52 protein-coding genes (2 of these 52 cut by a window edge) are annotated in these 56,250 nt (G+C 64.7%); 21 read left to right on the top strand and 31 right to left on the bottom strand.

Annotated elements, in window-relative coordinates:
* Positions 1-381, bottom strand: the 5' portion of a protein-coding gene (locus NJH59_RS07690) for a YceI family protein (protein ID WP_043862116.1). Its footprint begins 201 nt before the window's first position; 381 of the gene's 582 nt are visible here — the first part of the coding sequence; its start codon is at positions 379-381; the stop codon falls past the left edge of the window.
* Between the two features lie 93 nt (positions 382-474).
* Positions 475-1,368, bottom strand: coding sequence for an acyl-CoA dehydrogenase family protein (locus NJH59_RS07685; protein ID WP_043862115.1), 894 nt, complete (start codon positions 1,366-1,368; stop codon positions 475-477).
* A 133-nt stretch (positions 1,369-1,501) separates the two neighbouring features.
* Between NJH59_RS07685 and olsB the strand changes: the two genes are divergently transcribed.
* Together olsB and NJH59_RS07675 are read left to right on the top strand one after the other, a co-directional pair.
* A complete protein-coding gene (olsB, locus tag NJH59_RS07680; RefSeq protein ID WP_043862114.1) occupies positions 1,502-2,257 on the top strand; it encodes an L-ornithine N(alpha)-acyltransferase in 756 nt (251 codons plus the stop codon).
* Entirely contained in the window at positions 2,257-3,042 is a 786-nt protein-coding gene (locus tag NJH59_RS07675) for a lysophospholipid acyltransferase family protein (RefSeq protein ID WP_253086594.1), read from the top strand. The genes olsB and NJH59_RS07675 overlap by 1 nt, the downstream gene beginning before the upstream one ends.
* Here NJH59_RS07675 and NJH59_RS07670 read toward each other — a convergent pair.
* A complete protein-coding gene (locus NJH59_RS07670) occupies positions 3,018-3,608 on the bottom strand; it encodes an ACP phosphodiesterase (RefSeq protein ID WP_043862112.1) in 591 nt (196 codons plus the stop codon). The genes NJH59_RS07675 and NJH59_RS07670 overlap by 25 nt on opposite strands.
* A 159-nt stretch (positions 3,609-3,767) precedes the next feature.
* Here NJH59_RS07670 and NJH59_RS07665 point away from each other — a divergent pair, with 159 nt between their 5' ends.
* The 3 genes from NJH59_RS07665 to NJH59_RS07655 are packed head-to-tail and all read left to right on the top strand — an operon-like array spanning position 3,768 to position 6,323.
* Positions 3,768-4,070, top strand: a complete 303-nt coding sequence (locus NJH59_RS07665; RefSeq protein ID WP_043862111.1) for a helix-turn-helix transcriptional regulator — start codon at positions 3,768-3,770, stop codon at positions 4,068-4,070.
* A gap of 13 nt (positions 4,071-4,083) precedes the next feature.
* Positions 4,084-5,253, top strand: a complete 1,170-nt coding sequence (locus tag NJH59_RS07660; RefSeq protein ID WP_043862110.1) for an MFS transporter — start codon at positions 4,084-4,086, stop codon at positions 5,251-5,253.
* A gap of 20 nt (positions 5,254-5,273) precedes the next feature.
* Positions 5,274-6,323 carry an alkene reductase gene (locus tag NJH59_RS07655; protein ID WP_043862109.1) on the top strand — a complete coding sequence of 350 codons (1,050 nt, stop codon included), beginning with the start codon at positions 5,274-5,276 and terminating at the stop codon, positions 6,321-6,323.
* A 109-nt stretch (positions 6,324-6,432) separates the two neighbouring features.
* On the opposite strand, the gene NJH59_RS07650 is transcribed toward NJH59_RS07655, so the two are convergent.
* The 3 genes from NJH59_RS07650 to NJH59_RS07640 are packed head-to-tail and all read right to left on the bottom strand — an operon-like array spanning position 6,433 to position 9,231.
* A complete protein-coding gene (locus NJH59_RS07650; RefSeq protein ID WP_196932591.1) occupies positions 6,433-7,257 on the bottom strand; it encodes an ATPase in 825 nt (274 codons plus the stop codon).
* 39 nt (positions 7,258-7,296) lie between these two features.
* A complete protein-coding gene (locus tag NJH59_RS07645) occupies positions 7,297-8,292 on the bottom strand; it encodes an NAD(P)-dependent oxidoreductase (protein ID WP_043862107.1) in 996 nt (331 codons plus the stop codon).
* 12 nt (positions 8,293-8,304) lie between these two features.
* On the bottom strand, positions 8,305-9,231 hold the full coding sequence (locus NJH59_RS07640; RefSeq protein ID WP_043862106.1) for a LysR family transcriptional regulator ArgP: 927 nt from the start codon (positions 9,229-9,231) through the stop codon (positions 8,305-8,307).
* Positions 9,232-9,353: 122 nt separating this feature from the next.
* Between NJH59_RS07640 and NJH59_RS07635 the strand changes: the two genes are divergently transcribed.
* The 9 genes from NJH59_RS07635 (at position 9,354) to NJH59_RS07595 (ending at position 22,721) form a co-directional block, all read left to right on the top strand.
* Complete coding sequence (locus NJH59_RS07635) at positions 9,354-9,953, top strand: LysE/ArgO family amino acid transporter (protein ID WP_043862105.1); 600 nt, start codon at positions 9,354-9,356, stop codon at positions 9,951-9,953.
* 186 nt (positions 9,954-10,139) lie between these two features.
* Positions 10,140-10,736, top strand: a complete 597-nt coding sequence (locus NJH59_RS07630) for a Fe-Mn family superoxide dismutase (RefSeq protein WP_054914821.1) — start codon at positions 10,140-10,142, stop codon at positions 10,734-10,736.
* A gap of 294 nt (positions 10,737-11,030) precedes the next feature.
* Complete coding sequence (locus tag NJH59_RS07625) at positions 11,031-13,082, top strand: bifunctional diguanylate cyclase/phosphodiesterase (protein ID WP_253086593.1); 2,052 nt, start codon at positions 11,031-11,033, stop codon at positions 13,080-13,082.
* A gap of 144 nt (positions 13,083-13,226) precedes the next feature.
* Positions 13,227-14,558 carry an imelysin family protein gene (locus NJH59_RS07620; protein WP_236176834.1) on the top strand — a complete coding sequence of 444 codons (1,332 nt, stop codon included), beginning with the start codon at positions 13,227-13,229 and terminating at the stop codon, positions 14,556-14,558.
* Positions 14,559-14,727: 169 nt separating this feature from the next.
* Positions 14,728-16,155: a di-heme oxidoredictase family protein gene (locus NJH59_RS07615; protein ID WP_236176833.1), complete on the top strand. Its 1,428-nt coding sequence runs from the start codon at positions 14,728-14,730 to the stop codon at positions 16,153-16,155.
* 14 nt (positions 16,156-16,169) lie between these two features.
* Entirely contained in the window at positions 16,170-17,234 is a 1,065-nt protein-coding gene (locus tag NJH59_RS07610) for an imelysin family protein (protein ID WP_043862100.1), read from the top strand.
* A 2-nt stretch (positions 17,235-17,236) separates the two neighbouring features.
* Positions 17,237-18,334, top strand: coding sequence for a DUF1513 domain-containing protein (locus tag NJH59_RS07605; protein WP_229589903.1), 1,098 nt, complete (start codon positions 17,237-17,239; stop codon positions 18,332-18,334).
* 174 nt (positions 18,335-18,508) lie between these two features.
* Positions 18,509-19,660 (top strand): efflux RND transporter periplasmic adaptor subunit, encoded by a 1,152-nt coding sequence (locus NJH59_RS07600; RefSeq protein WP_043862098.1) that lies wholly within the window; start codon positions 18,509-18,511, stop codon positions 19,658-19,660.
* 13 nt (positions 19,661-19,673) lie between these two features.
* The gene (locus tag NJH59_RS07595) at positions 19,674-22,721 is read left to right on the top strand and encodes a multidrug efflux RND transporter permease subunit (protein WP_054914825.1); all 3,048 of its coding nucleotides are present in this window, start codon (positions 19,674-19,676) and stop codon (positions 22,719-22,721) included.
* A gap of 81 nt (positions 22,722-22,802) precedes the next feature.
* Here NJH59_RS07595 and NJH59_RS07590 read toward each other — a convergent pair whose 3' ends face one another.
* The 5 genes from NJH59_RS07590 to colR form a co-directional block, all read right to left on the bottom strand.
* Positions 22,803-23,030 carry a hypothetical protein gene (locus NJH59_RS07590; RefSeq protein ID WP_043862096.1) on the bottom strand — a complete coding sequence of 76 codons (228 nt, stop codon included), beginning with the start codon at positions 23,028-23,030 and terminating at the stop codon, positions 22,803-22,805.
* Positions 23,027-23,740: a lipopolysaccharide kinase InaA family protein gene (locus tag NJH59_RS07585; protein WP_116052217.1), complete on the bottom strand. Its 714-nt coding sequence runs from the start codon at positions 23,738-23,740 to the stop codon at positions 23,027-23,029. The genes NJH59_RS07590 and NJH59_RS07585 overlap by 4 nt, the downstream gene beginning before the upstream one ends.
* 4 nt (positions 23,741-23,744) lie before the next feature.
* A complete protein-coding gene (locus NJH59_RS07580; RefSeq protein WP_043862094.1) occupies positions 23,745-24,425 on the bottom strand; it encodes a class I SAM-dependent methyltransferase in 681 nt (226 codons plus the stop codon).
* Positions 24,426-24,522: 97 nt separating this feature from the next.
* Positions 24,523-25,824 (bottom strand): HAMP domain-containing sensor histidine kinase, encoded by a 1,302-nt coding sequence (locus NJH59_RS07575; RefSeq protein ID WP_043862093.1) that lies wholly within the window; start codon positions 25,822-25,824, stop codon positions 24,523-24,525.
* A complete protein-coding gene (gene colR, locus NJH59_RS07570; RefSeq protein WP_043862092.1) occupies positions 25,814-26,497 on the bottom strand; it encodes a two-component system response regulator ColR in 684 nt (227 codons plus the stop codon). The genes NJH59_RS07575 and colR overlap by 11 nt, the downstream gene beginning before the upstream one ends.
* Positions 26,498-26,678: 181 nt before the next feature.
* On the opposite strand from colR, the gene NJH59_RS07565 reads away from it, so the two are divergent.
* Positions 26,679-27,434, top strand: a complete 756-nt coding sequence (locus tag NJH59_RS07565) for a phosphatase PAP2 family protein (RefSeq protein ID WP_054914826.1) — start codon at positions 26,679-26,681, stop codon at positions 27,432-27,434.
* Between the two features lie 87 nt (positions 27,435-27,521).
* Here NJH59_RS07565 and groL read toward each other — a convergent pair whose 3' ends face one another.
* From groL to NJH59_RS07540, 5 genes are all read right to left on the bottom strand, one after another.
* Positions 27,522-29,171 carry a chaperonin GroEL gene (gene groL, locus NJH59_RS07560; protein WP_043862090.1) on the bottom strand — a complete coding sequence of 550 codons (1,650 nt, stop codon included), beginning with the start codon at positions 29,169-29,171 and terminating at the stop codon, positions 27,522-27,524.
* A 46-nt stretch (positions 29,172-29,217) separates the two neighbouring features.
* Positions 29,218-29,511, bottom strand: coding sequence for a co-chaperone GroES (locus NJH59_RS07555; RefSeq protein WP_009050540.1), 294 nt, complete (start codon positions 29,509-29,511; stop codon positions 29,218-29,220).
* A gap of 261 nt (positions 29,512-29,772) precedes the next feature.
* Entirely contained in the window at positions 29,773-30,231 is a 459-nt protein-coding gene (locus NJH59_RS07550; protein WP_058540885.1) for an FxsA family protein, read from the bottom strand.
* A gap of 66 nt (positions 30,232-30,297) precedes the next feature.
* Positions 30,298-31,029 carry a HugZ family protein gene (locus NJH59_RS07545; protein WP_054914828.1) on the bottom strand — a complete coding sequence of 244 codons (732 nt, stop codon included), beginning with the start codon at positions 31,027-31,029 and terminating at the stop codon, positions 30,298-30,300.
* 100 nt (positions 31,030-31,129) lie between these two features.
* On the bottom strand, positions 31,130-32,137 hold the full coding sequence (locus NJH59_RS07540; RefSeq protein WP_043862087.1) for a DUF481 domain-containing protein: 1,008 nt from the start codon (positions 32,135-32,137) through the stop codon (positions 31,130-31,132).
* 143 nt (positions 32,138-32,280) lie between these two features.
* On the opposite strand from NJH59_RS07540, the gene NJH59_RS07535 reads away from it, so the two are divergent.
* Entirely contained in the window at positions 32,281-32,634 is a 354-nt protein-coding gene (locus NJH59_RS07535) for an MGMT family protein (protein ID WP_043862086.1), read from the top strand.
* A 43-nt stretch (positions 32,635-32,677) separates the two neighbouring features.
* Positions 32,678-34,231, top strand: a complete 1,554-nt coding sequence (locus NJH59_RS07530) for an AmpG family muropeptide MFS transporter (protein WP_253086592.1) — start codon at positions 32,678-32,680, stop codon at positions 34,229-34,231.
* Here the strand turns inward: NJH59_RS07530 and NJH59_RS07525 are convergent.
* The 3 genes from NJH59_RS07525 to NJH59_RS07515 form a co-directional block, all read right to left on the bottom strand.
* Complete coding sequence (locus tag NJH59_RS07525; RefSeq protein ID WP_116052220.1) at positions 34,228-35,472, bottom strand: MFS transporter; 1,245 nt, start codon at positions 35,470-35,472, stop codon at positions 34,228-34,230. The two genes, NJH59_RS07530 and NJH59_RS07525, sit on opposite strands and share 4 nt — an antisense overlap.
* Before the next feature lie 196 nt (positions 35,473-35,668).
* Complete coding sequence (locus tag NJH59_RS07520; RefSeq protein WP_043862083.1) at positions 35,669-36,514, bottom strand: mechanosensitive ion channel family protein; 846 nt, start codon at positions 36,512-36,514, stop codon at positions 35,669-35,671.
* A gap of 117 nt (positions 36,515-36,631) precedes the next feature.
* On the bottom strand, positions 36,632-37,117 hold the full coding sequence (locus NJH59_RS07515) for a YajQ family cyclic di-GMP-binding protein (protein ID WP_043862082.1): 486 nt from the start codon (positions 37,115-37,117) through the stop codon (positions 36,632-36,634).
* A gap of 116 nt (positions 37,118-37,233) precedes the next feature.
* Between NJH59_RS07515 and NJH59_RS07510 the strand changes: the two genes are divergently transcribed.
* From NJH59_RS07510 to NJH59_RS07500, 3 genes are read left to right on the top strand one after another with little or no spacing between them, the layout of a single operon-like run.
* Complete coding sequence (locus tag NJH59_RS07510) at positions 37,234-38,151, top strand: putative 2-dehydropantoate 2-reductase (RefSeq protein WP_043862081.1); 918 nt, start codon at positions 37,234-37,236, stop codon at positions 38,149-38,151.
* Between the two features lie 46 nt (positions 38,152-38,197).
* Complete coding sequence (locus tag NJH59_RS07505) at positions 38,198-40,234, top strand: ATP-binding protein (protein ID WP_043862080.1); 2,037 nt, start codon at positions 38,198-38,200, stop codon at positions 40,232-40,234.
* Between the two features lie 2 nt (positions 40,235-40,236).
* Entirely contained in the window at positions 40,237-40,797 is a 561-nt protein-coding gene (locus NJH59_RS07500) for a cob(I)yrinic acid a,c-diamide adenosyltransferase (protein WP_043862079.1), read from the top strand.
* A gap of 78 nt (positions 40,798-40,875) precedes the next feature.
* Here NJH59_RS07500 and NJH59_RS07495 read toward each other — a convergent pair whose 3' ends face one another.
* From NJH59_RS07495 to secA, 4 genes are all read right to left on the bottom strand, one after another.
* Entirely contained in the window at positions 40,876-41,820 is a 945-nt protein-coding gene (locus tag NJH59_RS07495; protein ID WP_043862078.1) for a Nudix family hydrolase, read from the bottom strand.
* On the bottom strand, positions 41,817-42,449 hold the full coding sequence (locus tag NJH59_RS07490; RefSeq protein ID WP_088515537.1) for a glutathione S-transferase: 633 nt from the start codon (positions 42,447-42,449) through the stop codon (positions 41,817-41,819). The genes NJH59_RS07495 and NJH59_RS07490 overlap by 4 nt, the downstream gene beginning before the upstream one ends.
* Before the next feature lie 101 nt (positions 42,450-42,550).
* Positions 42,551-43,768 carry a bifunctional glutamate N-acetyltransferase/amino-acid acetyltransferase ArgJ gene (gene argJ, locus NJH59_RS07485; RefSeq protein WP_078479527.1) on the bottom strand — a complete coding sequence of 406 codons (1,218 nt, stop codon included), beginning with the start codon at positions 43,766-43,768 and terminating at the stop codon, positions 42,551-42,553.
* Positions 43,769-43,892: 124 nt separating this feature from the next.
* Positions 43,893-46,628 carry a preprotein translocase subunit SecA gene (gene secA / locus NJH59_RS07480; RefSeq protein ID WP_054914834.1) on the bottom strand — a complete coding sequence of 912 codons (2,736 nt, stop codon included), beginning with the start codon at positions 46,626-46,628 and terminating at the stop codon, positions 43,893-43,895.
* A gap of 262 nt (positions 46,629-46,890) precedes the next feature.
* On the opposite strand from secA, the gene NJH59_RS07475 reads away from it, so the two are divergent.
* Positions 46,891-47,340: a DUF721 domain-containing protein gene (locus NJH59_RS07475; RefSeq protein WP_054914835.1), complete on the top strand. Its 450-nt coding sequence runs from the start codon at positions 46,891-46,893 to the stop codon at positions 47,338-47,340.
* A gap of 99 nt (positions 47,341-47,439) precedes the next feature.
* Here NJH59_RS07475 and lpxC read toward each other — a convergent pair whose 3' ends face one another.
* The 8 genes from lpxC to ftsW all read right to left on the bottom strand — a co-directional run.
* Positions 47,440-48,351: a UDP-3-O-acyl-N-acetylglucosamine deacetylase gene (lpxC, locus tag NJH59_RS07470; RefSeq protein WP_043862073.1), complete on the bottom strand. Its 912-nt coding sequence runs from the start codon at positions 48,349-48,351 to the stop codon at positions 47,440-47,442.
* Between the two features lie 112 nt (positions 48,352-48,463).
* The gene (gene ftsZ, locus NJH59_RS07465; RefSeq protein ID WP_043862072.1) at positions 48,464-49,654 is read right to left on the bottom strand and encodes a cell division protein FtsZ; all 1,191 of its coding nucleotides are present in this window, start codon (positions 49,652-49,654) and stop codon (positions 48,464-48,466) included.
* A gap of 56 nt (positions 49,655-49,710) precedes the next feature.
* The gene (gene ftsA / locus NJH59_RS07460; RefSeq protein ID WP_043862071.1) at positions 49,711-50,964 is read right to left on the bottom strand and encodes a cell division protein FtsA; all 1,254 of its coding nucleotides are present in this window, start codon (positions 50,962-50,964) and stop codon (positions 49,711-49,713) included.
* A 15-nt stretch (positions 50,965-50,979) separates the two neighbouring features.
* Positions 50,980-51,846 carry a cell division protein FtsQ/DivIB gene (locus tag NJH59_RS07455; protein ID WP_043862070.1) on the bottom strand — a complete coding sequence of 289 codons (867 nt, stop codon included), beginning with the start codon at positions 51,844-51,846 and terminating at the stop codon, positions 50,980-50,982.
* Positions 51,847-51,850: 4 nt separating this feature from the next.
* On the bottom strand, positions 51,851-52,807 hold the full coding sequence (locus NJH59_RS07450) for a D-alanine--D-alanine ligase (protein WP_043862069.1): 957 nt from the start codon (positions 52,805-52,807) through the stop codon (positions 51,851-51,853).
* Positions 52,804-54,258, bottom strand: coding sequence for a UDP-N-acetylmuramate--L-alanine ligase (gene murC, locus NJH59_RS07445; protein ID WP_043862068.1), 1,455 nt, complete (start codon positions 54,256-54,258; stop codon positions 52,804-52,806). The genes NJH59_RS07450 and murC overlap by 4 nt, the downstream gene beginning before the upstream one ends.
* Positions 54,251-55,330: an undecaprenyldiphospho-muramoylpentapeptide beta-N-acetylglucosaminyltransferase gene (gene murG, locus NJH59_RS07440; RefSeq protein ID WP_043862067.1), complete on the bottom strand. Its 1,080-nt coding sequence runs from the start codon at positions 55,328-55,330 to the stop codon at positions 54,251-54,253. Before murG ends, murC begins: the two co-directional genes overlap by 8 nt.
* Positions 55,320-56,250, bottom strand: partial view of a putative lipid II flippase FtsW gene (gene ftsW / locus NJH59_RS07435; protein WP_173925074.1) — the 3' portion only. It continues 281 nt past the right edge of the window; only the last 931 of its 1,212 coding nucleotides appear in the window; its start codon lies beyond the right edge, outside the window; it ends in the stop codon at positions 55,320-55,322. Before ftsW ends, murG begins: the two co-directional genes overlap by 11 nt.

Here is a 56,250-nt window from a genome sequence, read left to right as displayed (position 1 = left end):
CTTGCCGTGCAGGTTGACGGTCACCGGCAGGCGCAGTTCGACCTGGGCACCGTTGGCCAGGTCGTTGATCGGACGCAGGTCGATCTGCGCCTGGATGGTCGCGTCGGGGTATTTGGCCACCTCGAACAGGTCGTTGCGCATGCGCTCGTCACGCAGCGGGATGCCACTGCTGACCGAGTCCATCTCGATCTGCAGCTCGGCCGCACCCTTGCGATCGACCTTGCCATGCAGCACCAGAAAGCGATGCACCTCGGACACGTTGCCGTTCTTGCTGGTGATGAACGACAGGCGCGACGATTCGCCGTCCAGGTGCCAGTTGGCCTGGGCAGGCAGGCTCGCCAGGGCCAGCAGGGCGAGAGCGATTCGGGGCAGGCTGAACATGCAGGTTCCTGAAAGCGTAAAGCCGCCAACATTACCCGCCTGCCCGCACGGCAGCAAGCGACAGCCTGTGGCCATGCGGGCAGCCCGGCAACCTCAGGCCAGCCCGCTGCCGGCCCATGCCTTGGCCAGGCGCCTGGCCCGCGCCGCGCTGGCGATCTGCAGGATGCCCTGGTCGCGCTGCCACAGCTCGGCCCAGGGCCCCGGCGTGCTCGTCAGCGCCTGGTCGAGCTCGCCGCTCAGTTGCGAGAACTGCGCGAACAGGCCGCCCAGCAACAGGTGGAACGCCGCCGAATCGGCGCATTGCCGGCTGCCTTCGGCACACCCGGCCAGCAGCCCGATCAGGCGCAGCAAAAGCCCCTGCGGCCAGGCATTGGCGCGGCCTACCCCGTACAGCCAGGCGCTCAGGGCGCTGAGCACGTACAGGTCTTCCAGCGAGCGGAACGGCTTGACGTAGGCATCCCAGCCGTCACCGGCCAGGCGTTCGCACAGGGCCTGTTCAAGGTGCAGGCGGGCATGCCCGACCTCAGGCATCAACGGCAGGCTCGGCAATGGCTCCACGCGCACACCGGGCTCCCCCGGGTACACCACCGCCAGGCTCAGCCGAGGCGCCTGGCCCGGTGCTTCGCAGCGCGCCGCCACCAGCAGCCAGTCGGCGTCCGGCCCAGCGGTGACGAAGTCCTTGCTGCCGCTCAGGCGCAGCGTGTCGAGCGCCAGGCGCATGCCCATGTCGGCGGCGCGCACGCTGCGCCGCTCACTCGCACACAGGGCGCCGAGGCCCGCCGGGGCGCTGGGCCACAGCACGCGCAAGGCGGCCTGGTAGCCCACCAGAAACGCCAGCCCCGGGGTCGGCATGGCTTGCCCGCCCAGCACTGCCAGCTCGAACGGGCTGACCGTGCCGAGCTGCTCCAGCAGGCTGGCGTAGGTGTCGCCCAGGTTACCGGTTGCCAAGGGCGGAATGGGGTCGTTGAGTCGCTGCAGCCAGGCCATCGGCGTGCTCCTTGAGGGCTGTCATACAAGCATCACCAAAGCTTCATGGGGGTGACACCGCGTCTACCTAGGCTGAGCTTGCACAACATAGTCGACCGGCCGCAACCCCATGGCTGGCTTATGGAGACTCGCAATGACCCTGACTGCATGCCCTGGCGACACCCGTAACGAACGCCGTCTGCAGGCCGAGCGCCTGGTCGGCCCCGCCGCGCTGCACGAAGCCCAGGCATTGCGCTTTCGCGTGTTCAGCAGCGAATTCAAGGCCAGGCTCAAAGGCGCCGAACACGGGCTGGACATGGACGACTACGACATCCACTGCCAGCACATCGGCGTACGCGACCTCAACAGCGGGCACCTGGTGGCCACCACCCGCCTGCTCGACCACCAGGCCGCCAGCAGCCTGGGGCGCTTCTACAGCGAAGAGGAGTTCAGCCTGCATGGCCTGGGCCATCTGCAGGGCCCCATCCTTGAACTGGGGCGCACCTGCGTCGACCCGGCCTACCGCAACGGCGGCACCATCGCGGTGCTGTGGGGCGAGCTTGCCGAGGTACTCAACGAGGGCCGCTACAGCTACCTGATGGGTTGCGCCAGCATCCCCATGCAGGACGGCGGCGTGCAGGCCCACGCGATCATGCAACGCCTGCGCGAGCGCTACCTGTGCACCGAGCACCTGCGCGCCGAACCGAAGAACCCGCTGCCCAGCCTGGCACTGCCCGGCAACGTCATCGCCGAGATGCCGCCGCTGCTCAAGGCCTACATGCGCCTGGGCGCCAAGATCTGCGGCGAGCCGTGCTGGGACGAAGACTTCCAGGTGGCCGACGTGTTCATCCTGCTCAAGCGCGACGAGCTGTGCCCACGCTACGCCCGCCACTTCAAGGCGGCGGTGTGATGCAACGCCTGCGCGTGTATGCGCGAATCGTCCGGGTGCTGCTGGTGGTGCTGTTCGGGCTGGGCATGGCCAGCCTGTTCAGCCTGTACGAGCGCCTGCACCTGAGTACTCCCGACGACCGCCGCCAGCGCTGGTCGCAATTGTTCATGGCCCGGCTTGCCCGGGCCTTGCCGTTCAAGGTCACGGTGATCGGCAACCGCCCGCAGCAACCGATGCTGTGGGTCAGCAACCACGTGTCGTGGACCGACATCCCGCTGCTGGGCATGCTCGCGCCGATGTCGTTCCTGTCCAAGGCCGAGGTGCGCCAGTGGCCGGTAGCCGGCTGGCTCGCGCTCAAGGCCGGCACCCTGTTCATCCGCCGCGGCGGCGGCGACAGCCAGCTGCTGCGCCAGCAGATTGCGCGGCACCTGCAACAGGCCTGCCCGGTGCTGATCTTCCCCGAAGGCACCACCACCGACGGGCGCAGCCTGCGCACCTTCCACGGGCGCCTGCTGGCCAGCGCGATCGACACCGCCACGCCCGTGCAACCGGTGGCCGTGCGCTACCTGCGGGGCGGCAAGCCCGACCCCATCGCGCCGTTCGTGGGCGATGACGACCTGCTCTCGCATCTGCTGCGCCTGTTTGCCCACGACTGTGGCGAGGTGCAGATCCACCTGCTGGCGCCCATCCAGAGCGCCGGCCAGGAACGTGCGGCACTGGCGTTCAATGCCCAGCTGGCGATCCACACGGCGTTGTTCGGCGCCCAGCCGGTGGCCCAGCCTCAGCGCCGCGCCAAGGCGGCCTGAGCGTCGGCCGCAAAGCCCTGCAGTTCGGGGTAGAAGTGGCGAAAGTCTTCCATCAGCGGGCCGTACAGCGCCTGTACCTCCTGCATCGCGCCTGCCATACCCTCGGGGCGGGACAGGCGCCGGGCGATACCGTTGAACACCTGTTCAAGCACCGCGAACTCGCGGTACGAGCCCAACCAGTCGTCCGCCGCCATGTACGGCGCAATCTGCGCCAGGCGCCCGGGCAGCTCGGGCTCGGCCGCCAGCACCTGGTACACGCGCCCGGTGAACTGGCTCAGCGGCTGCCGGGCATAGTCGTGCCAGTGCAGCGCCAGGCAGTGGTCGAAAAACACATCGAGGATGATCCCGGCATAACGGCGCCGCTCACGCGGAAAACGCGCCAGCGCCGCCAGTACCCGCGGGTGGCTGTCGGTGTACACGTCGATCTGGCGGTGCAGGCGGATGGCGGCTTCCAGCGGCTGGGCAAAGCGCCCCTGCAACGGCCCCTTGACGAAGTCGCCGTACAGGCTGCCGAGCAGTTGTTCGGGCTGCTGGCCGCCCAGGTGAAGGTGTGCGAGGTAGTTCATAGGCCGCAGTCTAGCACCGCTTGCCCGCTTGAATATCGTTATAACCCGATATAGCGATTCATGCGCACGCCAGAACCAAATCATATTTGTATATCGCGAAATACCGATTTATATTTCGCCCCATCGCGATATAACGCTATACCCACCACGAGCCCACCCATGCCTCTTGATCTCGACGAAATAATAAAAGCCCTGGCCCACCCAGTACGGCGAGAAATCCTGAACTGGTTGAAAGACCCGCAAGCCTGCTTCCCTGACCAGCACCACAGCACCGAACACGGTGTGTGCGCCGGGCAGATCGACCAACGCTGCGGCCTGTCGCAGTCCACGGTCTCGGCCCACCTGGCCACCTTGCAGCGCGCGGGGCTGATCAGCAGCCAGAAGATAGGCCAGTGGCACTTCTTCAAACGCAACGAGGAAACCATCCAGGCCTTCCTCCAGCAGATGAGCCAAGAGCTCTGACAAGGACCTTGCAATGCCCCTTTCGCTGTTGATCCTGGCGCTGAGCGCCTTCGCCATCGGTACCACCGAGTTCGTCATCATGGGCCTGCTGCCGGATGTGGCAAGCGACCTGGGTGTGTCGATCCCCGGTGCCGGCTGGCTGGTGACCGGCTACGCGCTGGGCGTGGCCATCGGCGCGCCGTTCATGGCCCTGGCCACCGCCCGGCTGCCGCGCAAGGCCGCACTGGTGGCGCTGATGGGGGTATTCATCATCGGCAACCTGCTGTGCGCCCTGGCCACCGACTACAACGTGCTGATGTTTGCCCGCGTGGTCACCGCGCTGTGCCACGGCGCCTTCTTCGGCATCGGTTCGGTGGTGGCGGCCAACCTGGTTCCGGCCAACCGCCGCGCCTCGGCCGTGGCGCTGATGTTCACCGGCCTGACCCTGGCCAACGTGCTGGGCGTGCCACTGGGTACCGCGCTGGGCCAGGTGTACGGCTGGCGCTCGACGTTCTGGGCAGTGACCGTGATCGGCGTGATCGCGCTGATCGGCCTGATCCGCTTCCTGCCGATCAAGCGCGACGAAGAGAAACTCGACATGCGTGCCGAGCTGGCTGCGCTCAAGGGCGCCGGCATCTGGCTGTCGCTGTCGATGACCGTGCTGTTCTCGGCCTCGATGTTCGCCCTGTTCACCTATGTGGCGCCGTTGCTGGGTGATGTCACCGGCGTGTCGCCGCGCGGCGTGACCTGGACCCTGCTGCTGATCGGCCTGGGCCTGACCCTGGGCAACATCCTGGGCGGCAAGCTGGCCGATCGTCGCCTGGCTGCCACCCTGATGGGCGTGTTCGCCGCCATGGCGGTCATCTCCACCGCGCTGAGTTGGACCAGCACCGCGCTGATTCCGGCCGAGATCACCCTGTTCCTCTGGGCCACCGCCGCGTTCGCCGCCGTGCCGGCCCTGCAGGTCAACGTGGTGAGCTTCGGCAAGGCGGCACCGAACCTGGTGTCGACCCTGAACATCGGTGCCTTCAACCTGGGCAATGCGCTGGGCGCCTGGGTCGGCGGCACCGTGATCGACCAGGGCCTGGGCCTGACCCGCGTGCCCCTGGCGGCAGCGGCGCTGGCCGTGCTGGCCCTGATCGTCACCCTTATCACATTCAGCCAGGGCGGCAACAACGCCGACCTGGCACCTGCCACTCACTGATTGCCACGAGGTTCACGCACATGACAACGCTATTCGACCCGATCACCCTTGGCGACCTCGAGTTGCCCAACCGCATCATCATGGCCCCGCTGACCCGCTGCCGGGCCGACGAAGGCCGCGTACCCAACGCGCTGATGGCCGAGTACTACGTACAGCGCGCCAGCGCCGGGCTGATTCTCAGCGAGGCCACCTCGGTGACCCCGCTGGGCGTGGGCTACCCCGACACACCGGGCATCTGGAGCAACGACCAGGTGCGTGGCTGGACCAACGTGACCAAGGCGCTGCACGGTGCTGGCGGGCGCATCTTCCTGCAACTGTGGCACGTGGGACGCATCTCGCACCCGCTGTACCTGAACGGCGAAACGCCGGTTGCGCCGAGCGCGGTGCAGCCCAAGGGGCATGTGAGCCTGGTGCGCCCGATCACCGAATTCGTCACCCCGCGCGCGCTGGAAACCGAGGAAATCGCCGACATCATCGAGGCCTACCGCGTCGGTGCCGAGAACGCCAAGGCGGCCGGCTTCGACGGTGTGGAGCTGCATGCGGCCAACGGCTACCTGATCGACCAGTTCCTTCAGAGCAGCACCAACCAGCGCACCGACGAGTACGGTGGCTCGCTGGAGAACCGTGCACGGCTGCTGCTGGAAGCGACCGATGCGCTCATCGACGTGTGGGGCGCGCAGCGCGTGGGCGTGCACCTGTCGCCACGGGCCGACCTGCACGACATGGGCGATGCCAACCTGACCGAGACGTTCACCTACGTGGCGCGGGAGCTCGGCAAACGTGGCATCGCCTTCATCTGTGCGCGTGAGCGAGTGGCCGAAGACAGCATCGGGCCGTTGCTCAAAGAGGCGTTTGGCGGGCCGTACATCGCCAACGAACGCTTCGACAAGGCCAGTGCGAATGCTGCCATTGCCAACGGCACGGCCGATGCGGTGGCCTTCGGCGTGCCGTTCATTGCCAACCCCGACCTGCCGGCACGGCTGCAAGCGGATGCACCGCTGAACGAGCCACGGCCTGACACGTTCTACTCCAAGGGCCCGGTCGGGTACATCGATTACCCGGTGATGTAAGCGTCGGCTCTGTCGCGGGTCAAGCCCGCTCCCACAAGGGTATCGGTGGTCTGCAGACAGCCACTGTACCGGTGGGAGCGGGCTTGACCCGCGATAACTTCACAGCGGATCAGGGCTTGGCGTTGATCTGCCGCTGCAGGTTCTGCACCTGGCTCTGCAAGGTGGTGAGGTTGCGGGTCACCTGCCCACGAAACGCATCGAACTCCGCCGTCGAGGCACCCGCCCCGGCAGCCACCGCCGGGCGATTCTCCTGCTCGCTCTTGAGCACGATCAGGTCCTGTTCCAGGCGCTGGATCGCCGCCCCCGGATCCCCCTGTTTCTTCAATGCGGCAATCTCCGTCGACAGGCTCTTGAGCTGCGCATCGACCTTGCCGGTATCAGCCTGCGCCGCCTTCACCGCTGCCAGCTCCGTGGCCACGGCCTTGAGTTGCGCCTGCAACTGGGCATTGGTTGCCTGCTGCTCGCCAACCTGCGCCAGGGCCTGCTCCAGCCGCTTGCCCAGGTCACCCTGCTGCCCGGCTACGCCCTGCTGCTGCTTGCTCTGCTCGGCGAGGCTGGCCTGCAACTGCTTTATCTGCAGCTTCAGTGCCTCGCTGCCGGTGCTGACGCTCGACTCGCTGGCCGCCACCTTGCCGCTGATGTCCTGCAGGCGCCCGGCAGCTTCTTCACTGATGCGCGCAAAGCTTTCCTGGGTGGCCACCAGTTGCTGCTCCATCAGCGAAATCTGCTGGAAGCTCCACCAGCCAAGCCCGGCCAGGGCGATGAACGAAGCGCCCACCAGCGCCCACAACGGCCCGGTGGCCGCCGGCTTGCGCGGTTTGCCGCGCACGGCGGCCACCCGTGCACCTGGCGCCGGGGCAAAGTCGTCATCATCGCGACCGCCGGCCTTGAGGCTGGGTACATCATCGAAATCGTCGTGAGCATCGTTGCGCATGGATCAACCGCCGTGAGTGCAAATGAGCGCCAGTATAAGTCAGTGGCCGCCGTGCTGGGCCTTCCACCAGCCGCAGAATTCATCCAGCGCCGCCCACAGGCTGACCTGCGGGCGGTAGTCCAGTTGCTGGCGGGCGCGGCTGATGTCCAGGGTGAAATCCTTGTTCATCACCTGCACCGCCAGGCGCGACAGGGTCGGTTGCGGACGGCCCGGCCACAGCAGGCAGGCCCCCTCGTTCAGCGCGCCCAGGCCGTAGGCCAGGCCACTGGAGCGGTAGCGCGTGACCTGGGGCAGATCCATGCGCCGCATCACGTAATTGATCACGTCCCACAGCGGCAGCGGGTGGCCGTTGCTGATGTTGTAGGCCTGCCCGAGCGCGTCGTTGCCAGCCAGCACCGCGTTGATCAGCGCCTCGTTGAGGTTCTGCACGCTGGTGAAGTCGACCTTGTTCAAGCCGTTGCCGATGATCGCCAGACGGCGTTTCTGCTGCATCTTGAGCAGGCGCGGGAAGATGCTCACATCCCCTGCCCCGGTGACGAAGCGCGGGCGCAGGGCCAGCACTTCCAGGCCGAACTCCTGGGCACCGAAAACCTTCTGCTCGGCCAGGTACTTGGTGGTCGCGTAGGCATCGTGCAGGCGCCGCGGCACCTGCTCTTCGGTCACCCCCAGGCGCGAGCGCCCGTTCCAGTAGATCGACGGCGAGGACAGGTGCACCAGGCGACGAACGTGTTCCTTCAGGCACGCCTCCACCACGTTCTCGGTGACCACCACGTTGCCCTGGTGAAAGTCCTGGTAGCGTCCCCAGTTGCCCACCGCACCGGCGCAGTGCACCACGGTTTCGACGCCTTGGCAGACCCGCCGGGCCAACTCCGGGTCGCCCAGGTCCCCCGGAATGAACTGGGCGCCGCGGCGCACCAGGTGCTCGACGCCTTCGGCCCGCCGGCCATTGACCCGTACCTCCATGCCCTGCTCCAGGGCAAAGCGTGCAAAGCGCCCGCCAATGAAGCCGCTTGCGCCGGTGACCAGAATTCGCATGAAGCACTCCGCCTACTTGTTTGCAGATGATGCAGACGCCGGCAAACCCGACCACGGCACCAACCAACTGCTGGCGCTGCGCCGCAGGTGGTCGGTGAGTTGGCCGAGCAATTGCCCGCCATTGCGCCAATGATGCCAGTACAGCGGCACATCGATCGGCTTATCCGCCAGAATTTCCACCAGCTGCCCGCTGGCCAGTTGCGCCTGGGCCTGCAATTCGGGCACCAGGCCCCAGCCCACGCCGGCCTCGGTCATGCGCAGAAAGCCCTCCGAAGACGGGCACAGGTGATGCAGGAATGCACCATCGATACCCAGCGACACCAGGTAGCGATGCTGCAGAAAATCGTCCGGGCCGAACACCACGGCCGGGGTGCGGGCCAGGCGCGCCACCTCTACCCCCTGGGGAAAGTGGCGCGCCATGAAGTCGGGGCTGGCCAGCGCACGGTAGCGCATGGCGCCGAGCAGCTCGCTGCGCGCCCCGGCAACCGGTCGCTCGCTGGCGCACAGGCAGGCCGCCACTTCGCCGGCGCGCATGCGCTTGAGGCCCACCTCCTGGTCTTCCACCACCAGCTCCAGCAGCACCCGCTCCTGCGCACAGAACGCCCCGACCGCCGCCGCCCACCAGGTGGCCAGGCTGTCGGCGTTGAGCGCTACCCGCAGACGCTCGGGCTGACCGCCATCGTCCAGCGCCGGCACCTGATGCTGCAGGTCGCGCTCGAGCAGGCGCACCTGCTGTACATGGTTGAGCAGGCGCTTGCCGATCTCGGTGGGCGCTGGCGGCGCGGCGCGTACCAGCACCGGCTGGCCAACGCGCGCCTCCAGCAGCTTGATGCGTTGCGAAATGGCCGATTGCGACAGCCCGAGCAACTGTGCGCCCCGCTCGAAACCGCCCTGCTCGATCACCGCCGCCAGGGCGGAAAGCAACTTGTAGTCGAACATCAGTTTCCCTAATGCCGGATGAGGTTTATTGGTTTTTCTTATACGCCCACTGTCCGCACAATAGCCAGCGATCCCCCCTGTATTTTCGGCAGCCCGTGTGGCTGCTTCGCGGAGCACCTCCCATGTGGCAAAGCTACCTCAACGGCCTGCTGGTCGCCTTCGGGCTGATCATGGCCATCGGCACCCAGAACGCCTTCGTGCTGGCGCAGAGCCTGCGCCGTGAGCACCACCTGCCAGTCGCGGCACTGTGCGTGTTCTGTGATGCGGTGCTGGTGGCGCTTGGCGTGTTCGGTCTGGCCACGGTGCTGGCGCAGAACCCGACCCTGCTGGCGGTCGCGCGCTGGGGTGGGGTGGTGTTTCTGCTGTGGTATGGCAGCAAGGCGCTGATCCGCGCCTGCTCCAGCCAGAGCCTGGAGCAGGGCGAGGGCCTGGGTCAGCGTTCGCGTCGCGCGGTGTTGCTCAGTGCCCTGGCGGTGACCCTGCTCAACCCCCACGTGTACCTGGATACCGTGTTGCTGATCGGCTCACTGGGTGCGCAGCAAAGCGTGCCGGGTGCCTACGTGGCGGGTGCGGCCAGTGCCTCGCTGCTGTGGTTCTTCACCCTGGCGCTGGGTGCGGCCTGGTTGGCGCCGTGGCTGGCCCGGCCTGGCACCTGGCGCCTGCTGGACCTGATGGTGGCGGTGATGATGTTTGCGGTGGCGTTGCAACTGGCGCTGGGCTGACCCGTTCGTCAGGTGTCGGCAAAGGCTCTGGAACCTCTATTCCATACACTTGTTGCGTGGTTTAGGTCAGGGCCCGGTGCTATGATCCCGAATCTGCGTCGCAAAGAGTAAAAACTCGCCGATGCATTCCGGCCGCCCGTGATCGGCCTTGCGCTCACCGCAACAGACCTGATTAGGAGAATCACCATGGCTTTTGAATTGCCGCCGCTGCCTTACGCACACGATGCCCTGCAGCCGCACATTTCCAAGGAAACCCTGGAATACCACCACGACAAGCACCACAACACCTACGTCGTGAACCTGAACAACCTGGTGCCAGGCACCGAGTTCGAAGGCAAGACCCTGGAAGAGATCGTCAAGACTTCTTCGGGCGGTATCTTCAACAACGCCGCTCAGGTCTGGAACCACACCTTCTACTGGAACTGCCTGGCGCCAAACGCTGGTGGCCAGCCTACCGGTTCGCTGGCTGAAGCCATCAACGCCGCGTTCGGTTCGTTCGACAAGTTCAAGGAAGAGTTCACCAAGACGTCGGTTGGCACCTTCGGTTCCGGTTGGGGCTGGCTGGTCAAGAAAGCTGACGGCTCCCTGGCGCTGGCCAGCACCATCGGTGCGGGCAACCCGCTGACCAGCGGTGACACCCCGCTGCTGACCTGCGACGTGTGGGAGCATGCCTACTACATCGACTACCGTAACGTGCGTCCGAAGTATGTCGAGGCGTTCTGGAACCTGGTCAACTGGAAGTTCGTGGCTGAGCAGTTCGAAGGCAAGACCTTCACTGCATAAGTGCTGCTTCTGAAAAAACCCGGCTCAGGCCGGGTTTTTTTATGCCGAAAAAGCGGCAAAGAGCAAAACCCCACCCACCAACCTTTTTTAACCAATTTCACCAACACCCTCTCTTGCTGCCCCCCCATACCGCGCTAACATCAATCGTTGGGAAACTTGTCGTACATCGCTCAAGTCGCAAGGCCGGGCAACCGATACAGTGACCGCTGGATCATGAATCCTGCCAACGGCCGATAGTGGATTGCCACAGATGATGGCAAAATGATGCCATGCGCATGGATTAAGGAAACCCCATTGAAGCTGGAACTCAAAAACAGCTTGTCGGTCAAGTTGCTCAGAGTGGTCCTGCTCTCGGCACTGGCCGTGGGCGTGGTACTCAGCTGTGCGCAGATCGTCTTCGATGCCTACAAGACCCGCCAGGCTGTCGCCAACGACGCCCAGCGAATCCTCGACATGTTCCGCGACCCTTCCACCCAGGCCGTATACAGCCTGGACCGCGAAATGGGCATGCAGGTCATCGAGGGGCTATTCCAGGATGAGTCCGTGCGCATGGCCTCCATCGGCCACCCCAACGAAACCATGCTGGCAGAAAAGTCGCGCCCTCTGCAGGAACTGCCGACCCGCTGGCTCACCGACCTGATCCTCGGCCAGGAACGCACCTACACCACCCAGCTCGTTGGCCGCGCGCCCTACAGCGAATACTACGGCGACCTGAGCATCACCCTCGATACCGGCGCCTACGGCCAGGGCTTCGTGGTCAATTCGGTGATCATCTTCATTGCCGGCGTGCTCCGCGCCCTGGCCATGGGGCTGGTGCTGTACCTGGTCTACCACTGGCTGCTGACCAAGCCACTGTCCAAGCTCATCGAGAACCTCACCCAGATCAACCCCGACCGCCCCAGCCAGCATCAGCTGCCGCTGCTCAAGGGCCACGAGAAGAACGAACTGGGCCTGTGGGTGAACACCGCCAACCAACTGCTGGCGTCCATCGAACGCAACACCCACCTGCGCCACGAGGCCGAGAACAGCCTGCTGCGCATGGCCCAGTACGACTTTCTCACCGGCCTGCCCAACCGCCAGCAACTGCAACAGCAACTGGACAAGATCCTGGTCGATGCCGGGCGCCTGCAGCGCCGGGTTGCGGTGCTGTGCGTAGGCCTGGACGACTTCAAGGGCATCAACGAACAATTCAGCTACCAGGCCGGCGACCAGTTGCTGCTGGCCCTGGCCGACCGCCTGCGTGCCCACAGCGGTCGCCTGGGTGCCCTCGCCCGCCTGGGCGGCGACCAGTTCGCGCTGGTGCAGGCCGACATCGAACAACCCTACGAGGCCGCCGAGCTGGCCCAGAGCATTCTCGATGACCTGGAAGCGCCGTTCGCCCTGGACCATCAGGAGATCCGCCTGCGCGCCACCATCGGCATCACCCTGTTCCCCGAAGACGGCGACAGCACCGAGAAGCTGCTGCAAAAGGCCGAACAGACCATGACCCTGGCCAAGAGCCGTTCGCGCAACCGCTATCAGTTCTACATCGCCAGCGTCGACAGCGAGATGCGCCGGCGCCGCGAGCTGGAAAAGGACCTGCGCGAAGCCCTGCCGCGCAATCAGCTGTACCTGGTTTACCAACCGCAGATCAGCTACCGCGACCACCGCGTGGTGGGCGTCGAGGCGCTGCTGCGCTGGCAGCACCCGGAGCTGGGCATGGTTCCGCCCGATCAGTTCATACCGCTGGCCGAACAGAACGGCAACATCATCGTGATCGGCGAATGGGTGCTCGACCAGGCCTGCCGGCAACTGCGCGAATGGCACGACCAGGGCTTCAGCGACCTGCGCATGGCAGTCAACCTGTCGACCGTGCAACTGCACCACAGCGAGCTGCCCCGGGTGGTCAACAACCTGCTGCAGATCTACCGCCTGCCGCCGCGCAGCCTGGAACTGGAAGTGACCGAGACCGGCCTGATGGAAGACATCAGCACTGCCGCCCAGCACCTGCTGAGCCTGCGACGCTCCGGCGCGCTGATTGCGATCGACGACTTCGGCACCGGCTACTCCTCGCTCAGCTACCTCAAGTCGCTGCCGCTGGACAAGATCAAGATCGACAAGAGCTTCGTGCAGGACCTGCTCAACGATGACGACGACGCCACCATCGTTCGCGCGATCATCCAGCTGGGCAAGAGCCTGGGCATGCAGGTGATCGCCGAGGGCGTGGAAACCGCCGAGCAGGAAGCCTACATCATTGCCCAGGGCTGTCATGAAGGTCAGGGCTACCACTACAGCAAACCGCTGCCGGCACGCGAGCTGACCGCCTTCCTCAAAGCGGCGCAACGCAACCAGGTATCGATTCTGTGAGTGACGCTGCCGCCAAGGGCAGCGTGAACAGCATTTGAATTTTTACGTGGCAACCTCTTTACAGAAAATGCATATCTTTCGCATTATGTTGCACCTTTGCGTGCGGCTGCACGCCTGTTCAACCTCTCGACGCAGGAATAGCCCATGATTCGTATGCCTCTGGCCACCGCCAGTCTGCTGGCCATTGCCATCTCCCTCGCCGGCTGCGGCGATGACAAGGACAAGGCCGCCGCGCCACAGGCCGCCGCACCTGCTGCCGCCAGCACCACCCAGGCGTCCGGGGCCGTCGACGAAGCCGCCGCCCAGGCGGTGGTCAAGCACTACGCCGAGATGGTGTATGCCGTGTACAGCGACTCGCTGAGCACCGCCAAGACCCTGCAGACCGCAGTCGATGCCTTCCTTGCCAAGCCCGACGCCGACACCCTGGCCGCCGCCAAGACTGCCTGGGTAGCCGCCCGTGTACCGTACCTGCAGAGCGAAGTGTTCCGCTTCGGCAACACCATCATCGACGACTGGGAAGGTCAGGTGAACGCCTGGCCGCTGGACGAAGGCCTGATCGACTACGTCGACAAGAGCTATGAACACGCCCTGGGCAACCCGGCCGCCACCGCCAACATCATCGCCAACACCGAGATCCAGGTGGGCGAAGACAAGGTCGACGTCAAGGACCTGACCCCCGAGAAGCTGGCCAGCCTGAACGAGCTGGGCGGTTCGGAAGCCAACGTCGCCACCGGCTACCACGCCATCGAATTCCTGCTGTGGGGCCAGGACCTCAACGGCACCGGCCCGGGCGCCGGCAACCGCCCTGCCTCGGACTACCTGCAAGGCGAAGGCGCCACCGGTGGCCACAACGAGCGTCGTCGTGCCTACCTCAAGGCCGTGACCCAGCTGCTGGTCAACGATCTGGAAGAAATGGTCGGCAACTGGAAGCCGGCAGTGGCCGACAACTATCGCGCCACCCTGGAGGCAGAACCTGTCGCCAACGGCCTGCGCAAGATGCTGTTCGGCATGGGCAGCCTGTCGCTGGGCGAACTGGCGGGCGAGCGCATGAAGGTCTCGCTGGAAGCCAACTCGCCTGAGGACGAGCAGGACTGCTTCAGCGACAATACTCACTACTCGCACTTCTACGACGCCAAGGGTATCCGCAACGTCTACCTGGGCGAGTACACCCGCACCGACGGCACCAAGCTGAGCGGCCCGAGCCTGTCGTCGCTGGTGGCCAAGGTCGATCCGGCCACCGACAACACCCTGAAGGCCGATCTGGAAGCCACCGAGGCGAAGATCCAGGTGATGGTCGACCACGCCCTCAAGGGTGAGCACTACGACCAGTTGATCGCTGCCGACAACGCTGCGGGCAACCAGATCGTGCGTGACGCCATCGCCGCGCTGGTCAAGCAGACCGGTGCCATCGAACAGGCTGCGGGCAAACTGGGCATCACCGACCTGAACCCGGACACCGCTGACCACGAGTTCTGAGTGGTAGCGTGCTGAAACAGAGGCGGCCTTCGGGTCGCCTTTTTTTGTGGGACCTCTTCGCTGGAAGCTGAAGCAGATTTCATCCAGCAAACGCAAATCCCTCTTATTCATATCCCCCGCGCCTGCTAAGCTTGCACGCCGGTTTTACGCTAGCCATTCAGGATTCTCGATGCCCGCTCCGCTTCACCGCGCCCTTCCCCTGCTGCTGGCCCTGGCCCTGAGCGCCTGTGACGACGCCCCGCGTTTCACCAAGGCCGAACCTGGCGAGGCACGTGCCGGTGGCAGCACCACCGTTAACAAGCGCGACCGCAACGCCTACTCCATGCCCTCGGCCAACCTCACCCCGAGCCAGCGCCTGGACTTCAGCGTGGGCAACAGCTTCTTCCGCAGCCCGTGGGTGATCGCCCCGTCCACCACCACCGCACGCGATGGCCTGGGCCCGCTGTTCAACACCAACGCCTGCCAGAACTGCCATATTCGCGACGGGCGCGGGCACCCGCCCGCAGAGGGCGCCAAAAACGCGGTATCGATGCTGGTGCGCCTGTCGATCCCCGACCAGCCCGAATACGCCAAGGTGATCGAGCAACTGGGCATCGTGCCCGAGCCGGTCTATGGCGGGCAGTTGCAGGACATGGCCGTGCCCGGCGTGGCCCCCGAGGGCAAGGTGCGGGTCAGCTACACCCCGGTGAACGTCACCTTCAAGGACGGCACCCAGGTCGAACTGCGCAAGCCGCAGCTGCAGATCACCCAGCTTGGCTACGGCCCGATGCACCCCGACACACGCTTCTCGGCACGCGTCGCGCCGCCGATGATCGGCCTGGGCCTGCTCGAGGCCATCCCTGAAGAGGCCATCCTGGCCAACGCCGACCCCGAGGGGCGCAACGGCACCGGCATTCGTGGCCGGCCCAACCTGGTATGGGACGACGCCCAGGGCAAGCAGGTACTTGGCCGCTTCGGCTGGAAGGCCGGGCAACCCAACCTCAACCAGCAGAATGCCCATGCGTTCTCCAGCGACATGGGCCTGACCAGCAGCCTGGTGCCGCGCGACGACTGCACCCCGGCGCAGCTCGATTGCCTGGCCCAGCCCAATGGCAACGGCGCCGATGGCGAGCAGGAGGTCAGCGACAACATCCTGCGCCTGGTGCTGTTCTACACCCGCAACCTGGCGGTGCCGGTACGCAAGGACGTCGATTCGCCCCAGGTGCTGGCTGGCAAGAACCTGTTCTTCCAGGCCGGCTGCCAGGGCTGCCACACCCCCACATTCACCACCTCGGCCAATGCCGCCGAGCCGGAGCTGGCCAACCAGACCATCCGCCCCTACAGCGACCTGTTGCTGCACGACATGGGCCCGGGGCTGGCCGACAACCGCAGCGAATTCGCCGCCGGTGGCCAGGACTGGCGCACCGCGCCGCTGTGGGGCATCGGCCTGAACCAGACCGTCAGTGGCCATACCCAGTTTCTGCATGACGGGCGCGCCCGCAACCTGCTCGAGGCCGTGCTCTGGCACGGCGGCGAAGCCGAGCCTGCGCGCCAGCACGTCTTGACCTTCAATGCCGAGCAACGCGCCGCGTTGCTGGCGTTCCTGAACTCACTCTAGAGAAGGAGCCGGACATGTTCCGTCCCAAGCTGTTGTTCACCAGCCTCGCCGCCATCGCCCTGGGCGCCTGCTCGCCGCAGGACCCGCAGGCCGTGACCTCTGCCGCGATCGCCAAGCAGGTGATCCTGCCGACCTACAGCCGCTGGGTCGAAGCCGACCGCCAGCTGGCCGTCAGCGCCCTGGCCTTCTGCGAAGGCAAGGCCGACCTAGCCACCGCACGCGCCGACTTCCTGCACGCACAAAAAGCCTGGGCCGAGTTGCAACCGCTGCTGATCGGCCCGCTGGCCGAGGGCAACCGCGCCTGGCAGGTGCAGTTCTGGCCCGACAAGAAGAACCTGGTGGGCCGTCAGGTCGAGCAACTGGTCAACGGCGACAAGCCGGTGGATGCCGAGACCGTGGCCAAGTCCAGCGTCGTGGTGCGCGGCCTGTCGGCCTACGAGTACATCCTGTTCGACAGCAAGCCGGACGTCGCCACCGCCGAACAGAAGGCCCGTTACTGCCCGCTGCTGGTGGCCATCGGCGAACACCAGAAGAACCTCGCCGAAGAGATCCTCAAGGGCTGGAACAGCACCGACGGCATGCTGGCGCAGATGACCAAGTTCCCCAACCAGCGCTACGCCGACTCCCATGAAGCGATCGCCGACCTGCTGCGCGCCCAGGTCACCGCGCTGGACACCCTGAAGAAGAAGCTCGGCACGCCGATGGGTCGCCTGAGCAAGGGCATCCCGCAGCCGCTGCAGGCTGAAGCCTGGCGCAGCCACTCCTCGCTCAAGAGCCTGGAAGCCAGCCTGATCGCCGCCCAGACCGTGTGGGTCGGGGTCGACAACCAGGGCCTGCGCGGCCTGCTGGGCAAGGACCAGAAGGCCCTGGCCGACAAGATCGACGCGGCCTATGCTGATGCCCTCAAGCAACTGAAGGCAATCGATCGGCCCCTGGGCGAAATGCTCCAGGACGATGCCGGCCGCGAGCAACTGAACGCCTTCTACGACAGCCTGAACGTGGTTCACCGCCTGCATGAAGGTGAACTGGCCAAGGCGCTGAACATCCAGCTGGGCTTCAATGCCAACGACGGTGACTGATCATGTTGCGACGCCAGGCCCTCAAACTCGGTAGCGTGCTGCTCAGCGCCCTGACCCTGGGTGGCTGGACCCTGTGGCGCAGCAAGGGCCAGCAGCCACTGCTGCTGTCGGCCCGTGACGATGCCGACGGCAAGCACTATGCCGTGGGCTATCGCCTGGACGGCACCCAGGTGTTCGCCACCCAGGTCGGCCTGCGCTGCCATGACATCATCAACCACCCCGAGCGGCCGATCGCGCTGTTCGTGGCGCGCCGCCCCGGCACCGAGAGCTACCTGATCGACCTGCGCGACGGGCGCCTGCTGCAGACCCTGGCCTCGCAGCCGAACCGGCACTTCTATGGCCACGCGGTGATCCACAAGGGTGGCGAATGGCTGTACGCCACCGAGAACGACACCACCGACCCGGGCCGTGGCGTACTGGGTGTGTACCGCTTCGAAGGCGAACGCCTGGCCCATCATTCGGAAATCCCGACCCACGGCATCGGCCCGCACCAGGTGTCGTGGCTGCCTGACGGCGAGACCCTGGTGGTGGCCAATGGCGGTATCCGCACCGAAGCCGAGAGCCGGGTGGAGATGAACCTGGATGCGATGCAGCCCAGCCTGGTGCTGATGCAGCGCGACGGCACCCTGCTGAGCAAGGAAACCCTGAGCCAGCAGATGAACAGCGTGCGCCACCTGGCGATTGCCGACGACGGCACCGTGCTGGCGTGCCAGCAGTTCATGGGCGGCTCGGACGAAACCGCCGAATTGCTGGCGATCAAGCGTCCGGGGCAGCCGTTCGTGGCCTTCCCGGTGCCGGAGCGCCAGTTGCAGTCCATGGCCCAGTACACCGCCAGCGTGGCGGTGCACAGCGAGCTGCGACTGGTGGCGATGACCGCGCCACGGGCCAACCGCCTGTTCATCTGGGACCTGGACAGCGCCGAGGTGAAGCTGGATGCGCCGATGCCGGACTGCGCGGGCGTGGGCGCAGTGGCCGATGGCTTTGTGGTGACCTCCGGGCAAGGGCGTTGCCGGCTGTACGACTGCCGCAAGGCAGCGCTGGTGGGGCAACCGCTGCAACTGCCTTCAGGGTTGTGGGACAACCATCTGCACCTGATCTGATATAGCAATCGCGGGTCAAGCCCGCTCCCACAGGGAACACCTGGAACCTTGTGGGAGCGGGCTTGACCCGCGATGACGTCGGTACAGACAACATAAAATATACCGAACCAGCACACCGCCCCCTGCGCCGCGACCGACTAGACTTGCGCAACAACGCCTCCAGGGAGCTGGTCCATGCTGCGCCGTCGCATGCTCATCATGCTGGGTATCGTCCTGCTGCTGGTGCTGGCCCTGGGCGGCTACAAGGGCTTGTCCATCTACCGCCAGATCCAGCAGTTCTCCGCGCCCAAGCCGCCGGTCAGCGTTGCCGCCGCCGAGGCGCGCGAGCAGCCCTGGCAAAGCCGCCTGCCCGCCGTGGGCAGCCTCAAGGCCCTGCAAGGGGTGGACCTGAGCCTGGAGATCGCCGGCACGGTCAAGGCCCTGCACTTCGAATCCGGCCAGCAGGTCAAGGCCGGGCAACTGCTGCTGCAGCTGGACAGCGACGTCGAGACTGCCCTGCTCGGCACCGCCCAGGCCGACCTCGGGCTGGCCCAGGTGGATTATCAGCGAGGCAGCCAGCTGGTCGGCAGCCAGGCCATCTCCAAGGGCGAATTCGACCGCCTGCGCGCCCAACTGCTGCGCAACCAGGCGGTAGTGGCGCAACTCAAGGCATCCCTGGCGAAAAAGAGCATCAACGCGCCGTTCACCGGCACCATCGGTATCCGTCAGGTCGACCTGGGCAGCTACCTGGCCAGCGGCACGGTGATCGCCACCCTGCAGGACCTGAGCAGCCTGTATGTCGACTTCTTCGTGCCGGAACAGGCGCTGCCCAACCTCAGCCTCGGCCAGCAGGCGCTGGTCTCGGTGGCCGCCTACCCGCATCGCAGCTTCACCGCCACCCTCAGCGCGATCAACCCCAAGGTCGACGACACCACCCGCAACCTGCAGGTGCGCGCCACCCTGGCCAACCCCGACGGCACGTTGCTGCCGGGCATGTTCGCCAGCCTGCAGGTGTTGCTGCCCAACCCGCGCAACGCGGTGGTGGTGCCGCAGAGCGCCGTCACCTACACCCTCTATGGCAACTCGGTGTATGTCGCCGTGCCGCAAAAGTCCGAAGACGGCAAGGTGCAGACCACGGCCGATGGCCAGCCGCAACTGATCGCCGAGCGGCGCTTCGTCGAGACCGGCGAGCGCCGCGACGGCCTGGTGGTGATCGCCAAGGGCCTCACGCCCGGCGAAACGGTGGTCACCGCCGGCCAGTTGAAGCTGACCCAGGGCGCTGCCGTCACCCTGAGCGCCGACAAGACCCTGCAAGCCGAACCGACCAGCCAGCCCGGCGCCGACTGACCAAGGAACCGCCATGGCCTTTACCGACCCGTTCATCCGTCGCCCGGTGCTGGCCAGCGTGGTCAGCCTGCTGATCGTGCTGCTGGGGTTCCAGGCCTGGAGCAAGCTGCCGATCCGCCAGTACCCGCAGATGGAAAACGCCCTGATCACGGTGACCACCGCCTACCCAGGGGCCAACGCCGAAACCATCCAGGGCTACATCACCCAGCCCCTGCAGCAGAGCCTGGCCAGTGCCGAAGGCATCGACTACATGACCTCGGTGAGCCGGCAGAATTTTTCGGTGATCTCGATCTACGCGCGCATCGGCTCCGACAGCGACCGGCTGTTCACCGAGCTGCTGGCCAAGGCCAACGAGGTCAAGAACAAGCTGCCCCAGGACGCCGAGGACCCGGTGCTGAGCAAGGAGGCCGCCGATGCCTCGGCGCTGATGTACATCAGCTTCTACAGCAAGGAGCTGAGCAACCCGCAGATCACCGACTACCTGTCGCGGGTGATCCAGCCCAAGCTCGCCACCCTGCCCGGCATGGCCGAAGCCGAGATTCTCGGCAACCAGGTGTTCGCCATGCGCCTGTGGATCGACCCGGTGAAGCTGGCCGGCTACGGCCTGAGCGCCGGCGATGTGACTGCCGCGGTGCGCCGCTACAACTTCCTGTCCGCCGCCGGCGAGGTCAAGGGCCAGTACGTGGTCACCAGCATCAACGCCACCACCGAACTCAAGTCGGCCGAAGCCTTCGCCGCCATCCCGCTCAAGACCAAGGGCGACAGCCGCGTGCTGCTGGGCGATGTGGCACGGGTGGAGATGGGCGCGGAGAACTACGACACGGTCAGCTCGTTCGACGGCACGCCGTCGGTGTACATCGGCATCAAGGCCACCCCGGCCGCCAACCCGCTGGACGTGATCAAGGAGGTGCGCAAGCTGATGCCGGAGCTGGAAGCGCAGTTGCCGCCCAACCTCAAGGCCTCCATCGCCTATGACGCCACGCTGTTCATCCAGGCCTCCATCGACGAGGTGGTCAAGACCCTGGTCGAGGCGGTGCTGATCGTGATCGTGGTGGTGTTCCTGTTTCTCGGCGCGCTGCGTTCGGTGCTGATCCCGGTGATCACCATCCCGCTGTCGATGATCGGCGTGCTGTTCTTCATGCAATTGATGGGCTACTCGCTGAACCTGTTGACGCTGCTGGCGATGGTGCTGGCCATCGGCCTGGTGGTGGACGATGCGATCGTGGTGGTGGAGAACATCCACCGCCATATCGAGGAGGGTAAGACGCCGTTCGACGCCGCGCTGGAAGGCGCCCGGGAGATCGCCATGCCAGTGGTATCGATGACCATCACCCTGGCGGCGGTGTACGCCCCCATCGGTTTCCTGGAGGGCCTCACCGGGGCCCTGTTCAAGGAGTTCGCCCTGACCCTGGCCGGGGCCGTGGTGATTTCCGGCATCGTCGCGCTGACCCTGTCGCCGATGATGTGTGCCCTGCTGCTGCGCCCGGAGCAGAACCCCAGCGGCCTGGCCCATCGCCTCGACCAGCTGTTCGAGCGACTCAAGCGCCGCTACCAGACGCTTTTGCACGGCACCCTCGAGACCCGGCCGGTGGTGATCGTGTTCGCCCTGATCGTGCTGTGCCTGATCCCGGTGTTTCTGATGTTCAGCAAGAACGAGCTGGCCCCGGACGAAGACCAGGGCATCATCTTCATGATGGCCACCGCCCCGCAACCGGCCAACCTCGATTACCTGAACGCCTACACCGACGAGTTCATCACGATCTTCAAGTCATTCCCCGAGTACTACTCCTCGTTCCAGATCAACGGCTTCAACGGCGTGCAATCGGGCATCGGCGGCTTTCTGCTCAAGCCGTGGAACCAGCGCAGCCGCACCCAGATGGAGTTGCTGCCCGAGGTGCAGGCCAAGCTGGCGACCATCAGCGGCCTGCAGATCTTCGGCTTCAACCTGCCCTCCCTGCCGGGCACCGGCGAAGGCCTGCCATTCGCCTTCGTGATCAACACGCCGAATGACTACGTGTCGTTGCTGGAAGTGGCGCAACGGGTCAAGGACCGCGCCCAGGCCTCGGGCAAGTTCGCCTTCCTGGACATCGACCTGGCATTCGACAAGCCGGAGGTGGTGGTGGATATCGACCGGGCCAAGGCGGCGCAGATGGGGGTGTCGATGGATGCCCTGGGCGGCACCCTGGCCACGCTGCTGGGCGAGGCCGAGATCAACCGCTTCACCATCGAGGGGCGCAGCTACAAGGTGATCGCCCAGGTCGAGCAGGCCTACCGCGACAACCCCGGCTGGCTGAACAACTACTACGTGAAGAACGAGCAGGGCCGGATGCTGCCCCTGTCGACCCTGATCAGCGTCAGCGACCGCGCGCGGCCGCGCCAGCTCAACCAGTTCCAGCAGCTGAACTCGGCGATCATCCAGGGCTTCCCGCTGGTGAGCATGGGCGAGGCCCTGGAGACGGTGCGCAGCATCGCCCAGCAGGAGGCACCGGCAGGCTTCGCCTTCGACTACAGCGGGCAGGCACGTCAGTTCGTGCAGGAAGGCAGTGCGCTGTGGGTGACCTTCGGCCTGGCGCTGGCGATCATCTTTCTGGTGCTGGCGGCGCAGTTCGAGAGTTTCCGCGACCCGCTGGTGATCCTGGTGACGGTGCCCCTGTCGATCTGTGGAGCATTGATCCCGCTGTTTCTGGGGTGGTCGAGCATGAACATCTACACCCAGGTGGGGCTGGTGACGCTGATCGGGCTGATCAGCAAGCACGGCATCCTGATCGTCGAGTTCGCCAACCAGTTGCGCCTGCACAAGGGGCTGACTGCGCGGGATGCCGTAGAGGAAGCGGCAGCGATACGCCTGCGGCCGGTGCTGATGACCACGGCGGCGATGGTATTCGGCATGGTGCCGCTGATACTGGCGACGGGCGCCGGGGCGGTGAGTCGGTTCGACATCGGCATGGTGATCGCCACCGGGATGTCGGTGGGCACGCTGTTCACGTTGTTCGTGTTGCCGTGCGTGTATACGTTGCTGGCCAGGAAGGAAATGCCAAGTACGGCGCTGGAATCGAGTTGAACGCATCGCGGGTCAAGCCTGCTCCCGCAAGGATCACTGCAACCCTGTGGGAGCGGGCTTGACCCGCGTCGATACACTTCATCACCCGTTGGAGCGCAGCCCCCGGCTCATGCCGAACAGGAACAACAGCAGGTCATGGTCCGGTTGCGCCGTGACGACCGGCTTGGCCGTCCGCGGCAGCGGACACTGCGCGCCCAGGTCGATGGAACTGAGCACCTGCGGACGCGGCTCCTCCCACGCGGCGAAAGCCACCGAAGCCACCGCCAACGCCACAAGCAGAAACAAACCTCGTGCTATTTCTAGTTTCATTGCTCTAAACCTTTGACAGCGCTGCCAAACGCCACTTCGTAAAAATAGAGCAACTTCTTCCAGTCCGCATCGTTCCACGACGAATGGCGGCGCAGTTGCTTCAGGTCATTGGCGGCCGCACGCTGGCAGCTGATGCGCCGGCGGCACTTCTCCAGGTCCAGCAAGGCGACCTCGGCACGCGCATCCGCGCCCTCGCCGGTCACCTTCACGAAAATATGCTTGCTGTACAGGCAGCCATGCTGCCAGTGCCCGCGGTGCATGCGCGCCAGGTTGCCGGCCAGGTCCTCGAGCACCCGGTCGTGCAGCACCTCGCCGTGCTGCTCGCGCCCGCCGCCGGCGTACCACAGGTCGATCTCCTCGAAACCGTCCAGCGCCTCGCTGACCAGCAGCGCCCGCCACTGGTGCTGGGCATCGCGCTCCACGCCGCAATAGACGATATGCGGCACCCGCACGCCCAACTGCTCGAAACTGCTCAGGGCAGCGAACTCACGCAATACCGTGGGGCGACCGAAGGGGTGCAGCAGGCTGCGGTAGATATGCCCGACCTGGCGCTTGGCATACAGCAGATGGCCCGTCTCGTCGCTCAGGCGCTGCACGCCGCTTTCGCCGCCACGCCGCTGGTTGGGTGCCTCCACCCATTCGCCCTGGCGCTGCCAGAAGTAATCGAATTGATCCGAGACCGCCGTACCGCCCGTTCCTTCCACAGCCATTCCTTCACCCCTTGCGCAATACGTAAACTCGCCACATCGCATAGAACGGCAAAAAGTCCATTCGTTCCTGAATACGGAAACCTGCGGCCTCGAACTCCTGTTCAACCGTAGCAGCTGGTAACACAAAACGGTTCTGGTAACTGCCATCGGCCTGCCCGTTGTTACGGCGTGCTTCCAGGCGTTTACGCCGCCAGGCCTTGATGTTGCCGTCCACCCACAACGAGATGATCACGCTGTCGCGGCTAACCCGTTGAAACTCCGAAAGAATCGCCTTACGATGGGCCGCTTCGCCAATGTGGTGGAACAGCCGCATGCAGAAAATGCTGTCTACCGCGTTGTCTGGCAGATCGATGGCGAAGGCTGATGTCTGCAAGGGCCGTACCCGTTTGACCACTTCTGCCGGTTGCGACCCGCAGGCGATCTGCAGCATGGCGGCGGAATTGTCGGCGCCGATGATCACGCGGTTGGCCTTTTCGGCCAGCAGCGGCCAGAAACGGCCGGCACCGCTGGGCAGGTCCAGCACCAGGCCAGGCTCCCCGGCCAGCGCCAGGGCACGCCGGGCCAATTGCTCGTCACGCTGGTGGGACAAGCGGCGGGCAATGCCGTCCTGGTGCTTGTGCAGGTACTGTTGAGCGTGCTGCTCGTCGTACTTTTCGGAAAACTTGAGCTTGATGGGACTGCGCATGGTGCATCTCCTGACTCCAATGCCGCCTACCTTAAGCAGGGCGACGTTGGCGTCAGGTCATGCGAACGTGAAAAAAATGTCAGGTTGCGTCGGTAAGTTACAAGGTGTTTCCGGAGGCCTGCGACCCAGCCGTGCCCAATTTCACATGGAACCGGCAACCATGGGGTTCGGCGGCGCTCAGGCTGACGCTCCAGCCCTGGTCCTCGCAGATCCGCTGCACCAGCGACAGGCCCAGCCCGAGCCCTTCCCCGCGTTTTTCGCCGCCGCGCACGAACGGCTGGAACATGGCCTCGCGATGCTCCTCGGGAATTCCCACGCCGCTGTCCTCGACGGTGAAGCCATCGGGCTCCAGGGTGAGGCGGATGTACCCCTGGTCGGTGTAGTGCGCCGCATTGCGCAGCAGGTTGCCCATCACCGATTGCAGGAACGTGGCGTTGTACAGGGTCGGCAGTGCGCCGGTGTCGTGGTAGGTGAGGGTCAGCCCCTTCTGCTCGATGGTGTCGCGCCAGACGCCGATCAGTTCGTTGCCCACCTCACGCAGGCTTGCCCGCGAAGCGACGGCACCCTCGTCGCGCTGGGCGCGGGCGAGCATGAGGAAGGTCTGCACCAGCTCGCGCATTTCTTCGGTGGCCCGCGAAATGCGCTCGACCTGGGCGCGGGCGCGATTGTCGATGGCCGGGTTCTCCAGCAGCAGCTCGCACGAGCTGGCCAGCACCATCAGGGGCGTGCGCAGTTCATGGCTGACATCGCTGGTGAACAGCCGCTCGCGGGTCAGTGCATCGCGCAGGCGCCCCAGGGTGGCGTCGAAGGCCACCGCCAGTTGCCCCACTTCGTCGGCCGCGTAGTCCGGCGCCAGGGGCGGCGCCAGGCCCAGCAACTGGTCGCGGTGGCGCACCTGGCGCGCCAGCCGGATCACCGGGGCCATCACCCGCCGTGCCAGCACCCAGCCGAGGAACACCGCCAGTGCCAGGCTGAGCACGAAACCCACCACCACCACGGCGAACAGCACGCGCTCGCGTTCTTCGAAATCGCTCTGGTCCTGCAGCAGCACGTAGTGCCGCCCGTCCACCACCTCGACCATGGCGTGGTACGACAGGTGCTCGCGAAACACTTCGTGAAACCCTGGGGTGAGGTGGCGCAGGTCCTTGGGCAGGTCGAAGTCGTCGCGCCCGCCACTGTAGTAGAACAACTGGTCGGGCCGCGGGCGGTGGCTCCACTCCGATACGCTGTCCATCAGCAGCATGCGCTTGAGGTCGCCCCCCAGTACCGAGGAGATCAGGCGCTCTTCCACCAGGTGCACGGTGGCCACGATGCCGAAGGCGAAGGCCCCGGCCACCAGCGCGCTCATCAGCGCGAAGGCGATGATGATGCGCTGGGCAAGGCTTTGCTTAAACTCCATCACGACCCTCGGCCAGTCGATAGCCAACACCGTGCACGGTATGCAGCAGGGGCTTGTCGAATGGCTTGTCGATCACCTGGCGCAACTGGTGGACGTGGCTGCGCAGGCTGTCGCTGTCGGGGCAGTCGTCGCCCCACAGGGCTTCTTCCAGTACCTCGCGGCGCAGCACGTGGGGGCTCTTCTGCATCAGCACTGCAAGCAGCTTGAGGCCGACCGGGTTGAGCTTGAGGAACTTGCCCTGGCGGGTGACCTCCAGGGTGTCGAGGTCGTAGCTGAGGTCGCCGACGTTCAGGCTGCGCCGGCCACCGCCCTGGGCCCGGCGCAGCACCGCTTCGATGCGCGCGGCCAGTTCCGACAGGGCGAACGGCTTGAGCAGGTAGTCGTCGGCGCCGGAGCGAAAGCCCTGCAGGCGGTCGTCGAGCTGGTCGCGGGCGGTCAGCATGATCACCGGGGTATCGCGCCGGGCATCCTCGCGCAGGCGCTTGCACAGCGTGTAGCCGTCGATGCCGGGCAGCATGATGTCGAGCACGATCAGGTCGTAGTGCTCGGTGGCAGCCAGGTGCAGGCCCGACAGGCCGTCCTGGGCGCAGTCGACGGTGTAGCCCTTGAGGCCCAGGTAATCGGCCAGGTTGGCCAGGATATCGCGGTTGTCTTCAACCAGTAGAATTCGCATCGGTACCTCTCCCCCGTCCTCGTTTGCCTGCTTGGCAGGCGCAGCTTAAGGCCATCGTCCAGGCCCCGCCAGCGCCGCATGGATTTAATCGCAACTGACATTTTTTTCACCCCAGCTTCACACATAGCGTAGGCGCGGCGGCACACAATCGGCAGTTTCCATTGCCTGCCTAGACCCTGCCATGCCTGCCACTCCCCCTTTGCCCGCGTCCCGCCCGCTGAACCTGTGGATTGCCCTGGGCATTCCGCTGCTGACCGCCGTGTGCCTGATCCTGCTGGAGCTGACCGACCTGGACATGGCCCTGGCCAACCTCGCGTTCGACCCGCAGGCGGGCCAGTTCATCGGTCGTCACAGCTATTTTCTCGAAGACATCCTGCATGACCGCGCCAAGGAGCTGGTCATCCTGTTCGCGGTGCTGGCCATCGTCGGCTTTGCCGCCAGCTTTGTGCTGCAGCGCCTCAAGAGCTGGCGCCGGGAACTGGGTTGCCTGGTGCTGGCGATGGGCCTGTCGACCGGCTTCGTGACGCCGCTCAAGGCCGCGACGGCGGTGCAGTGCCCCTGGAGCCTGAGCGAATTCGGCGGCCAGGAAACCTACAGCAAGCTGTTAGAGGCCCGCCCCGCCACCGACAAGCCAGGGCGCTGCTGGCCGGGCGGGCATGCGGCCACGGGGTTTACCCTGTTTGCGCTGTTTTTTGTCCTGCGTGATCGCAAGCCACGCCTGGCCAAGGCCGCGCTGGTGTTCGCCTTTGGCCTGGGGGTGGTGTTTTCGGTGGGCAGGATGCTGCAGGGCGCCCACTTCTTTTCGCACAATGTGTGGACCGCGGTGTTCTGCTGGCTGATCGGGTTGGGGTGCTACTGGCTGGTGTTGTATCGCAAGCCGTCACTGGCCGCTTCGCCAGCCAGGCTGGCACCTACAGGATTCGCTGAACGTCTGTAGGAGCCAGCCTGGCTGGCGAAGGGTTTCTGCCAGACATAAAAAAGCCCCGCACAAGGCGGGGCTCTTCTTCAAGCGGGTAAGGCTGGCTTACATCATGCCGCCCATGCCGCCCATGCCACCCATGCCGCCCATGTCAGGCATGCCACCGGCAGCCTTGTCTTCAGGCGCATCGGCAACCATGGCTTCGGTAGTGATCATCAGACCACCGATCGAGGCCGCGGCCTGCAGAGCCGAACGGGTCACCTTGGCAGGGTCCAGGATGCCCATTTCGATCATGTCGCCGTACTCGCCGGTAGCAGCGTTGTAACCGAAGTTGCCCGAACCTTGCTTGACCTTGTCGACTACCACGCTTGGCTCGTCGCCGGCGTTGGCAACGATCTGGCGCAGTGGGGACTCGACGGCGCGACGCAGCAACTGGATACCCACGTTCTGGTCTTCGTTGTCGCCCTTGAGCTCGGCAATGGCCTGCAGCGAGCGAACCAGCGCCACGCCACCGCCAGGTACCACGCCTTCTTCGACGGCTGCGCGGGTAGCGTGCAGGGCGTCTTCAACGCGGGCTTTCTTCTCTTTCATTTCAACTTCGGTGCCGGCACCGACCTTGATCACGGCAACACCGCCAGCCAGCTTGGCCAGACGCTCTTGCAGTTTTTCACGGTCGTAGTCCGAGGAAGTCTCTTCGATCTGGGCACGGATCTGCTTGACGCGTGCTTCGATGTCGGCTTCAACGCCAGCACCGTCGATGATGGTGGTGTTTTCCTTGGACAGGGTCACGCGCTTGGCGTTGCCCAGGTGCTCCAGGGTGGTCGACTCCAGGCTCAGGCCGATTTCTTCGGAGATCACGGTACCGCCGGTCAGAACGGCGATGTCCTGCAGCATGGCCTTGCGGCGGTCGCCGAAGCCAGGTGCCTTGACCGCAGCCACTTTCACGATGCCGCGCATGTTGTTGACCACCAGGGTAGCCAGCGCTTCGCCTTCGACGTCTTCAGCCACGATCAGCAGCGGACGACCGGCCTTGGCAACGGCTTCCAGTACTGGCAGCAGTTCGCGGATGTTGGAGATCTTCTTGTCGACCAGCAGCAGCAGCGGGCCGTCGAGCTCGGCAACCATGGTGTCCGGCTTGTTGACGAAGTAAGGGGACAGGTAGCCACGGTCGAACTGCATGCCTTCTACAACCGACAGTTCGTTTTCCAGGCCCGAGCCTTCTTCGACGGTGATCACGCCTTCTTTACCGACTTTTTCCATGGCTTCGGCAATGATTTCACCGATGGAGGTGTCGGAGTTGGCCGAGATGGTACCGACCTGAGCGATGGCCTTGGAATCGGCGCATGGCTTGGACAGGTTCTTCAGCTCTTTGACGATGGCGATAGTGGCCTTGTCGATACCGCGCTTGAGGTCCATCGGGTTCATGCCGGCAGCAACGGCCTTGAGGCCTTCGCTGACGATGGCCTGAGCCAGAACGGTAGCGGTGGTGGTGCCGTCGCCCGCTTCGTCGTTAGCCTTGGAGGCCACGTCTTTCAGCAGTTGGGCGCCCATGTTCTCGAAGGCGTCCTTGAGTTCGATTTCCTTGGCAACCGAAACACCGTCTTTGGTGATGGTTGGCGCGCCGAAGCTCTTGGCCAGAACCACGTTGCGGCCTTTCGGGCCCAGGGTCGCTTTTACCGCGTCAGCCAGAACGTTGACGCCAACCAGCATTTTCTTACGGGCGGAATCGCCGAATTTTACGTCTTTAGCAGCCATGATCGTTTAATCCTTGAATACTTTGGAGTAACGGGAAACCAGCGGATCAGCCTTCGATAACGGCGAGAATCTCGTTCTCAGCCATTACCAGCAGGTCTTCGCCGTCAACTTTCACAGTGTTGCTGCCCGAGTACGGGCCGAAAACCACCTTGTCACCCACTTTCACGGCCAGCGCGCGCACTTCGCCGTTGTCCAGGATGCGGCCGGTACCCACGGCGACGATTTCGCCACGGTTGGGTTTTTCAGCGGCCGAGCCTGGCAGAACGATACCGCCAGCGGTTTTCGATTCTTCTTCGCTGCGACGGATGACGACGCGGTCATGCAGAGGACGAAGCTTCATTGTCGATCTCTCCTGATAGTGGTTTTCATCGGCCGGTATCGTTACCGGCGTGTTGATGCTTTCGGCGTAGCCGATCGTGGACCGCGGGGCGGGCCACGCATGTATTGTCTGGGGCAAATGCCCAGAAACCTTGCGGTGACCCATACATGAGGTCGGCCAAGGCGATTACAAGGCTTGCCGATGAAAATTTTTGCAGCCCGGCGCGCCAAATGAAAAACGGCCCCGAAGGGCCGTTTCATGCTACGCGGGCGAGCGCTCGCGTCACGGGTCACGCTTTTCGTATTCGCCTTCGATCACATTGGGATGACGCGGTGCACCGGGCGGCGCATTGAACGGGTCGTCGCCGAAGGCGCGCTGACGCATGGCCTGGGCTTCGGCGCGCTGGCGCAGCTTGTTGGCCAGCAACCGGCGGCTGAACGGCAACAGCACGATCAGGCCGATCACGTCGCTGATGAAGCCGGGGAGCAACAGCAGACCGCCACCCAGGGCCAGCATCAGGCCGTGGAACATGTCTTCGGCCGGCAATTCGCCGCGCTGCAGGCTCGCCCGCGCACGCAGCGCGGTGGCAAGGCCCGCGACCCGCACCACCAGCACACCAAGGGCCGAGCCCGCGATGATCAGCAGCAGCGCCGGGAAAAATCCGATCGCGGTGCTGACCTTGAAAAACACATACAGCTCGAGCACCGGGAAAAGCAGAAACAGCAGTAGAAAAGCACGCATCAAGGGTTCCTCTACGCAAGATGTCCTTGCAGGTACGACCTTAAATGGTTGCTGGCCGTTGCAATTTCAACCCTCGACCGCCTCGCGAGCAGGCCACTGTTCGGCGCGGGCCAGCAAAACCAGGGCTTCGCGTACTTGTATCGGTGTATTGCAAGACCTTGGAAACGCCAGCCAGTGCAGGCCCTGGCCGATGCGCAGGTGCATGCCCTCGGTATCGATCCCTACCAGCGAGGCCGGTGCGCTGGCAGGCAGGCCGCTGAGCTCGACGTAGTGCGCGATGGCGTTGGCATGGTCGTCGTTCATGTGCTCGACCATGCTCACCTCGGCCTTGCCGGCGAACGGGTTGGCCAGGGTCACGTCGTCCAGCCAGTGAATCGCGCCGAAGCCGCCGATATAGCGATGGCGCACCGGCCTGAGCACCCAGAAGTCGAAGTCGTGGGCGCTGTGGTACTGGCTCGATTCGGGGAAGTAGCGGTAATAGCGCCCGGCGGCGGCCTCGATGGCCTCGGGGTCGGCCAGCTTGTGGGCCTCGGCCATCACGGTAAGACGACCCACCGCCTGCACGTCCTCGGCATCGCGCTCGCCTACCAGCAGCGAACACTTGGGGTCTTTTTGCAGGTTGTGGGTGTGCTGGGCAATGCGACTGATCAGGATCAGCGGGTTACCGTCGGCGTCCAGGCAATACGGCACCACGGAACCGAAGGGGAAGCCGGGCATCGATTTGGAATGGGTCGAGAGTACGCCACGGTACTCCTTGAGCAGCAGCTCTCTTGCCTGCCTTGCAGCCTTCGCGCTCACGGGGGTGCTCCTGGGAAAGGTGTGATCGCGACAAGCTAATCATTATCAGTGGCGATTGCCAAGGGGCCTGCAGGCGCCGGCCCCTGAATGCGAAAGCGGTTTACCAGGCCACGCCGAAGCCGACGGTGTAGCGCGTCTTGTCCAGGTCGCTGTCGCTGGTGCCGCTGATGATGTCCTTCTCGGCCTTCAGGTTCAGCGATGCCCATTCGGTGACCTTGTAGCGCAGGCCTACCTCGGCATCCAGACTGTAGTCCGCCACGCCGCCCAGCGGCTTGCCAACCTCGCCGTTGGTGAACAGCTCGACCGACTTGCCGATCAGGTAGCGGTTGTAGTCCCACTTCACGCCCAGCGAATAGAAGTTGTCCTTGCCGCCGTCGCTGTACTCGTAGTCGGTGCGGTTGAGCAGCGAACCCAGCGAGAACGCGCCCAGCTCGTCGTCCCAGAACTGGTAGCCCGGGCCGGTACCGACCGTGCGCTGGCGGGTCAGGTCTTCGATGTGGTCGCGCTTGTAGTTCAGACGCCCCTGCCAGAACCACTGCTCGGTAATGAAGCGGTCCAGCGCGTATTCGGCGCTCCAGTTGTTGGTGGTGGTCGTGTCGTTCTTGGTCTCGCGGTTGTACTCGCCCTCGGCGTTATGCCGCCAGCGACCGTGACGGGCAGTGGTCTTGAAGTCGACGTCGTAGTCGTCACTGTCGGTTTCGGCGCGCTTGTAGTCCAGTGCCAGGTCGATGTTGCCCTTCCACAGCATGTCTTCGACCAGCGGCTTGGGCTTCATGATCTGCTGGATGCTGGCCAGTTCAACCGCCTTGGGCGCCTCGCCATTGGCCAGGATCACCTGGCCGTCTTCACCGGCCTGCAGCGACTTGGCCTTCTCGCCGGTGTAGGCGTCCTGCTTGACCAGCAGTTCCTGGTCGCTCTCCAGGGTCTTGACCTTCTTCCAGTCCAGCGCGATGGAACCACCGTACTCGGTCTGCAGCACCAGCTTGCCACCGTCGAAGACCTTGATCTTGCCGCTGAGCCGGTCGCCGTTCTTCATCCATACGGTATCGGCCACCGCAGGGGCGCAGACACCGGTCATCACAAGGCACAACAAGGCTCTAGAATACATAGGCAGTACAGAAACTCGGGTTCGCAGAAAAATCGGGCATTATCCAGATACCCGCCAGCAGAACAAGGACTGACCCAGCCAATGCCGATGAGTTCAATTCGTATTTGTGCGCCCTGCCCCCTTCACTGCCCCGCAACGCCCCGATGAGCGCGGCCTTGACCGACGCGCAGCAGCGCGCAGAAGACCGACGGACGGCGCTCTACCTGGTGCTGGGCCAACTGCCGCCAGGCAAGGTGGTCAGCTATGGTGAACTGGCGGCCATCGCCGGCCTGGGCCGCGCGGCGCGCTGGGTGGGGCGCACCCTCAGCCAGTTGCCGAGCGACACTCGCCTGCCCTGGCACCGCGTGCTGGGCGCCGGCGGACGCCTGAGCCTGGCCCTTGGCACGCCCTCCGGGGATGAGCAGCGGGCCCGCCTGCGTGCCGAAGGGGTGACCGTCCGGAACAATCGTGTGGATATGTTGCGCCATGGCTGGCGCCCGATGGAGCACAGCGGTTAGAGTGCGCGCTTTGTTTTCGCAAACTTGAGGCAGATGTTGGCCCATGCCCCGTAAAACCTGGCGCGCTGCGCTCGCTGCCTATGCCAGCCCGTCGACCCTGGTGCTGTTGCTGCTCGGCTTTGCCGCCGGCCTGCCCTATATGTTGGTGTTCTCGACCCTGTCGGTATGGCTGCGCGAAGCCGGGGTTGCCCGTGAAACCATCGGTTATGCCAGCCTGATCGGCCTGGCCTACGCCTTCAAGTGGGTATGGTCGCCACTGCTGGACCAATGGCGCCTGCCATTGCTGGGCAAGCTTGGCCGACGCCGTTCCTGGCTGGTGCTGTCACAGATCCTGGTGGTCATCGGCCTGGTCGGCATGGGCTTTTGCGACCCGCAGAAGCACCTGTCGTGGCTGATCGCGCTGGCGGTGCTGGTGGCCTTTGCCTCGGCCACCCAGGACATCGCCGTGGATGCCTACCGCCTCGAGATCGCCGGCGACCAGCGCCAGGCCGCCCTGGCCGCCAGCTACATGGCCGGCTACCGGGTCGCCGCCCTGCTGGCCACCGCGGGCGCGCTGTTCTTTGCCGAAGGGTTCGGCTCCACCGGCTTCAGCTACAAGCACAGCGCCTGGACCGGCACCTATGTGCTGTTCGGCGTGCTGATGGTGCCCGCCCTGATCACCAGCCTGCTGATGCGCGAGCCGCCCGTCCCACTGCGTACCCAGCTGTCGGCGGCGCGCTACGGCTTCGGCCACCAGCTGGCCTCGGTCTTCGTGCTGATCATTCTGCTGGTGTCGGTACCGGCGATGTTCACCCAGCTGTACAACACCGATTTCGCCAGCGTGCTGTTCGAAGGCGCCAGCCTGCTCGACCTGCTGCTTGAAGACCGCGCCTTCCTGCGCGCGATCCTCTACATCACCCTCACCACACTGTGCCTGTCATCCATGGGGCGACGCGGGCTGGCCCCGGTGCTGACTCCGGTCAACGACTTCATCGTGCGCTACCGCTGGCAGGCGCTGCTGCTGCTGGGGCTGATCGCCACCTACCGCATGTCGGACACGGTGATGGGCGTGATGGCCAACGTGTTCTATATCGACCAGGGCTTCACCAAGGACCAGATCGCCAGCGTCAGCAAGATCTTCGGCCTGTTCATGACCCTGTTCGGGGCCGGCATGGGCGGCCTGCTGATCGTGCGCTTCGGCATCCTGCCGATCCTGTTCATCGGCGGTGTGACCTCCGCCGCGACCAACCTGCTGTTCCTGATGCTCGCCGACATGGGGCCGAACCTGCAGATGCTGGTGGTGACCATCTCGCTCGACAACTTCAGCTCGGGTCTGGCGACCTCGGCCTTCGTGGCCTACCTGTCGAGCCTGACCAACCTGAAGTTCTCGGCCACCCAGTACGCCCTGCTCAGCTCGATCATGCTGCTGTTGCCGCGCCTGATCGGTGGCTACTCAGGCGTGATGGTCGAGAAGTACGGCTATCACGACTTCTTCCTGATCACCGCGATGCTCGGGGTGCCAACGCTGATCCTGATCGCCTTGCACTGGCACCAGGAACTGCGGCGCGGCAAGCTGTCCCCCGTGGAGCCCGAGACCACCGAGCGCCCCGGAGCCTAGGCCAGCGACGCCAGTTCGGCGTCGTCCTGCAGCACCGTGCGCAACGGCCACAGCGCCAGCAACCCGGCGCAACCTGCCGCCAGGGCGAAGCTCAACAGGCTCGCCCCTGCCCCCAGCATCGCCAGCAAGGCGCCGCCCAGGCCCAGCAAGGCGATGGTGATCATGCCCAGCATCGCCGACACCAGGCCCTTGCTCTGCTCGCTGGAGAACAGCGTCATGCGGTACAGCACCGCGTTGGCGATGCCCAGGCCCAGTGCGTACAGCGACATGCCCGCCACCAGGCTGAACACCGAAGGGTACAGCCAGGTGCCCAGCATGGCCGCGCCCAGGCCGATCAGATACGGCCACAGGGCCTTGCGGATCAGCGCGCGCAGGCTGTAGCGCTCGGCAATGCGGTTGATGATCAGGTTGCCCGCAATCAGGCCGCCGAACACCGGCAATTGCCACAGTGCATAGTCCAGGGTGCTCAAGCCCTCGTCATGAATCAGCAGCACCGGCGACAGACCGATCCAGCCGATCAGCGGCAGGCCCACCAGGCCCAGGGCAGCGCTGCCGGCAACGAAGCGGCGGTTGCCCAGCAGTTGCCCGTAACCGGCCAGCAAGGGCAGCAGGTGGATGGGCTGGAAGGCCAGGCGCGTACCGTCGCGCCGCTCCACCCCCAGGGTTTCAGGCATGAAGCGGTACAGCGCGCACCAGGTCAGCACGGCGAACCCTGCGAACAGTACGAACAGCCAGCGCCACGAGACCCATTCCAGCAGCACGGTGCCTACCAGTGGGCCGAGCAGCGGCGAAAGCAGCGCGATGTTGGCCAGCAGGGCCATCATGCGCACCGCATCCGCCTCGCTGAAGGCTTCGTTCAGGGCCGGGTAGCTGACCGTGACCACAAAGCCCAGGCCAATGCCCTGTAACAGGCGCAGCAGGTTGAACAGCTCGATGCCCTCGACCCAGTAGGTGGCCAGGCAGGCCAGGCAGAAGACGGCGCACCCCCACAGCAGCAGCGGACGCCGCCCGTAACGGTCGGCCAGCGGGCCGATCAGCCACTGCAGCAGCACACCGCCAAGCAGGTAGAGGTTCAGCGCATGGGGGATGAATTCGGGGCTGGCATTCAGGTCGCCCACCACCGTGGGCATGGCAGGCATCACCACGTCGCTGGCCAGGTAGGTCAGCAGCTCGAACAGCGCCAGGGTCATGGCGAAACAGAATGCCCGGAACGGGGTGATGTTTATCAGCGGGGTAAGCATGGCAAGGCCTGGCAGGGAAAATCAGCCAGCCTGTATGCCAGAAAAGGCAAAGGTCGGACAGTAACAAGAAGTGAACAAGTGTAATCGGTACACCCGCATCGCGGGGCAAGCCGCGCTCCCACGCGGTAATCACTGTCTCCAGACACATGATGTACCTGTGGGAGCGGGCTTGACCCGCGATGAGCTCGAGGCGTTGTTACTGCACGGCCGCTTCCTGCACCACACGGATTACCCGCTGCGGAAACGGGATGTCGATGCCCTCGGCCTTCAACCGGTCGCGCGCATGCTCGTTGAGCATGAACATCACGTCCCAGTAGTCAGCCGTCTTCACCCAGGCTCGCAGCGACACGGTGATCGAGCTGTCGCCCAGTGCCGAAATCACCGCCTGGGGCGCGCCGGGTTCCTGCAGCACCCGCGGGTCATTGGCCAGGTCCAGCAGCACCTTGCGCGCTACCTGCAGGTCGGCCTCGTAGTCCACGCCCACATCGAACACCACCTTGCGGGTCGGCTGGCGGTTGGTGTTGGTGATGATGCCGTTGGACAGGCTGCCGTTGGGCAGGATCACCGTCTTGTTGTCACCGGTACGCAGCACCGTGTGGAAGATCTGGATGCTGTCCACGGTACCGCTGACCCCCTGGGCCTCGATCCAGTCGCCCAGGCGGAACGGACGGAACAGCAGGATCAGCACCCCACCGGCGAAGTTCGCCAGGCTGCCCTGCAAGGCCAGGCCGATGGCCAGGCCGGCGGCACCGATGGCGGCCACGAACGAGGTGGTCTCGATGCCGATCATCGAGGCCACGCTGACCACCAGCAGGATCTTCAGAATGATGTTCGCCAGGCTGCTGATGAAGCCTTGCAGCGCCAGGTCGGCGTTGCGCAGGGCCAGCAGCTTGCCCAGGCGGTAGGTGACCTTGTTGATCACCCACCAGCCGATGGCCAGGGTCAGCAGCGCCAGCAACAGGCGACTGCCATATTCCATGATCATCGGGATCCAGGTCTGCGAAGTCCTGACCAGCTGATCCACTTCAGCGTTCAAATCCATAGGTTGTCTCCTGATGCCGGGCGGCAAAAAACGGGGAAAGCGTGGCGCCGCAATCGTTTCAGCGGCCGCAGAAACCTCGGACGCCGAAACGGCGCCAAGGTTCCGGGTACACGGGGATCAGTCGCGGAAGTTGTTGAACTGCAGCGGCATGCCGAACTCCTTGGCACGCAGGGCCGCGATGGCCTCCTGCAGGTCGTCGCGTTTCTTGCCGGTGACACGTACCTGCTCGCCCTGGATGGCGGCCTGGACCTTGAGCTTGGCGTCCTTGATGTGGGCGACGATCTTCTTGGCCAGTTCCTTGTCGATGCCTTCCTTCAGCGTCGCTTCCTGCTTCATCACCTTGCCCGATGCGAAGGCATCCTTGACCTCCAGGCACTGCACGTCGATCTTGCGCTTGACCAGCGCCAGCTTGAGGATGTCGATCATCGCCTCGAGCTGGAACTCGGCCTCGGCGGTGAGGTTGACGGTCAGTTCCTTTTCCTTGAACTCGAAGCTGCCCTTGCCCTTGAGGTCGTAGCGGCGGTCGAGCTCCTTGACCGCGTTTTCCACGGCGTTGGTGACTTCGTGCTTGTCCAGTTCCGATACCACGTCGAACGACGGCATATCCATTCTCCAAAAAAATAAACGCACGCTCATGGGCCCCTGGTCGCAGAGCATGATGGAGCGTGCCGGGTTTGACGGTTAAAATGCGGGTTCATTATAACGGTTGCGAAACGCAGATGAGCAGCACCTGGCATATTCTCGGCGCCGGCAGCCTGGGCAGCCTCTGGGCCTGCCGCCTGGCACAGGCCGGCAAGGCGGTCCGCCTGATCCTGCGCGACCCTGCGCGCCTGCACGCCTACGAGGCGGCGGGCGGCCTGAGCCTGGTACACAACGGCCAGGCGCAGCGCCACGCGATCCCCGCCGAAACCGCCGATGCAGGCACGCCTATCCACCGGCTGCTGGTGGCCTGCAAGGCCTACGACGCGCCCGCAGCAGTGGCGCAGCTGGCGCCGCGACTGGCGCGCAATGCCGAGCTGGTGTTGCTGCAGAACGGCCTGGGCAGCCAGGACGAAGTCGCCAGCCAGGTCCCCCACGCACGCTGCATCTTCGCCTCCAGCACCGAGGGCGCGTTTCGCGAAGCCGACTGGCAGGTGAACTTTGCCGGGCATGGCTTCAACTGGCTGGGCGACCCGGCCAACCCGCTGCCGCCCGATTGGCTCGACGACCTGACCGACGCCGGCATCCCGCACCAGTGGACCCCGGACATCCTCACCCGGCTATGGCGCAAGCTGGCGCTCAACTGCGCCATCAACCCACTGACCGTGCTGCATGCGTGCCGCAACGGCGGCCTGGCCGAGCATCACTGCGAGGTGGCCACGCTGTGCGCGGAGCTGGCCGAGCTGCTGCAGCACTGCGGCCAGCCCGAAGCCGCCACCGATCTGCAGGTCGAGGTCGAACGGGTCATCCAGGCCACGGCGGCGAACTACTCTTCCATGTACCAGGACGTGCGCCAGGGCCGACGCACCGAGATCCACTACCTGCTCGGCCACGCCTGCCGCGTTGCCGCCCGCCACGGCCGCCATCTGGCGCACCTTGAACGGCTGCACCGGCGCCTGGTCGAACACCTGAACGCACGCGGGTTGCCCAGCGACTGAGGGCAACGCTACCCTGCCCCTCCACCCACAGGATCACGCCGTCACCATGCCCTTGCGCGAACGCCTGGAAAACCTGCCGGTCGGCCAGAAGCTGCTGGCCGCCCTGCTGGTGCTGCTGATCACCATTCTGCTGGTGGCCAACCTGACCTTCATCAGCGCCGCCTACTGGATCTCCCAGGAGGCCATGGCGCCTCAGGCCCTGCAGACCATCGGCCGCCTGGTATCGCACCCGGAGCTGGCACAGCGCGCCGCAGACTCGCCAGAGGCGGCCAACGACCTGCTCAAGGAACTGGACAGCTACACCCCGCTGCGCGCCGCCGCGCTGTATGGCAGCGACGGCAAGCTGCTGGCGCAGTTGCAGCACGGCGAACCCCTGGCAGTACCCAAGCGCTACCGCAACATCGAAAGCTGGCGCCTGACCGAGTTTCGCAGCACCCAGCTGGTAACCCTGCCGCGCCCCGGCAGCCCGCCCGGGCATCTGCTGCTGGTGGCCAGCAGCGAGCTGCCGATGGCCTTCTATACCGGCACACTGACCGCCAGCCTGGGCATCCTGGTGTTCAGCATCCTGCTATGGATGCTGATTGCGCGGCAGATCAAGCGCCTGATCACCCAGCCGATCTACCAGCTCGAACAGCTCTCGCGCCAGGTGACCCGCGAAGAGAACTATGCCCTGCGCGCGCGCCCCGGCAACCGCGACGAAATCGGCAGCCTGGCCGAGGCGTTCAACACCATGCTGTCGCGCATCGAAGCCCGCGAACAGCAACTCAAGCGCGCCCGCGACGAATTCCAGACCGCCTATGACCAGGCCCAGGGCCTGGCCGAGGAAACCCGTCACACCAACCGCAAGCTGGAACTCGAAGTGCAGGTGCGCAGCAAGATCGAGCGCAAGCTCACCGGCTTTCAGAACTACCTCAACAGCATCATCGACTCCATGCCCTCGGCACTGATCGCCCTGGACGAACAGCTCTACGTGACCCAGTGGAACCAGGAGGCCAGCGCGCTTTCCGGCACGCCGCTGGACGAGGCGCTGAACCAGCCGATCTTCCTCGCGTTCGAGCCGCTCAAGCCGTTCCTGCCGCAGCTCAAGGAAAGCGTCGAGAAGCACCGCGTGGCCAAGATCGAGCGGGTCACCTGGACCAGGGGCGACGATGCGCGCCACTATGCCCTGACCTTCTACCCGCTGATGGGCGGTGGCGGGCGCGGCGTTGTGATTCGCATCGACGACATCACCCAGCGCCTGTCGCTCGAAGAGATGATGGTGCAGTCGGAGAAGATGCTCTCGGTCGGTGGCCTGGCTGCTGGCATGGCCCACGAGATCAACAACCCGCTGGGGGCGATCCTGCACAACGTGCAGAACATCCGTCGACGCCTGTCCCCCGACCTGCCGAAGAACCTGGAGCAGGCCAGCGAAACCGGCATCGACCTGGGTACGGTCAACCAGTACCTGGAAAACCGCCAGGTACCCCAGTTGCTCGATGGCATCCAGCAGGCCGGCGCACGGGCGGCCAAGATCGTCACCCACATGCTCAGCTTCAGCCGCCGCAGCAACCGCCAGATGGCACCGTGCGACCTGCCGGCACTGATCGACCAGGCGGTGGAGATCGCCGGCAACGACTTCGACCTGACCGAAGGCTTCGACTTCAAGGGCCAGGCCATCGTGCGCCAGTTCGACCCGGCCCTGGGCCCGGTGCCCGGCACCGCCAACGAGCTGGAACAGGTGCTGCTCAACCTGCTCAAGAACGCCGCCCAGGCGATTCACCAGCGCGAAGACGACAGCGAACCGGGGCGTATCATCCTGCGTACCCGGCTCAACCCGCCGTGGGCCGAGATCCAGGTCGAAGACAATGGCGTGGGCATGCCCGAGGCGGTGCGCAAGCGCACCTTCGAGCCGTTCTTCACCACCAAGGAAATCGGCCAGGGCACTGGCCTGGGCCTGTCGGTGTCGTATTTCATCATCACCAACAACCACAAGGGCCAGATGGAGGTGCAGTCGGCGCCGGGTCAGGGCACGTGCTTCACCTTGCGCCTGCCGCTGAGCAACCTGCCGATGCCACCCCCCGGCCCGCCAACGATGGAGTCATGAGCATGGGTTTTCGCTTGTCGAAGATTTACACCCGCACCGGCGACAAGGGCGAAACCGGCCTGGGCGACGGCCGTCGCGTCGCCAAGGACCATCCGCGCATCGAGGCCATCGGCGAGGTGGACACGCTCAACAGCCAGCTGGGCGTGTTGCTGGCAGGCCTGGCCGAGCAACACCTGGACGAGGTGGTCGAAGTGCTGGCGCCGTGTCAGCATCGGCTGTTCGACCTGGGTGGTGAGCTGGCGATGCCCAGTTACCAGGCCTTGAACGAGGCCGAGGTGCAGCGCCTGGAAGCGGCGATCGACCACTGGAACGAAGAGCTGGGGCCTCTGGAGAACTTCATTCTGCCGGGCGGTTCGGCGCTGATTGCCCAGGCCCATGTATGCCGCAGCCTGGCCCGCAGTGCGGAGCGGCGGTGTCAGCAGTTGAATGCGGCAGAGCCGCTGGCGGGGGTGGGGCTGGCGTACATCAATCGGCTGTCGGACTTGCTGTTCGTGGCGGCGCGGGTGATTGCGCGGCGCCAGGGGGTGGCGGAGGTGTTGTGGCAGGCTGCGGCCAGGCCATGACGCCGCTTCGCCGGCAAGGCCGGCTCCTACAAAGGTCAGCGCCGTCTGTAGGAGCCGGCCTTGCCGGCGAGGCTTCACTCAGGCCTCAGGCCAGAACGCCCGAATTCCGGCCACGCCTTGGGCGCCGAACTGCCAGGCCCGCTCGCAATCAGCCGGCCCCACGCCACCCAGCACATACACCGGCCGGTTGAAGCCTTCGATCAGCTCGCTGGCCTGCTCCCAGCCCAACGGTACCGCCTCGGGATGCGTCTGGGTCGCCTGCACCGGCGACAGGGTGACGAAATCCACCCCCATCTGCTCGGCCAGCGCCAGTTCTTCGGCGTTGTGACAAGACGCGGCCAGCCAGCGCTCTCTGGGGAACGGTCGGCCCTTGGGCGCATATTTGCGCAACTGCTCGGCCGTAAGGTGCCACCCTGCCGCCGGGAAATCGCCCAGCCACTCCAGCGGCCCCTTGAGCATCAACTGCGCCTTGCCGGCACACAGCCCCACCGCATCCACCGCCACATCGCGGTACTTGGGGTCGTAGCCGTTGGGCGCACGCAACTGCACCAGCTTGATCCCGCCGGCAATCGCCTTCTGGATGCCGCGCAGCAACTGCGGGGCTTCCAGTTCGCCCGGGGTGATCAGGTAGTGGCCAGGCAACCGCGCGGCCGCCACGATGGGCTGGTTGGCTTCAGGGAAGTCGTATTGCGGCAGTTCGCGTGGCGACACCCAGGCCAGTGGCTGGCCTTCGGCGCCATGGGGCTCGCCGGTAAAGCCGTCGACCTCCCACACGTCCAGCAGCACCTGCTTGTCGGGGTAGTCGTGACGCACCTTGATCAAAGGCCGTGCACGGGTCACGACGATGCCCAGTTCCTCGTGCAGCTCGCGGGCCAGGGCGATCTCGACCGCCTCCCCCGCCTCCACCTTGCCGCCGGGAAACTCCCACAGGCCGCCCTGATGCTGGCTGTCGGCACGGCGCGCAATCAGGATGCGCCCGTCGGTGCCACGGATCACCGCAGCGGCAACATGCACCCGCTTCACGACGCACGCTCCGCCAGCGCAGCCTGCTGCCAGGCCTGGAAGGCCGGCCACTGGTAGATGGCCTCGACGTAGGCGGCGGCTGCCGCTGGCAGTTCGACACGGTAGCTGCGCAGACGCACCGCCACCGGGGCGAAGAAGGCGTCGGCCAGGCTCAGTTCGCCGAACAGGTACGGGCCCGGGGTCTTGGCCACCAGGCGGCACTCGGACCACAGCGCGACGATGCGGTCGATGTCGATCTGCACCTCGAGTGGAATGCTCTCAAGGGCCTGATCGTGGTCCAGATTCATCGGCATGGTGCTGCGCAGGGCGAAGAAGCCACTGTGCATCTGCGCACAGGCCGAACGCGCCTGGGCCCGGGCAGCGATGTCGCTGGGCCACAGGTTGGCTTCAGGGTGGCGCTCGGCCAGGTACTCGGCGATTGCCAGCGAATCGGCGATGGTGCCGTGTTCGGACTTGAGCAGGGGCACCTTGCCGGTGGCGGAGTGCGCCAGGATGCGCTGGCGGGTATCGGGCTGGTTGAGGGTGATCAGCAGTTCGGTGTAGGGCACCCTGGCAAGTTCGAGGGCCAGGGCGGCGCGCAGCGACCAGGAGGAATACAGCTTGTCGCCGATGATCAGTTGGTAGCTCATGGGTGGGCTCCATCGGGATGTGCGGGGGCCTATTGCGGGTCAAGCCCGCTCCCACAGGGTTACTGCAATCCTTGAGGGAGCGGGCTTGACCCGCAATACGGTCAGGTACGGTATTCGGCGTTGATCTTCACATACTCATGGGACAGGTCGGTGGTCCAGATCGTTTCGCTGCAGTCGCCACGCCCCAGGTCGATGCGGATGGTGATCTCTTCCTGGGCCATCACGGCCGAGCCCTGGGCCTCGGTGTAGGTGGCGTTGCGGCCGCCTTTGCTGGCGATGCACACATCGTCCAGGTACACGTCGATCAGGCTCACGTCCAGGTTCGGCACGCCAGCACGGCCCACAGCTGCCAGGATCCGGCCCCAGTTCGGGTCGGAGGCGAACAGCGCGGTCTTGATCAGCGGCGAATGCGCCACGGCATAGCCGACGTCCAGGCATTCCTGATGATTGCCACCACCGTTGACCTGAACGGTCACGAACTTGGTCGCGCCTTCACCGTCACGCACGATGGCCTGGGCCACTTCCATGCACACCTCGAACACCGCCTTTTTCAGCGCGTCGAACAGCGGGCCGCGGGCTTCGGTCACTTCAGCCACGTCGGCCTTGCCGGTGGCGATCAGCATGCAGCAATCGTTGGTCGAGGTATCGCCGTCGATGGTGATGCGGTTGAACGACTTGTTGGCGCCGTCCAGCAGCAGGTCCTTGAGCACGGCCGGCGCCACCTTGGCGTCGGTGGCGATGTAGCCGAGCATGGTCGCCATGTTCGGGCGGATCATCCCGGCGCCCTTGCTGATGCCGGTCACGGTGATGGTTACGCCGTCATGCTGGAACTGGCGGCTGGCACCCTTGGGCAGGGTGTCGGTGGTCATGATGCCGGTGGCGGCCTCGGCCCAGTTGTTTTCCGACAGGTCGTCCAGGGCGGCCTGCAGCGCGCCTTCGATCTTCTCGACCGGCAGTGGCTCACCGATCACACCGGTGGAGAACGGCAGCACCGCATCGGCGTCGACACCCGCCAGCTCGGCCAGCCTGGCGCAGGTGCGCTCGGCAGCGGCCAGGCCGGGGGCGCCGGTACCGGCGTTGGCGTTGCCGGTGTTGGTCAGCAGGTAACGCACACTGCCCTGCACGCGCTGCTTGGCCAGGATCACCGGGGCAGCGCAGAACGCATTGAGGGTGAACACGCCGGCAACGCTGGAGCCTTCGGCGCAGCGCATTACCACAACGTCCTTGCGCCCGGGGCGCTTGATGCCCGCAGAGGCAATACCGAGTTCAAAACCTGGAACCGGGTGCAACGTTGGCAAAGGACCAAGACCGACAGCCATGAAAGCGCTCCTAGAAAAAAGGCGCCGGCTCGAGATACCGGCGCTTGAGATGGAACAACGCCGCGACGGTTGGGCCCGTCGCGGCGCGGTGTTCAGATATCAGCAGGGGGCAACGGCGGTGCGATCAGTCGATCTTGCCGTGGCACTGCTTGAACTTCTTGCCCGAACCGCACCAGCAGGGTTCGTTGCGGCCCAGCTTCTGCTCGTTGCGCACCGGCGCTGCGGCCACGGCGACGTCGGCACCCTCCTCAAGCAGCTCGCCCGCCTCCAGGCCAGGGGCCTCGGCGTGCTGGAACTGCATGCGCTGGGCCAGCTCTTCGGCTTCGCGGCGCAGGCGTGCTTCCTCTTCGATCGGGTCTTCGCGGCGAACCTGAACGTGCGAGAGCACGCGGATGGTGTCGCGCTTGATCGAGTCCAGCAGTTCCTGGAACAGGGCAAACGACTCGCGCTTGTATTCCTGCTTCGGGTTCTTCTGGGCGTAGCCACGCAGGTGGATACCGTGGCGCAGGTGATCCATGGTCGACAGGTGGTCTTTCCACAGGTCGTCGATCACACGCAGCAGGATCTGCTTCTCGAAGGTACGCAGGGCATCGGCGCTGGCCTGCTCTTCCTTCTCGTTGTAGGCCGCCATCAGCTCGGCCATCAACTTCTCGCGCAGGGTCTCTTCGTACAGGTGGTCGTCTTCGTCCAGCCACTGCTGGATCGGCAGCTTGACCCCGAAATCGCTGGCCAGTGCCGCTTCCAGGCCCGGCACGTCCCACTGCTCGGGCAGCGACTGTGGCGGGATGTGCTGGGCCACGGTGGCATCGAGCACTTCCTGGCGGAACTCGGCGATGGTGTCGCCGATGTTGGTCGCCGCCAGCAGGCTGTTGCGCATGTGGTAGATGACCTTACGCTGCTCGTTGGCCACGTCGTCGAATTCGAGCAGTTGCTTGCGGATGTCGAAGTTGCGACCTTCGACCTTGCGCTGGGCCTTCTCGATGGCGTTGGTGACCATGCGGTGCTCGATGGCCTCGCCGGACTGCATGCCCAGGGCCTTCATGAAGTTCTTGACCCGGTCGGAGGCGAAGATGCGCATCAGGCTGTCTTCCAGCGACAGGTAGAAGCGGCTCGAGCCCGGGTCGCCCTGACGGCCGGAACGGCCACGCAGCTGGTTGTCGATACGGCGCGATTCGTGGCGCTCGGAGGCGATCACGTGCAGACCACCGGACTCGATCACCTGCTGGTGACGCTTCTGCCAGTCGGCCTTGACCTGGGCAACCTGCTCGGGCGTCGGGTTGTCCATGGCAGCCACTTCGACTTCCCAGTTGCCGCCCAGCAGGATGTCGGTACCACGACCGGCCATGTTGGTGGCGATGGTCAGTGCACCCGGGCGACCGGCCTGGGCGATGATCTCGGCTTCCTTCTCGTGGAACTTGGCGTTCAGGACCTTGTGATCGATGCCTTCCTTGATCAGCAGGTTGGACATGTGCTCGGAGGTTTCGATGGTGGCGGTACCCACCAGCACCGGACGCCCGGAAGCCATGCTCTCCTTGATGTCGGCGATGATCGCGGTGTACTTCTCTTCGGCGGTCAGGTAGACCAGGTCGTTGAAGTCCTTGCGCGCCAGCGGCTTGTTCGGCGGGATCACCATCACGTTGAGCTGGTAGATCTGGGCGAATTCGAACGCTTCGGTGTCAGCGGTACCGGTCATGCCGGACAGCTTGTTGTACAGGCGGAAGTAGTTCTGGAACGTGGTCGAGGCCAGGGTCTGGCTCTCGGGCTGGATGTTCAGGTTTTCCTTGGCCTCGATGGCCTGGTGCAGGCCCTCGGACAGGCGACGGCCCGGCATGGTGCGGCCGGTGTGCTCGTCGATCAGCAGGATCTGGCCGTCCTGCACGATGTACTCGACATTGCGGTGGAACAGCTTGTGGGCACGCAGGCCGGCATACACGTGGGTCAGCAGGCCCAGGTTGTGCGCCGAGTAGAGGCTCTCGCCCTCAGCCAGCATGCCGACCTGGGTGAGCATCTCTTCGATGTACTGGTGGCCGGCTTCGTTGAGTTCGACCTGGCGGGTCTTCTCGTCGATGCTGTAGTGGCCTTCCTGGGTGACCTGCCCTTCGACCTCTTCGATGTGCTGCTTGAGCTGCGGGATCAGCTTGTTGATCTCGATGTACAGCTTGGAGCTGTCTTCGGCCTGGCCGGAGATGATCAGCGGGGTACGGGCTTCGTCGATCAGGATGGAATCGACTTCGTCGATCACGGCGAAATTCAGCTCGCGCTGGAATTTCTCTTCCATGCTGAACGCCATGTTGTCGCGCAGGTAGTCGAAACCGAATTCGTTGTTGGTGCCGTAGGTGATGTCGGCGGCATAGGCGATGCGCTTTTCTTCCGGCGGCTGGAACGGGGTGACCACACCCACGGTGAGGCCCAGGTATTCATACAGAGGGCGCATCCAGTTGGCGTCGCGGCGGGCCAGGTAGTCGTTGACCGTGACCACGTGCACGCCCTTGCCGGACAGCGCGTTGAGGTACACGCCCAGGGTCGCCACCAGGGTCTTGCCTTCACCGGTACGCATCTCTGCGATCATGCCCTCGTGCAAGGTCATGCCACCGATCAGCTGTACATCGAAGTGACGCATGCCCATGACCCGCTTGCCGGCCTCGCGCGCAACGGCGAAGGCTTCGGGCAACAGTTGGTCAAGGGTCTCGCCTTTGGCCAGGCGCTCTTTGAACGCTGCGGTCTTGGCCCGCAACTGCTCGTCCGTCAGGGCGACCATCTGCTCTTCGAAGGCATTGACGATCTGTACCGTCTTGAGCATGCGTTTGACTTCACGCTCGTTCTTGCTTCCAAAAAGTTTTTTTAACAAAGGCGCAAACATATTGGCAGGATCTTCCACACGTAGGGATGGAGGGCGGCCCCGTGAGTCGCCCGTGCAGCCCTTATGGCCGCATGCGAACGAGCATTCTACCCGGAAACGATGGTGAGGAAAGTGGCGGATTTCCACGATGCTGGCACAGCGCTTTTGACGGGGCTTTTTTACAATAAGGCCTTTTTCGCCAACTTCAACCCATCGTCACATGAAGAATTACCGGCGGGGCGATCTGTTAAGATGGCGCCACTGTATTTTTCGGACCCTGCCCATGGCTTTTCGCCCCCTGCCCGCCCGTGCACCCGCCGTGCTTTTGCGTGAAGCGCGACCGCTCAAGGCCCTGTTCAGCCAGGCCCAGCGCCTGGCCCAGCTGCAGCGCCTGGTAGAGAGCCAGTTGCAGCCGGCAGCGCGCGAGCATTGCCATGTGGCCTCCTGGCGCGAGGGTACGCTGCTGCTGATCGTCACCGACGGGCACTGGGCCACGCGCCTGCGTTACCAGCAGAAACGCCTGCTGCGCCAGTTGCAGATGATGGAGGCCTTCAGCAGCCTGACCCGCATCAATTTCAGGGTGCAGCCGGTGGCCGGTGTGGCACCCGCGGCGGGGCACCCGATGGACATCTCGACACGTTCGGCGCAGAACATCCACGCTACGGCCGAAGGGATCACCGACCCCAAGCTCAAGGCGGCGCTGGAGCGCCTGGCCAGGCACGGCAAGGGATAGACGAGCGCACAGCGCTCGCAAACCTGCGACTGCGCGGCAATAAAAAAGGGCCACCCGAAGGCAGCCCCAAAAAATAACTAAAGAAGAGAGAGTTCGTACTTACACTGCCGCAACCGGACGCATGTAAGAGATCGGTGCCGTGCTGGCATCTTCGAACGTCACCACTTCCCACGCATCGGTTTCCTCGATCAGCTTGCGCAGCAGCTGATTGTTCAGCGCGTGTCCGGACTTGTAGCCCTTGAACTCGCCGATCAGGCTGTTGCCCAGCAGGTAGAGGTCGCCAATCGCATCGAGGATCTTGTGCTTGACGAATTCGTCTTCGTAGCGAAGGCCGTCTTCGTTGAGCACGCCATCCTTGTCCACGACGATGGCGTTTTCCACGCTGCCGCCGAGGGCGAGGTTGTGCTTGCGCAGGTACTCGATGTCACTCATGAACCCGAAGGTACGGGCGCGGCTGACTTCCTTCACGAACGAGGTGCTGGAAAAGTCCACGCTGGCACTCTGGGTCCGGTTGTGGAACACCGGGTGGTCGAAATCGATCTCGAAACTCACCTTGAACCCTTCGAAAGGCAGGAAAGTGGCGCGCTTGTCGCCGTCTTCCACTGTCACTTCACGCAGGATGCGGATGAACTTCTTGGCTGCGTCCTGTTCTTCCAGGCCGGCAGATTGAATCAGGAATACAAAGGGCCCGGCGCTGCCGTCCATAATTGGCACTTCGGACGCGGAGAGCTCGACGTAGGCGTTATCGATGCCCAGGCCAGCCATGGCCGAGAGCAGGTGCTCTACCGTGTCTACCTTGGTATCGCCATTGACCAGTGTCGTGGACATGGTCGTCTCGCCGACGTTTTCCGCACGGGCAGGGATCTGCACCACAGGGTCGAGGTCGGCACGGCAAAATACGATGCCGGTATCCACAGGGGCGGGCTTGAGGGTCAGGTAAACCTTTTCCCCGGAGTGCAGGCCGACACCTGTGGCACGGATGATATTTTTCAGGGTGCGTTGTTTAATCATGGCATTGGCCGCTTCAGCGCAAATTGCGAACTGGTATCAACAAAGGCTGAGGATAATAGCAGACCCGGCCTTTGCTGAACACCAATCACCTTCATAGCCCTGATAAATTCCATTAATCGGCCTGACGACGCAGGAAAGCCGGGATATCCAGATAATCCAGGTCGTCCTGCGGGTTCAGCTTCTGTGCCGCAGCGGCCCCGGCGTGAGCCTGGTTGCGCATGACGGTCGGACGCTCCAGATCGCGGTAGTTGACCGAAGGTTGCTCCGGACGGGCCGGCGCAGGGGCTGGGGTCTGTACAGCGGACGCTTGCAGGGTGTTGTCGATGACCTTGACCGGTTTCTCGATCTTGGCACCCAGGCCGGTGGCTACCACGGTGACGTGCAGCTCGTCGCGCATGTCCGGGTCAATGACGGTACCGACCTTGACCATGGCGTGGTCGGAGGCGAATGCCTCGATGATGCTGCCCACATCGGAGTATTCACCCAGCGACAGGTCAGGACCTGCGGTGATGTTCACCAGGATGCCGCGGGCGCCCTGCAGGTTGACGTCTTCGAGCAGCGGGTTGCGGATGGCCGCCTCGGTCGCTTCACGCGCACGGTTCGGACCGCTGGCGCAGCCGGTACCCATCATGGCCATGCCCATCTCGCTCATCACGGTACGCACGTCGGCGAAGTCGACGTTGATCATGCCCGGACGCTTGATGATGTCGGAGATACCGCGAACGGCACCGGCGAGCACGTCGTCAGCCTTGGCGAAGGCCGACAGCAGGCTGGCATCCTTGCCCAGGATGGTCAGCAGCTTCTCGTTCGGAATGGTGATCAGCGAATCGACGCTGTCGGCCAGGGCACGGATGCCCTCGTCGGCGATCTGCATGCGCTTGCGACCTTCGAACGGGAACGGACGGGTCACCACTGCAACGGTGAGGATGCCCATTTCCTTGGCCACTTCGGCGATGATCGGAGCAGCACCGGTACCGGTACCGCCGCCCATGCCGGTGGTGATGAACACCATGTTGGTGCCTTGCAGCACTTCGGCGATGCGCTCACGGTCTTCCAGCGCGGCCTGACGACCGACTTCCGGATTGGCACCTGCACCCAGGCCCTTGGTCACGCCGGTACCCAGTTGCAGGATGGTGCGCGCGCCGATGTTTTTCAGCGCTTGAGCATCGGTGTTGGCGCAGATGAATTCGACGCCTTCGATGTTGCTCTTGACCATGTGATTGACGGCGTTGCCACCGCCGCCACCGACGCCGATCACTTTGATGACCGGGCTTTGCGGGACGTTGTCTACGAGCTCGAACATTTTCCCTCTCCTTTCAGTTCTCTAGTTTTTTGCGCCTACTACTACTGCTTTGAAACTTAAAAGTTGCCCTGGACCCAGCGCTTGAGTCGCTCAAGCACCGGGGCCTTCGGTTCATCGCCATAGCTGTTGCTGCTGATACCGGTCAGGGTCACGCCTTCGGACTGCTTCTGCAGGCCATAGGTCAGAAGGCCCACGCCGGTGGAATAGATGGGGTTGCGCACCACGTCGCTCAGGCCCCGCACGGTGTAAGGCACGCCCAGGCGTACCGGCATGTGGAAAATCTCTTCGGCCAGTTCCACCGCGCCTTCCATCTTGGCGGTACCGCCGGTGAGCACGATGCCGGCCGGCACCAGGTCTTCGTAGCCACTGCGACGCAGTTCGGCCTGGATCAGGGTGAACAGTTCGTCGTAGCGTGGCTCGACCACTTCGGCCAGGGCCTGGCGCGACAGTTCGCGCGGCGGACGATCGCCCACGCTAGGCACCTTGATGGTTTCGCCGGCACCGGCCAGCTTGGCCAGGGCACAGGCGTAGCGGATCTTGATCTCTTCGGCGTACTGGGTGGGGGTACGCAGCGCCATGGCGATGTCGTTGGTCACCTGGTCGCCGGCAATCGGAATCACCGCCGTGTGGCGGATGGCGCCCTCGGTGAAGATCGCGATGTCGGTGGTACCGCCGCCGATGTCCACCAGGCACACGCCCAGCTCTTTTTCGTCATCGGTCAGCACCGAGTAGGCCGAGGCCAGTTGCTCGAGGATGATGTCGTCGATTTCAAGGCCGCAGCGGCGCACGCATTTTTCGATGTTCTGTGCTGCATTGACCGCACAGGTGACCACGTGCACCTTGGCTTCCAGGCGCACGCCGGACATGCCCAGCGGCTCGCGCACGCCTTCCTGGTTGTCGATCACGTAGTCCTGCGGCAGGGTGTGCAGCACCCGCTGGTCGGCCGGGATGGCCACGGCCTGGGCCGCGTCCAGCACCCGCTCCAGGTCCGCCGCGCTGACTTCGCGATCGCGGATGGCGACGATACCGTGGGAGTTCAGGCTGCGGATGTGATTGCCCGCCACGCCGACGAACGCCGAGTGAATCCGGCAGCCAGCCATCAGCTGGGCCTCTTCGACGGCGCGCTGGATCGACTGCACGGTGGATTCGATATTGACCACCACGCCCTTTTTCAGCCCGCGCGATGGATGGGTGCCGATACCGACGATTTCTAGGGTGCCATCGGCGGCCACTTCGCCCACCAGTGCAACCACCTTGGACGTACCGATATCCAGCCCGACGATCATTTTGCCGCTATGCGCATTTGCCATGGGTCCTGCCTCTCTCTAATTCTTCGCAACAGCGGGTTGGGCTGTCGTCGGTGCATTCGGTTCCCGCCAGCCAACGGCCAGGCCATTGGCGTAACGCAGATCGATGCGGGCGATGTTCGTGATCTGTTCTTTGAGCGTCTTGTCGTAAATGGCAATGAAGCGGCGCATCTTTTCCACCAGATGGTCGCGCCCCAGCAGCAACTCGATACCCGGCCCGGCGCTGCCGGCACCAGTGGTCAGGAACCAGCTGCCCCGCTCGCGCAGTTCCAGCCGGGCGATCGAGAAGCCCATGGGCCGCAACATCTGGCTCAGTACCTGATATTGCTGCATCACTTGCTGCTGCGCCCGCTGCGGCCCGAACAGCTGCGGCAGGTGCTCGTAGTTGGCCAGCTCGCGCGGGGTGAAGGCCTGGCCCTGGTTGTTGAGCAGGGCCTCGTCGCCCCAGCGCGCCACCGGCAGCTGTTCCTCGAGGCGGATCACCACTTCGTCCGGCCACACGCGGCGAACTTCGGCATGCGCGATCCACGGCATCTGCTCGAGCTCGGTGCGCATGCTGGCCAGGTCGACGGTGAAGAAGCTGGCGGCCACATAGGGCGCGATACGCTGCTGCACGGCCTGCTGGCTGATGTAGCTCAGGTCGCCCTGCACGGCGATCTTGGTGATCGGCCGGTCGGCATACGGCATCAGGCGCTGTGCGCCCTCATAGGCACCGAACCCGGCCACTACCAGCAGAACCGGCCACAGCAGACGCTTGAACACGCTGAAATTGGCCTTGGGCAGGCGCGCCGACAGTGGCTCCTTGGCCACCATCCGGCTGGCACCGCGCGGCACCGGCTTGCGGCCGGTGGCGGGTTGCTGATGACGTACCATCGCGCCTTGCATGGGCTTAACCTCGCGCCTCGACGCTGGCCGCCAGGATCGCCAGCACCAACTGCTGGAAGTCCAGGCCGGCCGCGCGTGCCGCCATTGGGACCAGGCTGTGATCGGTCATGCCTGGTGCGGTGTTGACTTCCAGAGGCCAGAAGTTGCCCTGCTCGTCCTGCATCACGTCCAGACGACCCCAGCCGGCAATGCCGATGGCGTCGCACGCACGTGCGGTCAGTTCGATCAGTTCCTGTTCCTTGGCAGCGTCCAGGCCGCACGGAATGCGGTACTGGGTATCGTTGGCGACGTACTTGGCGTCGTAGTCGTAGAACGTGTGCGGGGTGCCCAGCGCAATCGGCGGCAGCACCTGGCCGCGCAGCACGGCAATGGTGAACTCCGGACCGTGAATCCATTGTTCAACCAATACTTGCGAGTCGTAGGTGGCGGCGTCCTTCCAGGCAACGATCAATTCTTCGACGCTGCTCACTTTCGCCATACCGATACTGGAGCCTTCATGGGCCGGTTTGACGATCAAAGGGAAGCCCAGTTCCGCGCCCGCAGAAATACAGTCTTGCTCGCTGGCCAGCACCGCGTGGTGCGGGGTTGGAATACCCAGGCTTTTCCACACCTGTTTGGTGCGCAACTTGTCCATCGCCAGGGCCGACGCCAGGATGCCGCTGCCGGTGTAGGGGATACCCAGGCACTCGAGCAGGCCCTGCATGCTGCCGTCTTCACCGCCACGGCCGTGGAGAATGATGAAGGCGCGGTCGAGCTTCTCGCGCTGCAGGCGGTCGAGCAGATCGTCACCCACATCGATGGCGATCACCTCGACGCCGGCGCTGGTGAGCGCCTCGATCACCGCGGCGCCGGACTTGAGCGACACCTCGCGCTCGGCGCTCTTGCCGCCGTACAGCACGCCGACACGGCCGAAGGCCTTCGGGTCGATGGTCGAGTGCAGCTTGGAGTATTGAGCAGTCATTTGGCCTTCCCTGCGGTGGCAACCGCGCCCGCGAACAATGGGCTTTTCAACAATTGCGGGGCCAGGCCACCGATGTCGCCGGCACCCTGGCACAGCAGGATGTCACCGGCACGCAGCAGCGGCTTGACCAGTGGCGCCAGCTCGATGCCGCGCTCGATGTAGATCGGGTCCAGCTGGCCACGCTGACGGATGCTGTGGCACAGCTGGCGGCTGTCGGCCCCCGGGATCGGCTCTTCGCCGGCCGGGTAGACCTCCATCAGCAGCAGCACGTTGGCATCGGCCAGCACCTGCACGAAGTCGTCGTACAGGTCGCGGGTACGGCTGTAGCGGTGCGGCTGGTAAACCATCACCAGGCGGCGCTCCGGCCAGCCACCGCGCACGGCCTTGATCACAGCCGCCACTTCGGTGGGGTGGTGACCGTAGTCGTCCACCAGCATCACGCTGCCACCGTCGACCGGCAGTTCGCCGTACACCTGGAAACGTCGGCCCACGCCCTGGAAGCCCGAAAGCCCCTGCACGATGGCCTCGTCGCTGATGCCCTCGTCGGTGGCGATGGCAATGGTGGCCAGTGCATTGAGCACATTGTGGTTGCCCGGCATGTTCACCGACACGTCCAGCGGCTCGCGGTCACGGCGCAGCACGGTGAAGTGGGTCTGCATGCCCGACTGGCGCACATTGATCGCGCGCACGTCGGCTTCCTCGGCAAAGCCGTAGGTCACTGCCGGGCGCTTGACCAGCGGCAGGATCTCGCGCACCACCGGATCATCCAGGCATACCACGGCCAGGCCGTAGAACGGCAGGTTGTGGAGGAACTCGACGAAGGTCTTCTTCAGCTTGTTGAAGTCGCCCTCATAGGTCGCCATGTGGTCGGCGTCGATGTTGGTGACCACGGCCACCAGCGGCTGCAGGTGCAGGAAGCTGGCGTCGCTTTCGTCGGCTTCGGCAATCAGGTAGCGGCTGGTACCCAGTTGTGCATTGGTACCTGCTGCATTCAGCCGGCCACCGATCACGAAGGTCGGGTCCAGGCCGCCGGCGGCGAACACCGAGGCCAGCAGGCTGGTGGTGGTGGTCTTGCCGTGGGTACCGGCTACCGCGATGCCGTGGCGATAGCGCATCAGTTCGGCGAGCATTTCGGCACGCGGTACCACGGGGATACGCCGCTCAAGGGCCGTCGCCACTTCCGGGTTGGCCGTATTGATGGCGCTGGACACCACCAGTACATCGGCACTGGCGGCGTTCTCGGCGCGGTGGCCAAGGAAGATTTCGGCACCAAAGGACTCCAGGCGCTCGGTGACCGGCGAGGCCTTGAGGTCCGAGCCGGAAACCTGGTAACCCAGGTTGAGCAATACCTCGGCAATACCGCACATGCCCACGCCGCCGATACCGACGAAGTGGATGCGGCGGATACGGCGCATTTCAGGTTGCGGGATGGCTTTCTGGCTTTCAACCATGGGCCACCTCCAGGCAGATATCGACCACGGTGCTGGTAGCCGCGGGCTTGGCCAGGCGTCGTGCGGTGCTGGCCATGGTGTCGAGTTTTTGCGGTTGCATCAGTACCTCGTTCAGGCGTTCAGCGAGCTGCGCTGCGCCAGTTGTCGCTTGCGGCATCAGGAAGGCGGCGCCTTCACGTGCCAGATAGTGGGCGTTGTGGGTCTGGTGATCGTCGATGGCATGGGGCAGCGGCACCAGCATCGAGGGCAGACCGGCCGCAGCCAGTTCGCTGACGGTCAGCGCACCGGCCCGGCAGATCACCAGGTCGGCCCAGCCATAGGCGTGGGCCATGTCTTTGATGAACGGCTCTACCTGAGCCTCGATCCCGGCCTCGCGATAGCGCTCGGCGGTAATCTGGTCATGCTGCTTGCCGGCCTGGTGGAACACCTCGGGGCGCAGGGCCTCGGGTACCAGGGCCAGGGCCTGTGGCAACAGTTTGTTCAACGGCTCCGCGCCCAGGCTGCCGCCCAGCACCAGCAGGCGCGCGCGGCGCCCGGCCAGTGGCGCGCGCACAGGCTCCAGGAACAGCTCGCCGCGCACCGGGTTGCCGGTGGTGCGCAGTTTGTCGCTGGCCTCGAAGGTGTTCGGGAAAGCTTCGCAGACTCGGCCTGCCAGCGGCACCAGCAGCCGATTGGCGGTACCGGCCTTGGCGTTCTGCTCGTGGATCACCACGGGCACGCCAGCCAGCTTCGCCGCCACACCGCCCGGGCCGGTCACATAGCCGCCAAAGCCGACCACACACACCGGCTTGAGCCGACGGATGATGCGCCGCGCCTGCAGCACCGCCTTGAACAGGGTGAACGGCGCCTTGAGCAGCGACAGCTTGCCCTTGCCACGCAAGCCGGTGACCTGGATCAGGTGCAGTTGCAACCCGGCCTGGGGCACCAGCTCGTTTTCGATACCGCGTGGGGTGCCCAACCAGTGCACGGTGTAACCGCGTGCCTGGAACTCACGGGCGCAGGCCAGGGCCGGGAACACGTGGCCACCGGTGCCGCCTGCCATGATCAATACGTTTTTGCCTTCAACGGCCATGTCTTGGCTCCTCGGCAAAATCGCTCTCATCGAATTCATGTTCTTCGCTGCCCAGGTGCGTGCGGCTCTCCCACTCGATGCGCAGCAGCAGGCCCATGCACACGCAGCAGATCACCAGCGAGCTGCCGCCGTAGCTGAGGAACGGCAGGGTCAGGCCCTTGGTCGGCAGCAGGCCGACGTTCACTCCGATGTTGATCAGAAACTGGCCGATCCACAGGAAGGCCAGGCCGTAGGCCATGTAAGCGGCAAAGAACTGCTTGGCTTTCTCGGCCCACAGACCGATGTACATCGCGCGCAGGCTGACAAACACGAACAGCGCAACGGTCAGCAGCGAACCGACCACGCCCAGCTCTTCGGCCAGTACCGAGAACACGAAGTCGGTGTGTGCTTCGGGCAGGTAGAACTGCTTCTGCACGCTGTTGCCCAGGCCCACGCCCAGCCACTCACCGCGGCCGAAGGCAATCAGGGCCTGGGTCAGCTGATAGCCGGAACCGAATTGATCCGACCAGGGGTCGGTGAAGGTGATCAGGCGCGCCATCCGGTAGGGTTGCGCCTGTACCAGAATGAACACCGCCGCCACCGCCAGCACCACCATCAGGCTGAAGCGGAACAGCCCCACCCCGCCCAGGAACAGCATCGCCGCGGCGGCGCCCATCATCACCACCGTGGCGCCGAAGTCCGGCTCCATCAGCAGCAGGCCGGCCATCGGCAGCAGCACGATGAACGGCTTGAAGAAGCCCATCCAGCTCTCGCGTACCTCGGTCTGGCGGCGCACCAGGTAGCCCGCCAGGTAGATCACCACGAACACCTTGGCGATTTCGGAAGGCTGCACGTTGAAGAAGCTGAAGCCGATCCAGCGCATCGAGCCGTTCACTTCGCGGCCGATGCCCGGCACCAGTACCAGCACCAGCAACCCGAAG

It is taken from the genome of Pseudomonas sp. VE 267-6A (assembly GCF_024126555.1).
Classification (GTDB): Bacteria; Pseudomonadota; Gammaproteobacteria; order Pseudomonadales; family Pseudomonadaceae; genus Aquipseudomonas; species Aquipseudomonas palmensis.
This window is presented reverse-complemented; position numbering and strand designations above follow the sequence as displayed.

Excerpts from the sequence above, each read along its gene's own strand:
- NJH59_RS07685 (WP_043862115.1), bottom strand. The coding sequence starts at position 1,368 with ATGGCCTGGCTGCAGCGACTCAACGACCCCATTCCGCCCTTGGCAACC.
- olsB (WP_043862114.1), top strand. The coding sequence starts at position 1,502 with ATGACCCTGACTGCATGCCCTGGCGACACCCGTAACGAACGCCGTCTG.
- NJH59_RS07675 (WP_253086594.1), top strand. The coding sequence starts at position 2,257 with ATGCAACGCCTGCGCGTGTATGCGCGAATCGTCCGGGTGCTGCTGGTG.
- NJH59_RS07670 (WP_043862112.1), bottom strand. The coding sequence starts at position 3,608 with ATGAACTACCTCGCACACCTTCACCTGGGCGGCCAGCAGCCCGAACAA.
- NJH59_RS07665 (WP_043862111.1), top strand. The coding sequence starts at position 3,768 with ATGCCTCTTGATCTCGACGAAATAATAAAAGCCCTGGCCCACCCAGTA.
- NJH59_RS07660 (WP_043862110.1), top strand. The coding sequence starts at position 4,084 with ATGCCCCTTTCGCTGTTGATCCTGGCGCTGAGCGCCTTCGCCATCGGT.
- NJH59_RS07655 (WP_043862109.1), top strand. The coding sequence starts at position 5,274 with ATGACAACGCTATTCGACCCGATCACCCTTGGCGACCTCGAGTTGCCC.
- NJH59_RS07650 (WP_196932591.1), bottom strand. The coding sequence starts at position 7,257 with ATGCGCAACGATGCTCACGACGATTTCGATGATGTACCCAGCCTCAAG.
- NJH59_RS07645 (WP_043862107.1), bottom strand. The coding sequence starts at position 8,292 with ATGCGAATTCTGGTCACCGGCGCAAGCGGCTTCATTGGCGGGCGCTTT.
- NJH59_RS07640 (WP_043862106.1), bottom strand. The coding sequence starts at position 9,231 with ATGTTCGACTACAAGTTGCTTTCCGCCCTGGCGGCGGTGATCGAGCAG.
- NJH59_RS07635 (WP_043862105.1), top strand. The coding sequence starts at position 9,354 with ATGTGGCAAAGCTACCTCAACGGCCTGCTGGTCGCCTTCGGGCTGATC.
- NJH59_RS07630 (WP_054914821.1), top strand. The coding sequence starts at position 10,140 with ATGGCTTTTGAATTGCCGCCGCTGCCTTACGCACACGATGCCCTGCAG.
- NJH59_RS07620 (WP_236176834.1), top strand. The coding sequence starts at position 13,227 with ATGATTCGTATGCCTCTGGCCACCGCCAGTCTGCTGGCCATTGCCATC.
- NJH59_RS07615 (WP_236176833.1), top strand. The coding sequence starts at position 14,728 with ATGCCCGCTCCGCTTCACCGCGCCCTTCCCCTGCTGCTGGCCCTGGCC.
- NJH59_RS07610 (WP_043862100.1), top strand. The coding sequence starts at position 16,170 with ATGTTCCGTCCCAAGCTGTTGTTCACCAGCCTCGCCGCCATCGCCCTG.
- NJH59_RS07605 (WP_229589903.1), top strand. The coding sequence starts at position 17,237 with ATGTTGCGACGCCAGGCCCTCAAACTCGGTAGCGTGCTGCTCAGCGCC.
- NJH59_RS07600 (WP_043862098.1), top strand. The coding sequence starts at position 18,509 with ATGCTGCGCCGTCGCATGCTCATCATGCTGGGTATCGTCCTGCTGCTG.
- NJH59_RS07595 (WP_054914825.1), top strand. The coding sequence starts at position 19,674 with ATGGCCTTTACCGACCCGTTCATCCGTCGCCCGGTGCTGGCCAGCGTG.
- NJH59_RS07590 (WP_043862096.1), bottom strand. The coding sequence starts at position 23,030 with ATGAAACTAGAAATAGCACGAGGTTTGTTTCTGCTTGTGGCGTTGGCG.
- NJH59_RS07585 (WP_116052217.1), bottom strand. The coding sequence starts at position 23,740 with ATGGCTGTGGAAGGAACGGGCGGTACGGCGGTCTCGGATCAATTCGAT.
- NJH59_RS07580 (WP_043862094.1), bottom strand. The coding sequence starts at position 24,425 with ATGCGCAGTCCCATCAAGCTCAAGTTTTCCGAAAAGTACGACGAGCAG.
- NJH59_RS07575 (WP_043862093.1), bottom strand. The coding sequence starts at position 25,824 with ATGGAGTTTAAGCAAAGCCTTGCCCAGCGCATCATCATCGCCTTCGCG.
- colR (WP_043862092.1), bottom strand. The coding sequence starts at position 26,497 with ATGCGAATTCTACTGGTTGAAGACAACCGCGATATCCTGGCCAACCTG.
- NJH59_RS07565 (WP_054914826.1), top strand. The coding sequence starts at position 26,679 with ATGCCTGCCACTCCCCCTTTGCCCGCGTCCCGCCCGCTGAACCTGTGG.
- groL (WP_043862090.1), bottom strand. The coding sequence starts at position 29,171 with ATGGCTGCTAAAGACGTAAAATTCGGCGATTCCGCCCGTAAGAAAATG.
- NJH59_RS07555 (WP_009050540.1), bottom strand. The coding sequence starts at position 29,511 with ATGAAGCTTCGTCCTCTGCATGACCGCGTCGTCATCCGTCGCAGCGAA.
- NJH59_RS07550 (WP_058540885.1), bottom strand. The coding sequence starts at position 30,231 with ATGCGTGCTTTTCTACTGCTGTTTCTGCTTTTCCCGGTGCTCGAGCTG.
- NJH59_RS07540 (WP_043862087.1), bottom strand. The coding sequence starts at position 32,137 with ATGTATTCTAGAGCCTTGTTGTGCCTTGTGATGACCGGTGTCTGCGCC.
- NJH59_RS07535 (WP_043862086.1), top strand. The coding sequence starts at position 32,281 with ATGAGCGCGGCCTTGACCGACGCGCAGCAGCGCGCAGAAGACCGACGG.
- NJH59_RS07530 (WP_253086592.1), top strand. The coding sequence starts at position 32,678 with ATGCCCCGTAAAACCTGGCGCGCTGCGCTCGCTGCCTATGCCAGCCCG.
- NJH59_RS07525 (WP_116052220.1), bottom strand. The coding sequence starts at position 35,472 with ATGCTTACCCCGCTGATAAACATCACCCCGTTCCGGGCATTCTGTTTC.
- NJH59_RS07520 (WP_043862083.1), bottom strand. The coding sequence starts at position 36,514 with ATGGATTTGAACGCTGAAGTGGATCAGCTGGTCAGGACTTCGCAGACC.
- NJH59_RS07515 (WP_043862082.1), bottom strand. The coding sequence starts at position 37,117 with ATGCCGTCGTTCGACGTGGTATCGGAACTGGACAAGCACGAAGTCACC.
- NJH59_RS07510 (WP_043862081.1), top strand. The coding sequence starts at position 37,234 with ATGAGCAGCACCTGGCATATTCTCGGCGCCGGCAGCCTGGGCAGCCTC.
- NJH59_RS07505 (WP_043862080.1), top strand. The coding sequence starts at position 38,198 with ATGCCCTTGCGCGAACGCCTGGAAAACCTGCCGGTCGGCCAGAAGCTG.
- NJH59_RS07500 (WP_043862079.1), top strand. The coding sequence starts at position 40,237 with ATGGGTTTTCGCTTGTCGAAGATTTACACCCGCACCGGCGACAAGGGC.
- NJH59_RS07490 (WP_088515537.1), bottom strand. The coding sequence starts at position 42,449 with ATGAGCTACCAACTGATCATCGGCGACAAGCTGTATTCCTCCTGGTCG.
- argJ (WP_078479527.1), bottom strand. The coding sequence starts at position 43,768 with ATGGCTGTCGGTCTTGGTCCTTTGCCAACGTTGCACCCGGTTCCAGGT.
- secA (WP_054914834.1), bottom strand. The coding sequence starts at position 46,628 with ATGTTTGCGCCTTTGTTAAAAAAACTTTTTGGAAGCAAGAACGAGCGT.
- NJH59_RS07475 (WP_054914835.1), top strand. The coding sequence starts at position 46,891 with ATGGCTTTTCGCCCCCTGCCCGCCCGTGCACCCGCCGTGCTTTTGCGT.
- lpxC (WP_043862073.1), bottom strand. The coding sequence starts at position 48,351 with ATGATTAAACAACGCACCCTGAAAAATATCATCCGTGCCACAGGTGTC.
- ftsZ (WP_043862072.1), bottom strand. The coding sequence starts at position 49,654 with ATGTTCGAGCTCGTAGACAACGTCCCGCAAAGCCCGGTCATCAAAGTG.
- ftsA (WP_043862071.1), bottom strand. The coding sequence starts at position 50,964 with ATGGCAAATGCGCATAGCGGCAAAATGATCGTCGGGCTGGATATCGGT.
- NJH59_RS07455 (WP_043862070.1), bottom strand. The coding sequence starts at position 51,846 with ATGCAAGGCGCGATGGTACGTCATCAGCAACCCGCCACCGGCCGCAAG.
- NJH59_RS07450 (WP_043862069.1), bottom strand. The coding sequence starts at position 52,807 with ATGACTGCTCAATACTCCAAGCTGCACTCGACCATCGACCCGAAGGCC.
- murC (WP_043862068.1), bottom strand. The coding sequence starts at position 54,258 with ATGGTTGAAAGCCAGAAAGCCATCCCGCAACCTGAAATGCGCCGTATC.
- murG (WP_043862067.1), bottom strand. The coding sequence starts at position 55,330 with ATGGCCGTTGAAGGCAAAAACGTATTGATCATGGCAGGCGGCACCGGT.